Raw genomic sequence first — 57,671 nt, forward strand, 5'->3', positions numbered from 1 at the left:
TAAAACAAGGCCACTGTGTTGGCCTGCAAATCCAGCACATCCGCAGCCGAACGCGCGGTCACTTCCAGAACGAAAAATTCCAGAAGCCGCAACTGCACTTTTCGACTTAATTTACAGCGTTTTAAGCCCATATCGCCACCATAGATAAGTTGCCTTATCTACGACAGCCCCTACAATTTATGTAATAGTCTGACTATTCTCTTTCTCCCTACAAGTTTTCGTGGTAGCGCTATCATAACGGTGGAAAACGCCGATTAAATAACGGCTTTTTAATGCCGTGGACCAGGGAAGAGATTATGTCACCGATATATCACGGACTTCGCGTCCGTCTGTGAGCTGCGTTGCCCAAAGCTCAACCCATGTGTCCGGGCACGGTTGATCTATGGTTCGGCGGCATTTTACCTCTTTGGAAAAGTAAGCGTAAAAAACCGGCAGAGCGTAAAGCTGGATAATCAATAATCAGGAATCAGGAAGGAAAACAGATATGGCACATACCCTTAAGTACCACGTGGCCCGCTGGATCAGGAGCGGTTTGGCCGTTGGTGTAGCGGCTCTGGCCAGTTTAGCCGGGTCGTCTGCGATGGCGCAGGCGGATCACACCATGACGCCGATTGCGATCCCGGCGCAGCCAAAAGCGATTGAGTTGGGTACCGGCCCGCTGCCAGGGGCGACAGCACCGGAAGCCTGGCACAGCCAGTACGGCAGCGTCTTTGCGCGCAATGTCACCGTGGCCACCCTGACGCCCTTCTTACCCGATCCGTCAAAGGCGACGGGGGCGGCGGTGATTGTGGCGCCCGGCGGCGGGTTTCGGACTTTGTCGATGAACAACGAAGGCTGGGATGTGGCTCAGGCCCTGGCTGACCGTGGGGTGGCCGCATTTGTGCTGAAGTACCGCCTGAACCAGACGCCGCAGGATATGCCAGCCTTTGAACGCTCGATGGCCGAGATGTTCTCAGGTACCGCCCGCCGTCCGCCCGCGCCTGGGGATGCCTCGGTCACGCTGGCCCCTCAGATTGCTGATGCGCGCGCCGCCTTTGCGCTGGTGCGATCACGGGCCAAGGAATGGAAGGTTGACAGCGACCGTATCGGCATGGTCGGCTTTTCGGCGGGGGCCATGCTGACTATGGCGACGACCCTATATGGTCAGGACGCAAAACCGGCCCATATCGCCAATATCTACGGCCCTCTTGCTGCCGTTGAGGTTCCGGCGGGTGCGCCGCCTCTGTTTGTCGCTTTGGCGGCCGATGATCCGTTCTTTGCCAATGCGGGCTATGGCCTGATCGATAGCTGGCGCACGGCCAAGCGTCCGGTTGAGTTCCACCTCTATGAACAGGGCGGGCATGGCTTTGGCATGTACCCGAAGGAAACCACCAGCACCGGATGGTTTGAAGCCTATGTGCGTTGGCTGAGTATGCACGGCTACCTTAAGCCGAAAGCGTAAGGGGGGGGGAAGACGGGCGCGGCAAGCGAAATTATGTATCGTCACCGCGCCCGCACCGAAAAGGTGTTTTCAAACCGCGTTATGATCCTTATCGGCAGGGTCGCGTTTGCGGGCGGCCCACATTTCTATCTTTTCCTCAATCGGGTGAGCTACGATCAAAAGCAATAAAGCCAGCGCGCCCCCGATCAGGAACACCGGCCATGTGGCCAGTCCGGCGGCAATCCCTAAAGCCGCAGTTACCCAAACGGCGGCGGCGGTCGTCAGACCGTGCACTTTCATCTGATCCTGATCACGAATAACCACCCCGCCGCCGATAAAGCCGATACCGGCCATCACGCCCTGAATAACCCCTTGAATGGTGCGGCTGAGCGCATCGGGATGTCCCAAAAGCGCATCTATATGGGTGGAGGTGACCGCAACCATAGCTGCCCCCAAAGCCACCAGACCCAGGGTGCGCATACCCGCCGGACGACCGCGCACGTCACGATTGGTGCCTATAGCCATGCCAATGACAGTGGCGGCCAGAAGGCGCAGGCCAATATCCAGTGTTTCGGAATCCATGCTGCGCTCCCTGTATATTTATCTCTACACTGAGCATGATCCGGTTTGGCTAAAAAGACGATATCAAACCTTGATGATCCAGTTCTTACGGCGCAGATAATCCATGCACAGCCAGATGAAGGCGATGAACAGAATGACCGGGATCAGGGCGGCGGCGGCATCACCGACCACAGGTTTGGCCCAGTGGTACGGCAGAAGTGTCAGTTGCCAGCCGACCATGCCCGCAGCCAGATCATGCAGCACATAGGCGGCGATGGCATTGATGCCAAAAGCCAGCGGAATGTTGACAAGCGCGGTGCCTGCCGCATTGGGTTTGGCGTCCGTATCAAGTACGGCATGAAGCCCTGCCAGACAGATCGTGGTGATGCCGCAGGTCACCAGCACAAAGGTGCTGGACCAGATGTCTTTGATGACCGGAAACACGAACGCCCAGCCGATCCCGGCGACCAGCATGGCAACACCGGCACCGAGTACGGGCAGAGCTGAATTCTTGCCCTTACGGCCTAGAAGATACTCACCGATCGCCACGCCGATCAGGCCATGCGCCAAGGCGGGCAGGGTGCCCAGCAGCCCTTCGGGGTCGTAGCCTTCGGGGCCTTTGACATAGTTGTGGTTGCCTGCGCCGAACATGGCGCGATCTACCGAGGCCACGAAATTATGGCCGCGCTGCCAGATATCATTTGGTAATCCATCTAGGGCGGGGGCCAGACTGAGCGGCCAGTACAGGGCTAAGATGGCGATGATGATCCCAATGCGCACCTTTGGGCCACACAGGAAAAACAGCAGTGCGCATCCGCCGTAGACCAGACCGATGCGCTGAAGCACGCCCCAGAACCGCCATGTCGTTTCAGACAGAGCCGAAAACCACCACAGATTGGCCAGAATAAACCCGATCAGAAACAACCTGAATGTGCGCCAGAAAATCTTAAGCGCCTGATCTGCGTTCAGGCCGTTCAATTGGCGGGCGCGATCAAGCGCCATAGGGATGGATACCCCGACCATCATCAGAAAGGCCGGAAACACCACATCGGCGATCATCAGCCCATCCCAATGGGCATGAAGCAGCGGCGGATAAACCTCAGCGTTCTGGCCATATTTCATGCCCGCGGTGGCATTGACGAGGATCATACCCATGACCGTCAGTCCGCGCAGAACATCAAGCGAGATCAGTCGAGGTGGTTTGGTGGTATCGGTCATGGCTGGGTATCCGAAGCGGGTCTGAAGGTAATCTGATCGATCACAAAGACCGGATCAAGTGAGGGGCGGGTAAATCCGATGCACAGGTCGTGATGGCCGGTTTGAGCGGGCACTGCGCCGGTTACGGTTGTCAAACGCGGGTTGGTTTTGATCGTGTCTGGTAAGGCTAAGGTGGCAAGGGGTTCACCTTCGCAGGTTGGAGCATTGCCGATGCGCTTGCGGATAAACATTTCACCATAAGGTGTGGCGGGTGGCTCAAAGCTGACCTTACGGCGGCCATTGACGGTCAGGAAGTTGAAGGGCACCTGACCGACGACGGCACGGATATCAAGACCGTGGGACAGATCAGCCTGCGGCCACAGCCAGCACGACTGATATACATTGACGGCAAACACGGCCCGGTCTTCGCCGGGGGCGTCGTCCTCAAGATGGTGGGGGAAGGGCTCGCCGCAGGTTTGCAACTGATGGCTTTTGCGGGTGGCAACGGTATCAGGGTTTATAGCGTAGCTGCGCTCCCGCCCCAGAGGTGCGCCATTAATATAGGTTTGGGCCGTAATGTGGGCGGGCATGGCGACGTCAAGTGGGACGGTATAGGTTTCAGGCGCTGCGCTGTTCAGGCGATAACGTATCTCACCGAGGCTCAGGTGATTAATCAGGGTGAGCTTGGTGGTATCGCCTGCGCGTTCATAAGCTATATCCGGCTCGAACGGGATGGTGTTGTATGTTACTCCCAGCGCATCCAGTCGTTTGAGCGTCGCGGGCAGGTCCGCGCTGAACCGGCTCCAGTCGCGCTTACTTTGAGGTGACCAGCCGACTTCGGACAGGGCAATCAGGCGCGGAAACACCATCGTCTCAACGCGGCGGGCGTGGCGCATGTGCTCAGTCCAGACATTGGCCTGCACGCCGATGATGTGAGCTTCGCGCTCCGGCGTGATGCCTTCGGGTGTGGAGTCGAAGTCATAGACATCGCGCAGGCTGGCGATCCGTCCACGGCCTGGTGGCTCATCCGGTGAGGCACTTTGGGCGCTGTCGAGATACAAGACAGGCTCTGGCGACAAAACCGTGTCGTGGCCGAGGGCTGCGGCCGCAACAGCGCCATCCAAACCGCGCCAGCTCATGACTGTGGCGTCAGGCGCCAAGCCGCCTTCCAGAATTTCATCCCAGCCGATCATGCGCCGTCCGCGTTTGGCAATATGCTGGCCTATGCGCGTGATGAACCAGCTTTGCAGTTCATCCTCATCTTTCAGGCCAAGGTCTTTGATACGCTGCTGGATGTAGGGGCTGGCGCGCCACTGGTTCTTGATGGCCTCATCGCCGCCGATGTGGATGTAATCGGACGGGAACAGATCCATGACCTCATCCAGCACATCGGTCAGGAACCGGAACGTCGCATCGTCTATATTAAAGAGATAGGGGTAGACGCCCCATTTGTTCATGCTCTCATTGGGCGGTTGTCCGGTGACGCCAAATTCCGGGTAGGCATGGACGGCCGCCAAAGCATGGCCGGGCATTTCAATTTCGGGAACGATGGTAATATTGCGGGCGCGCGCATAGGCTATCAGTTCGCGCACGTCATCCTGTGTATAAAAGCCGCCATAGCGTAAGAGGGCACCTCTTGCGTCAAACCCTTGCGCCCCGGCCAGTTGGCGAAAGGCGGAAGCCTCCGTCAGCTTAGGATAGCGTTTGATCTCCAGCCGCCAAGCCTGATCGTCGGTCAGGTGCCAGTGCAGGACATTGAGCTTATGGACAGCCATGGCGTCAATCAGCAGGCGGATATCGGATGGGCTTTGATAATGACGCGCCGAGTCGAGCATCAATCCGCGCCAGCCATAGCGGGGTTGATCCTTTATAGTGAGCGCGGGCAGAGTCGAGTTCTGTTGGGCCAATTGCCAAAGGGTCATAGCCCCGTAAAACAGCCCTTCGCGATGGGGCGCCGTTATGGTGATGCCTTCAGGGATAATATCAAGCCTGTAGGCTTCGAGCGCAGAGCTTTCGATATCGCCGCGCCTGAAACGAATAGCGGCTGGGGTTTGAGGGGGATTCACGAGCTTAAGGCGAACCCCGGTGGTCTGGATGAGCAGGGATTGAAACTGCTTCGCGACCCCATAGGCTTCGATATCACCGGCTGGGGTCGCTATCGCAATGCCGGAAGTCAGCCGGAAGTGGCCGTTTGTGGTTACGAGATCAGCGGGGGCTGGCGTGAGGTGAACCGCTTGCGCGGCTTCAGCGCCGTGAGCCGAAGGCACATATAATCCGGCAAATATCCCGGCAAGCCAAAGCCCAAAGCCTAAGGGGTTGCGGTATTGGTTTCTCATCAGAGTGATAACTGCGTCTTCTTGCTTGCTTTTCATTGTTACCAATTAAATACCTATTGGCGGTTTTGTGTGATTTTTTACGTCTAAAATAGGGGGTTAAATATAACACACTGTCAATGGAATTTTGTAACTTTGCTATTATTGGAGGTATCATAAGGCCGCATTCTGTGTGTGTTTTATTGTGGTTTGTGTGGAAAGTAAATATAAAACAGCATGTTATGTTTTGATTTTGTGGCGGCCTGGCATTGTGTCGTTTTTGTGTAGACAGTCTTGGGGAACTGTGTTTTGTTGATAATGCCAATATTTAATTGGTAATGCCAATGTGATTTTTGAATGCCGCTTGTGCGGGTTGAAATGTCCGAGTGGTATGGGTGCGTCAGGTGGATGGTGATGCCGTTGGGGAACTATCCGGCAGCCGTCTTTATCGGCGTTATCGCGGACTTTATGGGCCAGAGCCACTTTCATTCAGGGGAAGGGCGGCCGGGGATTATTGGAGGGTTTCAGGGTATGAAGAGTTTACCTAAAATATCGCGCGCACGTAGTCGCCTTCTGGCGGGGTCGGTGCTGGCGAGTGCGGCCGTTTTGGCCTTTGCAGGGCCTGTGCTGGCTCAGGAGGCGGCCGATACGGATACGACCGAGGTTGTGGTGGTTGGCGCGCGTAAAAACCTGCAATCGGCGCAGCAGATCAAGCGCAACGCCGATACGGTCGTCGATTCGATCACGTCTGAGGATATTGGCTCTTTTCCCGATAAGTCGGTGGCCGAAGCCCTGCAACGGGTGGCCGGTATTACCGTAACGCGCTTTGCCGGTACGGACGATACCTCGCACTTTTCGGCCGAACCGTCGGGGGTGATCGTGCGCGGCCTGCCGCAGGTGCGCTCGGAATTTAACGGTCGCGATACCTTCTCGGCCAACTCGTCGCGGGGCCTGAGCTGGGGCGATATCTCGCCGGAACTGATGGGCCGGATCGATGTCTATAAGAACCAGACCGCAGAGCTGATCGAAGGCGGTATCGCCGGGTCTATTGATCTGCGCACGCGTCTGCCGTTTGACTCCAGAGGCCGGTCAATGGGTCTGACGGTTGACTTTTCTTATGGCGATCGCGCCGAAAAGTGGGCGCCGTCCGTATCAGGCATCTGGTCTGACCGCTGGGAAACGGAACTGGGTGAGTTTGGCCTGATGGGCAATCTGGCCTATTCCAAGGTCATCACGGCTTCCGAAGGTGTGCAATATGACCGTATGGCCATTTTCGATGTCGACGCGTTCGGGCCGGGCCTGAGCTATGTGCCATCTGGCGTCTATATGCGCGAAAATATCTATGACCGCCGCCGCAAAGGTATATCCCTGGCCGGGCAGTGGCGCTCCAACGACCGTACCATGATAGCCACCGCGCAGTTCAATCGCTCAAGCTACGATAACTCGTGGAAAGAGCGCTCGATCTATTCGTCAGCATTCTCGATCTATGGTTCGGCGACGGATTCGATTGTGACGGACGGAGCCTTGCTGGGGGCGCTGACCGGTACTGATCCGCTGGTATTCGACGATCAGGGCAATTTTGTCAGCGGGTCATGGTCGGGCCCGACGCTTTATCGCGGTGAGGGGCTTGCGGCAGGCTTGCTGCTGGCCGGCAATGAGTTGGGCCAGCCGTTCTTTAATCAATGCTATTCATGGGAAGGCTGCGTTGGGCGTCAGGCACCGCAACTGGATACAGCCTCAAACCGTTTGAAAAACAACCAGTTCACGCAGGATGCTTCACTTAATTTCAAGTGGAATCCGACCGAAAAGCTGCGCCTGAATTTCGATGCGCAGTATGTTGAATCCGAAGTGAAAAACTATAACGCTTCGGCGCTGGCGCGCACCTTTGTCAACACCTATGTCGATGCGTCGGGGAAGTATCCGACCCTGACGTTTGAGCCTGAAGCGGCGGAAAACATCAATCTGTCGCCAGGTGGGCTGAATAACGCCAACAACTATTCGTACTATGCGGTCACGGAACATACCGAAGACTCTGACGGCACCGAACTGGCGCTGCGGGCCGATGCTGAATACGATTTTGATGGCACATGGCTCGATTCGATCAAGGTTGGGGTGCGTTATGCGGACCGTGATCAAACAGTGCGCTGGGGGGCCTATAACTGGGCTAACATCGCTAACACCTGGGCCAGTTCCGGCCCGTACTATAATATCGACAAGCCGATCTACGGCGACGGCTCATTCGAATATTACACCTTTGATTCCGACTTCTTTGACGGCAATCAGATGAACCATCACACCTTTGCCTTCTTCAGCATGGATCGCCTGATGGATCGTGAAGGCTTTGGTGAGACCTTGCGGGCGGATCGTGTCAAAGGCCCCGGTTACACCTTGACAGGTGATGATTTCGCGCCGGTCTGTTCGGGTATTGGCTATCGTACCGGTGAAACCGTTATAAGCGATTACGGCTGTTACCTGCCGAACGAAATCCTGAAATTCAATGAAAAGACCAGTGCGGCCTATTTCATGCTGAAATTTGGCGGGCCGGACGCTACGATTGGCGGTATTGGCGTTTCGGGTAATATTGGTGCGCGTTATGTCGAAACGACCGATAAGACCGAAGGCTCGGTGACCTATCCGGTGGCTTTCTCAAGTGCAGCCTTGGTCTGTACGCGGCCGACGGCCCCGGCACCGGGGGCTCCTGTGCCGCCGCCAACCACCGGCTGTGTGGTCGGGCCTGAAGAAATCGCCTTCAACAATGGTGGTTTCGTCCTGTCGTCAGCCGAGGCCAAGCATGAGCACTGGCTGCCCAGCTTTAACCTGAAACTGGATGTGACGGATGAATGGGTGGTGCGTCTGGCGGCGTCTCGTGCGCTGTCGCGTCCGGATGTCGGCCTCCTGCGCAACTATGTAACGATTGGCCGGATCAGCCCGAACCTGTCGAACAGCAGTGATCCGAATATTATCCGTAACCCGGCCGGGGATATTGTTGGATATAACTGGCAGTATCAGGCCAATTCCGGCAACCCGTATCTGGAGCCGATCACGGCCGATCAGTTTGATATTACGGCTGAATATTACTTCGCGTCGGTAGGGTCGTTTACGGCCACGGCCTTCTATAAGAAGTTCAATAACTATATTCAGGCCGGCACCTATAATCTGGATGTGACCAATAACGGTGTAACCCGCACGGTTCTGGTCGAGGGCCCGATGAATGGTGATGGTGCCAAGATTTTCGGTCTCGAAGTGGCCTATCAGCGCTTCTTCGACTTCCTGCCCGCACCTTGGGACGGTCTGGGCGTTCAGGCCAACTATACCTACGTCAAGAATGACGGGATCGAGACCACCCACCTGACCAATGAAACCGGTCAGGGAACGGGCGGCGGCGGCGTGACTTACGACGCCACGGCGGTCAAGGCCGATGCTCTCGAAGGCGTGTCTGAAAACGCCTACAACCTCGTGATGATGTACGAAAAGGGTAAACTCTCCGCCCGTCTGGCCTATAACTGGCGCGATGAGTTCCTGGTGACGGCCATCGACTGCTGCGTCGGCTTGCCGGTCTGGCAGGAAGCGGCCGGGTATCTTGATGGCTCTGTTCGCTATCGGGTCAATGATACGCTGGAACTGTCGGTTCAGGGTTCTAACCTGCTGGGTGAAGACACCGTGCTACTGCAACAGGTCAACAATGACGGCCTGCTCAAGCCGAACGCCTGGTTCAAAAACGACCGTCGCGTTCAGGTGGGGCTGACGCTTAAATACTAAGCCGTCCTCAGCGGTTGGAATGTGGCGCATCACCGGATCGGTGGTGCGCCATTTTTGTATAATAAATTGATTTTCATGACTAAATTATTTTCCTGAACGCTTGTGGACTTATGATTTGTCTGTAATCATCCTCAGCATAAGGTGAGGGCGTAATGAACAAACTGAAAGTCGTCATTGTGGGGGGCGGAACGTCAGGCTGGATGACGGCGGCGGCCTTTGCCGGCGTCACAAAGCGTGAGCAGGTTGAGGTGCAACTGATCGAGTCCGATGAGATCGGCACCGTTGGCGTCGGTGAGGCGACCTTGCCGCACATCAAGGATTTCAACGACTATATCGGCATCAATGAGGCCGAATTCATGCGCAAAACCCAAGCCACGATCAAGCTGGGGATCGAGTTTGTCGACTGGGGTAAGATTGGGAATCGTTATTTCCATCCGTTCGGAAAGTTCGGGGCGCCGATGGGGGCAACTGACTTTTTCCAGATGTGGCTGCGGGCTCGCAAAGAGGGCCTTGAAGCGCCGCTTGAGGATTTTTGCTACGCCATAGTGGCCTCAAAACAAAACCGGTTTGAGTTTCCGTCACGGGACGGCAATTCGGTCAAGGCGTCTTACGCCTACGCCTATCATTTCGATGCGTTTTTATATGCGCGTTTTCTGCGGGAGTTTTCCGAAGCGCGCGGCATTATCCGCACCGAGGGCAAGATCACGGATGTAACGCTGGATCAGCATAGCGGTGATATCCGGTCGGTCACCCTGGCGTCGGGTGAGGTAGTTACCGGCGATCTGTTTATCGACTGTTCGGGGTTCAGAGGGCTGCTGATTTCGGGCGCGCTCAAGGTCGGTTATCAGGACTGGACGCCGTGGCTACCCTGCGATCGGGCAGTGGCGGTGCCGTGTGATCGAACCACAAACGAGATAACCCCTTACACCCGCTCGACCGCCCGCGCGGCGGGCTGGCAGTGGCATATCCCGCTTCAGCACCGCACGGGGAATGGCTATGTCTATTCCAGCCGGTTTATTTCGGATGATGAGGCGGCGGCGACACTTCTGGCCAATCTTGATGGTGCGGCTCAGGCCGATCCGCGCCCGTTACGCTTTACGGCCGGGCGGCGGGAAAAGTGCTGGCATAAGAACTGTGTGACGATCGGGTTGGCCAGTGGATTCCTGGAGCCGCTGGAATCGACCAGTATCTATCTGGTGCAGATGGCGATTACATTCCTGCTGAGATTGCTGCCGCGCGAGCATGTAATGGATCAGACGCTTGAGGACGAATTTAACCGCCTGATCGATGTCGAATATGAGCGGGTGCGCGATTTCCTGATCCTGCATTACCACGCCAATACGCGCACCGACGCGCCGATGTGGCAATACTGCCGTGACATGGATATTCCAGACAGCCTGCGCGACAAAATCGCCCGCTTTAAGCATCGCGGCTATATCCACGCCTATGCCGATGGCCTGTTCGCGCCGCCAAGCTGGCAGGCGGTGTTCTTCGGGCAGGACATAGTGCCGGAGCGCTATGATGCGCTGGCCGAAGTCATGGATCGGGACGTGCTGCTGACGCGCATGACGGATTTGCGCACGCTGATTGCGGACGGTGTGTCGACCATGCCGGGCCATGATGACTTTATTCGCGGCTATTGCGATGCCGGTAAGGCAATAGAGGCTGTGCGATGATTGCGTCGCCTGCGCCGCCTAAGCGGGTCGTCATCGTCGGCAGTGATATCGACGCCTGGCTGAGCGCCAATACCGTGCTGCGGGCCTTGGCGACCCACGGCGTTGAGGTCAGTGTGGTCGAGACCCGCGCTCACCTGACGCCTTCGGATGTGACTGAGGCCCTGCCGGAGTTTCGTAAATTCATGCGGCTGCTCAACCTGCCCGAAGCGGCGGTGCTGCAATCAGGCGCCGGGGCACTTAGTCTTGGGCAGCGCTTTGCCAATTTTTCGGGCAAGGGCGCGTTTATGAATGCTTATGGCCCAACGGGGCCGGCGTCTTTGAGCACCAATTTCGTCCAGCACTGGGTGCGGGCGCGCCAGATGGGGCTACCGGCGGAGTATGAAACCTTCAACCTGACCGCTATGGCGGCCCAGACCGGACATTTGCTTATGCCTGCGCAGGCGGTGGCAGGGACAATGCCTAGCGAATATGGCTATCATCTGATGGCGGCCGGATTGGCTTCGTTTCTGAAAGCCGTTGCGGTGCGCCGTGGGGCCAAGGTTTATGCCGGTGAGCATTTTGGTCTGAAACGGGCGCAAGACGGGGCCATCTCAGCGGTTTTGGCCAGCGACGGTGCGGTCATCGAAGGCGATCTGTTTATTGATGCGACGGGCGCACAAGGCCGGTTAATCGGTGCGCTTGAGGCGACGAATTCAGAAAGCTGGCGCGATCTCTATCCGTGCAACCGGTTGCTGACGGCGGCCACAGGTGTGTTCCGACCGCTGCCGCTCTATGCTCAAATATCGGCCAGCCGTCATGGCTGGTGGGGGTTATATCCGCAGCGAAGTCAGACCACGCTTCAGATGGCCTTTGATGGCGAACGGCTGAGTGACGATGAAGCGCTTGAGGCCGCCCATAGCCTGTCGGGGCAGGCCCTGTCGGGTATTTCAGTGCAGGAGATGACGCAGGGTATGCGCTCGCAGCCGTGGGTGCAAAACTGTCTGGCGGTAGGGGCTGCGGCGGCACGGTTCGATCCGCTGGACGCAGCGCCCCTACAATCCCTTCAGATTGCCCTAAGCCATCTGGTGGCGCTCTATCCGGTGACGGCTGATATGGCGATTGAGCGCGATATCTATAATCAAACGGTGTCCGATCATTACCGCCGCCTGCGTGATTATCAGTTGGTGCGCTACAGACTTAACCGGCGTTTTGATGATCCGCTGTGGGATAGAGCGCGCGATATGGCGACGCCCGACGCTCTGGCCTATAAGCTTAAAGTGTTTGAGGCCCGCGGTCTGATGGTGCGCTATGACCATGAAAGCTTTAATGAGGATAGCTGGCAGATGCTGGCTATTGGTCATGGCCTGATCCCAAAGTCCTATGATCCGCAGATCGACCATGCCGATGAGGCTGCCACAATGCGTACCTTCCAGAGCCATCTGGCCGTCATCAGGCAGCAGGTCGGGATTATGACACTACACGAAGAGGCGCTGATGGCGGTGGTGCAGGCGACACCGGCATGACGGCCGTGGGTAAAACCGTCATTGTCGGCGGCGGCACCGCGGGCTGGATGGCCGCAGCCGCGATTGCCCGAGCCATTGGCACTGATCATCACGAGATCTGCCTGATCGAGTCCGATGCCATTGGCACGGTTGGGGTGGGCGAAGCCACTATCCCGCCCATACAGGATTTTAATGCCTTTCTGGGCATCGACGAAGACGACTTTATCCGTGAGACGAAGGCGACGTTCAAACTGGGGATCGAGTTTATAAACTGGCGCAAGCCGGGGCATACATATTTCCACCCCTTTGGCGTCTATGGCCGGGATTTTGACGGCATACCCTTTCAGCACTTTATGCTCAGGGGATTGAAGGACGGTGTGGCCGCGGACTATGGCCTCTACAATCTGGAGACTATGGCGGCGCGGGTGGGAGCCTTTGCACGGACATCAAAAGGCGCACCGGTCGGCTATGCCTATCATTTTGACGCGGGGCTTTATGCCCATTACCTGCGCCGCTATGCCGAACGGCGCGGGGTTAAGCGGATAGAAGGTGAAATTACCGATGTCACCTTAAACCCCGATGATGGGTTTATCCGGTCGGTGACGCTGAAAACCGGCGCGGTCGTGGCGGGTGATTTCTTTATCGATTGCTCTGGTTTCAGGGGGCTGCTGATCGAGCAGGCGCTGAAATCCGGCTATGAAGACTGGTCGAAATGGCTGCCCGCCGATCGGGCGGTGGCGGTGCCGTGTGCCACCCCTGCCGGTGATATCCTGCCCTATACCCGATCAACGGCGCGTGAAGCGGGATGGCAATGGCGCATCCCGCTTCAACACCGGATCGGCAATGGCTATGTCTTTTCAAGCGCGTTTATCTCGGAATCTGAGGCGACCGACACCCTGATGGCCAACCTGGATGGTGAGGCGCTGGCTGAGCCGCGCGTGCTGAAGTTTGTCACCGGCCGCAGGCGTCAAAGCTGGGTCAAAAACTGCGTGGCGCTGGGGTTATCGAGCGGGTTTCTGGAGCCGCTGGAATCGACCAGCATCCACCTGATCCATGCCGGTGTGATCCGGTTGCTGGGGCTATACCCTAAATCCGGTTTTGTGCCCGCGGTCATTGATCGGTTCAACCAAGAAATGGAATCCGACTATACCACCGTCAAGGATTTCCTGATCGCCCACTATCATGTGACCGAGCGCGACGACACACCGTTCTGGGCCTATTGCCGTAACTATGACCCGCCCGATAGTTTAAAGGCGCGGCTGGAACTTTACCGGTCGTGCGGGCAGGTCATGCCGACGGTGCTTGAGCTATTCAAAGATACCAACTGGTTTGCGATCCTGATGGGGCAGGGCCTGGTGCCCGATGATTATCACACCATTGCCGACCGTCTACCGGACGATGAACTGCGTCTGCGGCTGGATGAGGTGCGAAGGCAGGTGGCCGCGAGATTGGCGGATTTGCCGCGCCACGGCGATTATATCGCTAAAATCATCAATCCTTAAGGGCGGCCTTAGCGGTTGTGATCAGGCGATGATCGTCGGTGTCCTGGGAGATTTCCCACACCATAATCCCGGCACCTTTGTCTGCGGCCAGTTTGGTCTTTTTCTGTAAGGTTTCCAGACCGTTGTAGGTGACATATGAACACCCGCCGCAGCGTTTGCCGATTACATCCGTTTTGAGAATGTCCTCACCATAACGGGCAATCAGATCGCGCATCCCACCGTAACCGTCCTTATAGTCGCCAAAGCCGTAGCCATAAAATGGCACGCCCAGCACCAGCTTATCTTTGGGGACACCACGCGCGCGCCACAGATCCATATCGCGCTTTGCCTGTGACAGCGGGGAGTGCTCATCGCCCGGTGTGCCCCAGCTTGGGCCGATAGCGTCATAGGCCATGACATTGACCAGATCGAAATAGGGGATGGACGATATCGGTATCATGCCGCCTTCATAGGAGGCCGTGGCGCAGGTCAAAAGCTTGCCCCGCGCTTTCAGGGCTGCGCTCAAGGCCGCAATAAACGGCGTGTAATTTCCGGCCTTATCGATCTCGGTCAAAAGGGCACCTTCGATATCGACATCAAGGCCATCAAGGCCATAATCATCGACCAGCTTGATCAGATCGGCCACCACAATATCGCGGTTATGCGGTTCCAGCATGATACGCCAGTCCCCAGAGCATTGCGGAATAGTCCCGCCGCCGAGTGACACCAGAACCTTGACGCTCTTGGCATGGGCCAGATCCACCGCGGTGCGTAAGGATTCGCTCGTGACCTGAACTCCGCCCGCGTCAGGCATGCAGGTCATCTTGCCATCTGATACGACGGCTCCGGTCGGGTCAGGATTGATGAACGACAGATTGAGGTGGGTGTATTGACCAATATCAGCCTTGGCCATGATCGGCCCCATGCCCTTGAAGGCCGGAACATAACCAATAACGACCGGAGCTTTGGGTTCTGCGAGCGCGGGCTGAGTGGCCAGAAGAGCCGTGATCACTGCGGCAATTTTGGTATTCATTGGTATTGTTTTTCCCCGATGCTCACATTTCTGTTTATTGAATTATGGTGTTAAAATTTACGGATTTGCAATGTTCATTTTCTGGAAGTTTGCCAAATTTTCCATAATATATTGAAATTAATATGTAAAAATATGGACGAGATGTGCGGGGTCATAATGTGTAAAAAGAATATATCAAAATAAATACCAATATAGACCAAAAAGTCATTTTTAGCTTGAAATCAGCGTAAAAACGCGAAAGACTTCACGTCGGGCCCCGCGGCAGGACATGTCGGTGGTGTCTGACCTTAAAGGGCTTTCCTTCCCTCGGTAAGCCGACTTCCGGAGCGCGCCGACTGTGGTATGGTCGCGGCGCGCTCCGTTTTTTACAGATTTGGGGCGACGGGAGCAGATCATGAAAACATGGCTATTGGCAGGGGTTGCGGTGGCGTTGATGAGCGGCGCTATGGGGGCGCAGGCCGCGCCGGCTACGCTTTTGCAAAGCGAACTGGATCGCTTTGCATCGGATCTTGGCTACCGCTATACGATCGAGGACAATAAACCGGCCTGTCCGCAAGGGGGAAATGGCTGTTTTTTATCTGAAATTGAGGTGCGTTTGCCGCAAACCCTGCCGGACGATCTGGCGGCGGGGAAATTCACGCTTTATGTAAGCTTTGTGACGCGCCTGCTCGGTATCGACAGCGGACTGTTTGATCTCAAATTCATCAATGGTGATCTCTATACCCTGACACCTAAGGCCGGTGTAAAGCTGAAGGCCGGGCAGACGATTAAGATCAAGGTCTGGGGTGAGGGGCAATTCTATTCCGCCTATTACCCCATGCCGAATGTCTATGCCGTGTCCGGTGATCTGAAAGCGGTGACCATCGCGGCCACAAAGCCCTATATCGATCCGGAAACCGGCCTTGAGAGTCTGCCGTTTGTGACGCCGATGACCGATGAGGCGAAACTGGCTACCAAACATGCCGATGATCAGACGCAGTGGCTGACGCCGGAGCGGGCCTTTACGCAGAACGCGGCACGCACGGTGGCGCAGGCAAAACCCGAAATCGTTATCCTGCCAACGCCGGCCAAGGTGACATGGCTAGAAGGCCCTGTGGTGGATATGACGGGTGGTGTCGACCTTAGCCTAAAAGGTGTGACGGCTGAGCAGATCGGGAATGCCTTAAATGACTTCAGGGGCGTTTCAGATGTCGATGCAAAGCCAGCCAGGCTTAAGGTGACCGTGGATGCCAAATCGGGCATAGCGGCCGAAGGCTACAGGCTCAAAATCGAAAAGGGTATGATTAGCCTTACGTCTGCTGATGCTGCGGGGGCCGCCTATGGCCTGACGTCACTGGCGCAGCAGGCGGCCCATGATAAGGGCAAGCTGAAACCGATGCTGATCGAAGACGCGCCGCGTCTTCCGTTCCGCGGGCTCCATGTCGATGTGGCGCGTAATTTCCATTCCAAAGCCGAAATGCTGAAAATCATCGATCAGATGGCGGAATTTAAGCTCAACAAGCTGCATTTCCACCTGGGCGAGGACGAAGGCTGGCGGGTTGAGATCAAGGCTTTGCCGGAGCTGGCGACCGTTGGCAGTACGCGCTGCCATGACCCGAAGGAAGACATCTGCCTGCTGCCGCAACTGGGGGCGGGGCCAGATGCGGATACACCGGTAAATGGCTATTACAGTCAGGCCGATTACATCGACATTCTAAATTATGCCAAGGCGCGCCATATCGAGGTCATTCCGTCCTTTGATATGCCCGGCCATTCGCGCGCCGCTGTCCGGTCGATGGAAGCACGCTATCGCCGTCTGATGGCTGAAGGCAAGCCCGATGAGGCCAATCTGTACCGGCTGGTCGAACCCGAAGACACCACGGTTTACGATAGCATCCAGCATTATAATGACAACACGCTCAATGTCTGTATTCCGGCCACCTACCGTTTTCTGGATACGGTGATTGATGAGGTCGCGGCCATGCACCAAGCGGCGGGGGTGCCGCTCAAAAAATACCATATCGGGGCCGATGAAACGGCCGGCGCATGGTCTAAGTCTCCGGCCTGCCAGAAACTGATGGCGGCGGAAAAGCTGGAGCCTAAACAACTGTCGGCCTATTTCATCGAAAAGGTTTCCAACCGTCTGGCTGAACGTAACATTGAGGCGGCGGGCTGGAGCGACGGCATGGGGCATACCGATGCAGCGAAAATGCCGAAAGCCGTACAAAGTAATATCTGGAGCGGCCTGTTCACGGGTGCCGCGGCTGAAGCCCACAATCACGCCAATCGTGGCTGGGATGTGGTGATTTCGATCCCTGACACCTTCTATTTCGACATTCCGCAAAGCGTTGATCCGATGGAGCGCGGTTATGACTGGCCGTCACGGGTGACCGATACCTATGAGGTGTTTGGCTTTATTCCTGAAAACATTCCGGCCAATGCCTCGTGGCTGAAAGATATTCGGCACAAACCCGGCACGATCGAGGACAAAACGCCGCTAAATGCCGGATTGAAATTCAAAGGCCTGCAAGGGCAACTCTGGTCGGAAACCGTGCGCAGTGATGCTCAGGTCGATTACATGCTGTTCCCGCGTGTGCTGGGGCTGGCCGAGCGGGCCTGGCATAAGGCGGCGTGGGAGCCGCAATATAGGGCGGGTGAATCTTACACTTATCATGACGGCAAGGTCGATCGCGTGGCGCAAGCTAAAGACTGGCAGACCTTCCGCGATAAGATGCCGGTGCATCTGCAAAGGCTTGAGGCCGCCGGTGTCGAGTACCGTATCGCGCCACCGGGGGCGCGGGTTGTAGGCGGCAAACTGGAAGTCAACACCGAGTTCGCGCATCCGGTCGAATACCGTTTGGCGGGCGGGCAATGGCAGGTCTACACCGGGCCGGTCGCGGTGACGGGGGCGGTTGAAGTCCGTGCCCGTAGCTATGATGGCAAACGGGCTGGGCGCTCATCAAAGGTGGGGGGATAGTATGCGGATAGTGATTGCCATTGCCGCGCTAATGGCTGGCGCCGCTCAGGCGGAAGCGCCGGCGGGTTATAAACTGGTCTGGGCCGATGAATTTACCACCGATGGTCAGCCCGATCCGGTCAACTGGAGCTTTGATACCCATGCCAATAAAATAGGCTGGTACAATAATGAGCTTCAGTACTATTCCGCCGGTCGCCCCGAAAATGCCCGTCAGGAAGAGGGCAAGCTGATTATAACGGGCCGTAAAGAGCGGCTGGAGAGCATGGCCGATTATGGTGGTCAAAACTATACATCGGCGCGCCTGATCAGTAAGGGCAAGCAAACCTTCACTTACGGCTTTTTTGAAATCCGCGCCAAAATGCCGTGCGGAAAGGGCACATGGCCCGCGATCTGGATGCTGGGGGAGACGGCCGGCTGGCCCGATGGCGGGGAAATCGACATTATGGAACATGTGGGGAAGGATCCTGAGACCATCCACGGCACTATCCACAACCGCTCGACCGCCGGTACATCCGGTAAGGGCAACAGCATCCACATGCCGGATGCCTGCTCGGCCTTTCACAACTACCAGATCGAATGGACAGCCGATAAGATCGACTTCTTTGTCGATGGCCGCAAATACCATACATACGTCAACGAAGGCAGCGGCGTGTCTCAGTGGCCGTTCAATAAGGCGCAGTATGTGTTGCTCAACCTGGCCATCGGTGGGGCTATGGCTGGTGAGGTCGATGACGCGGTTTTGCCGGCTGAATTTCAGATCGACTATGTGCGGGTGTATCAGAAAGACTAAGCACGTGTGACGAACATATTGGCGGTCAGGCGGCCCTTGCCAGGATCGGTGGATAGCTTTGCCGGGGCGACAATGGCTGAATGCAGCAGGTTGGAATTATAGATTACCAGCCGGTTATACTGCGCCTCGACCTTTCCAATCAGGGTGAAATCATCATCTGAGCCGTCAAAATAAGCGCGAGGGCGGGCCTCAAGGCGGGGCAGGGCGGTGCTGATGTGGCGGTTATAGCCATCGGCATAGGCAGGCGTCAGGGTTTCAAGCCCGCTCAGATTATGGCGATAAAAGCCGGTCGCCCCATGCTCCGGCCCACACAGATAGACCAACACCGCCAGAGTGTCGCCGTCGGTCACATCATAGTGCGGAATGGTCTGCATCGGGTGCAGATCGGCAGCCGCATCGGTGACCAGCCCGAAATAGCCACTGCCACCGATAGGCGCACTGACGGGCAGACCGTAGGCTTTGTCGAGCAGGGGGCGCACACCCGCGACAATGACATTAGCCAGTTCCGGCGGCAGGTAGGCGTTCAGACCGGGATAGAGCGTCGCCGGGCGTTGAAACTCAGCCACACGGGCGGCGTCCGTAAGCATTTCAGGATTAAGCAGGGCGTCATCAATCACCACGATCCGTGAGCGGCTACGCCCGACCTCCAGCTTTTGCGGGCGGGCATTTCGGTTGAGGCGCAGGGTCACGCGGCGGGCTCCGCGATGGGGAATACAGCCTCGCCAATGGCGACCGTACCCGCAGCGATCACCCGTGCGGTAATGCCACCGTGACCGCGCACGGCATTATAGCCACCTTCCCCAAAGGTCTCTTCCATGCGTGAACAGGGATGGCAGTCGCCGGTCATTTTGAGCACCGCGCTGCCCAGTCGGAACTCACGATCCTTAAGCGCCAGCAGGTTAAGGCCCGACACGACGATATTGCGGCGCAGGCCTTCGGGTGCGATTTGATCACGGCCCAGAAAACTGGCGATGGCCATCAGATGCTCGCTCTGGATCAGGGTGACATGGCGGTTGCCGGTGGTTTTGCTGTGATAGCGGTCACCGACAATGCCGTCCTCTGGCGTCAGTTCGATCCGCTCCGGCGTCAGCATGGCCACGCGTCGGGCGGGGCGTATGCCGATCCATTCCACCCGACCCGAGCGCACGGGGGAGAGCATCAGTTGCGCCAGAGGTGAGGCCGGATTGAGCCCCATCTAGGCTGCCAATTCCGCATTGATGGTTTTTTGCAAGCGTTCATCATCGGCGGTGACGTCGGGCGAAAAACGGCCTTTAACCTGACCATCACGACCAATCAGGAACTTCTCGAAATTCCACAGCACTTCACCCGGTGCGGGCGAGGCCAGACCATAGGATTGCAGCTTGGCCTTCATGATTTCATCGCCGGTGGTGACGGGTCGGGCTTGGGTCAGGGCGGCATAAAGCGGATGCTGGTCGGCCCCCTTAACGCTTAATTTTGCGAACATCGGAAAGGTCACGTCATAGGTCAGGGAGCAAAAGCTGGCGATCTCATCTTCGCTGCCCGGTTCCTGGCCCATGAAGTTGTTGGCCGGAAAGCCCAGCACGACCAGCCCGTCATCTTTACGGTCGCGGTACAGCGCCTCCAGTCCCTCATATTGCGGGGTCAGGCCGCATTTAGACGCGACATTGACCAGCAATAACACCTTACCCGCATAGTCGTTAAGCGTGGCGGGCGCGCCATCGATGGTTTTCAGCGGAATAGTGGCAATTTCGGTCATACTCATCCTTATAACTTGTCAAATACCGACCCCATGCGCGGGCTGAACAGGCGCTCGTAGGTTTTCATGAGGTGGCCATCGGTCATGCCTGAAATGTGGTCGCATATGATGCGTTTGTCACCCCCTGAAGCCGCAAATTTCTCATAGGCATCAGTGGGTAAAAAGGCTTTCGGGTCGCTCTCGAAAGTTTCAAATACGGCCACGACCATGTTCTGGCCCTTGAATTCCAGATGCTGAACCTGCGGGCTTTTGATGACCTTATCGAACACGATGTCTTTGAGGGCTTTCAGAAAGCGGTGGTGGTCGCCGGCCATGCCCGCGCGGTATCGTAGCAGCGGTTCATCAAACAAACCATTATCCTCCAGGCGGACATTGGCCATCAGGAACCGCACCAGAATATTGATGAACATCTTGCGGGTATTGGAGTCGGAAAACAGGCTGCGGACAAAGTGCTCATAGACATCATTGCCGCACTTATCGGGATACTTTTCATTGAGGTAATTCAGGAACACCGCGCAGTCGGGCTCTGTCACCGCACGCCGGAAATCGCCCTCACGGATCAGGCCAAGCGCGATGGCATCCTCGAAATCATGAACGCCGTAAGCGATGTCGTCGGCAATATCCATGATCGAGCAATCGAGCGACTTATGACGGGTTTTGGCGTGTTTTCCGTCTTTGATATCAATGGCTTGAAATTGATTGCGATTGGCAATTGACAGTGGTGATAGCGTCCAATCAACAACTTGCGTTTCGCAATCTAAATGAGATTTGGGCGGCTCGGACGCGTGGCGGTCGATGATGCGGATCGCGGATGGGCCATCCTGAATGACGGGCACAATCGCCGGATTGCGGGCGACACTATAGGCCACCGGATATTTAAGCACACCCAGCAGGGTGCGCCGCGTCAGGTTGGCGCCATTTTCTTTCGAGAAATTCTCAAGCTTGGTGAGTATGCGCAGGGTCTGGCCATTGCCTTCAAAGCCGCCATCGTTGCGCATACAGTAATTCAGCGCCGTCTCCCCGCCATGCCCGAATGGCGGGTGGCCGAGGTCGTGGGCAAAACCGAGTGTCTGCACCAGACTGATCGGTGGCAGGTGCGGGCAGGCGGGGTGGTCTTTGAAAAAGGTCAGAAACTGCCGCACCAGTCCGCCGGCGATTTGGGCGACCTCCAGCGAATGGGTCAGGCGGGTGCGGTAAAAATCACTGTCGCCGAGATTGAGGATCTGGGTCTTGCCCTGCAACCGGCGGAACGAGGCCGAATGGATGATGCGGGCGTAATCGACATCAAAGGGCGAGCGGGCGTCATCGTCGGCTTTACGTTCCGGTTTCTGGCGCTCTTCCCATACATCGGTCATGTCGATCTCCGCGTTGCCCAAGCTTAAGTCAGCCAGATTTAAACGATTCCCAGCTTGAACGGAAATGGCGATGGGTTATGACGGGCACATGACGCACGCGCCTCTGCCCCCGATTATATATAGCGACGATTATCTGGTTGCCGTCGATAAACCCACAGGCCTGCTCAGTGTGCCGGGGCGCGGGGAAGCTAATCAGGATTGTGTCGCCACGCGCGTGCAGGTCGCATTTCCCGACGCTTTGATTGTGCACCGGCTGGATATGGCGACCTCTGGTCTTATGGTTATGGCCCGCGGTAAAGCCGTCCACCGCACCCTGTCGATGGCCTTTGAGGCGCGCCAGGTTGAGAAACGCTATGTGGCAGTGGTGACAGGGCAGGTGGCTGCCGATGAAGGCGCGGTTGATCTGCCGCTGATCACTGACTGGCCCAACCGGCCGCGGCAGATGATTGACCACGATATTGGTAAGCCCAGCCTGACCCGCTACCGCGTTCTTGAACGTCTGTATGACCGGACGCGGGTGGAGTTAGAGCCTGTAACCGGCCGGTCGCATCAATTGCGCGTCCACATGATGGCGATTGGTCATTCGATATTGGGCGATGAGTTTTATGCTTCCGAGGACGTGCGGGCTTTAAGTCCCCGTCTGCTGCTCCATGCGCAGTTTCTTCGCCTGCCACACCCCAAGACGCAACAGCCTGTGGATTATTTCTCTGAGGTCAAGTTTTAGGGCGCGGGTGCCCTTAAACCCCGCTCCGGTCGTGCCTATATGGCGTCTGTAACCCGAACAATAAGGACATGACCCATGAGCACCGCCAAAGGCTATGCCGCCCTTGCGCCTAAAGAGGCTTTGCAAGCATTTTCGTTCGAGCGCCGCGAACCTAATGATGACGATGTGGTCATCGATATTCAGTTCTGCGGCGTTTGCCATTCCGATATCCACCAGGTTCGCGACGAATGGTTCCCCGGCATCTATCCGCAGGTTCCTGGCCACGAAGTCGTCGGTATTGTGACCAAGGTTGGCGCCAAGGTCAGTAAATTCAAAGAGGGCGATCGCGTCGGTGTCGGCTGTTTCGTTGATTCCTGCCGCCACTGCCAGACGCGTGATGAGGATGCCGAGCAGTACCTGCCGGGTCTGACCCAGACCTATAACGACCGTGACGCCAACGGTCAGCCGACCTACGGCGGCTATTCCGACCATATCGTGGTCAAGGAAGGCTACGTCCTGTCGGTGCCGGATAATCTGCCGCTCGATGGCGCAGCCCCTCTGTTGTGCGCCGGGATTACGCTGTGGTCGCCGCTCAAGCACTGGAACGCCGGACCGGGCAAGAAGGTCGCCATTATCGGTCTGGGCGGTCTTGGCCATATGGGCGTGAAGCTGGCTCATGCGCTGGGCGCCGAAGTTACCGTGCTCAGCCAGTCTATGGCCAAGAAGGACGATGCCCTGCGTCTGGGGGCCGATCACTACTACCCGACCAATGACCCGAAAACTTTTGAGGCCTTGGCCGGTACGTTTGACCTGATCATTAACACTGTCTCGGCGCCGATCGACTGGAACGCTTACCTGAGCCTCGTCAAGGTTGATGGCACGATGGTGCTGGTCGGTGTGCCGGACAACCCCGTACCGGTCAGCGCCTTTGCCCTGATCGCCGGCCGTAAGTCACTGGCCGGTTCCATGATCGGCTCGATCAAGGAAACGCAGGAAATGCTCGATTTCTGCGGTGAGCACAACATTGTCTCGGATATCGAAGTGATTGATATCAAAGACATCAATGCCGCCTATGAGCGGGTGATCAAATCCGATGTCCGTTATCGATTTGTCATCGATATGGCGACGTTGAAGGATTAAGGCTTTAGCCTTGACCTTATGATGAGAGTCACGGCTTGCTGACGCTATATTTGCGGAGGTGGCCGTGGCTGATATCGCCCTTGATGCGCAATGGAAATCTGCCCTAGAAGGAGAGTTTTCAGCGCCCTATATGCAGGTGCTGAAAAGCTTTCTGACCGAACAGAAGGCGGCCGGAAAGCGTATATTCCCCAAAGGTTCGGAATATTTCGCCGCGCTTAACCTGACCCCGCTGGATGAGGTGCGGGTCGTGATATTGGGGCAGGACCCCTATCACGGCGAGGGGCAGGCGCATGGCCTGTCGTTTTCAGTGCGTCCGGGCGTGAAAACGCCGCCGTCACTCGTCAATATCTATAAGGAATTACAGGCCGATCTCGCAATCCCGCCCGCCCGTCATGGCTTTCTGGAGCACTGGGCTAAACAGGGTGTGTTACTGCTCAATGCCGTGCTGACGGTTGAAATGGCGCAGGCGGCCTCCCATCAGGGCAAGGGCTGGGAGAAATTTACCGACGCGGTTATTCGCGCCGTTAATGACCTGCCGCATCCGGTGGTATTCATTCTGTGGGGGGCTTATGCGCAGAAAAAAGCTGCCTTCGTGAACGACGAAAAGCATCTGGTTATCAAATCAGCCCACCCGTCGCCGCTGTCAGCCCACAACGGTTTTCTCGGCTCTAAGCCGTTTTCAAAGACGAACGATTTTCTTAAGTCAAAAGGCCAAAAACCCATCGACTGGCAGTTGCCGCCAGTAATTTAAGAACTCCCCTCTTAGTGGGGGAGTTCTAAGGTTTACAAGGCGTTCGCGGCCGACAATATCGCTTTGACCGAAGCCGTGGCCGTATCAGAATCAATGCCAACCCCAAATACCTTGCGGTCGTCGGGCGTTTTACATTCGACATAGGCGACCGCCATGGCGTCCGTGCCTTTGTAGAGCGCGTGCTCATGGAAATCGACGACTTCCAACCCTAAGCCATAGCTGTCGTTGAGCGCGTTGACCGCTGACGAAATCAGGCCATTGCCGCGACCATTAACCGGGACTTCGACTCCGTCATGGCGGATGCGGCCAGCAAACAGGCGCTCTCCGCCGGTGCGCAAAATGCCGGAATCGGCATATTCGAGTAGTTCGTATTTTTGCTCACCGTTCAGGTGATAGGCGCCTTCAAACGCATGCCAGATGTCTTCGGCGTGCATTTCCTTACCCGTTGCGTCGGCGATTTCCTGCACCTTTCGGGAGAAATCAACCTGAAAACGGCGCGGCAGCTTCAGGCCCTTATCGTGCTCAAGTATCCAGGCGATGCCGCCCTTGCCCGACTGGGAGTTGACGCGAATAACCGCTTCGTAGCTTTCGCCCAGATCGGCCGGATCGATCGGCAGATAGGGCATTTCCCACAGGCCGTCATTGCGCTGTTCATGGGCGGCAAAGCCTTTGCGGATCGCGTCCTGGTGCGATCCCGAAAAGGCGGTGAACACCAGTTCACCGGCATAGGGGTGGCGCGGATGCACCGGAATGGCATTGCAATATTCGACCGTGCGCACGACCGAGCGGATATCGGAAAAATCAAGGTTTGGCGTGATGCCTTGGGTATACAGGTTCAGCGCCAGCGTCACCAGATCGACATTGCCGGTACGCTCGCCATTGCCGAACAGGCAGCCTTCGATCCGGTCAGCCCCGGCCAGCAAAGACATCTCCGCCGCCGCAATCCCTGTGCCGCGGTCATTGTGCGGGTGGATCGAGATGATAGCCGAATCCCGGCGCGACAGCTTACGGCAGAAATATTCAATCTGGTCCGCATAGAGGTTGGGCATGGAGACCTCAACCGTGGCCGGCAGGTTTAATATAACCGGATTTTCCGGTGTAGCCTGAAACACATCCATGACGCGCTCACAGACCTCAACCGCAAAATCAAGCTCGGTCGCCGAAAACGTCTCCGGCGAATATTCAAACATCCACTTGGTCTCAGGCTGCTTGGCGGCCTCCGCCATGATAGCGGTGGCCCCCTTGACGGCCAGAGCAATCACATCGGCTTTTTCCAGACCGAATACAACGCGGCGAAACAGGGGGGAGGTGGCGTTATAAAGATGCACGATCGCCTGTTTGGCGCCTTTCAGCGACTCAAAGGTGCGCGCGATCAGGTCTTCGCGCGATTGCACCAGTACCTGAACGGCGACATCATCGGGGATGTGCCCGCCTTCGATCAGCTTGCGCACAAAGTCGAATTCGATCTGAGACGCTGACGGAAAACCGACCTCGACTTCTTTGAGGCCGACCTCCATCAGCTTGTTCCAGAAGCGCATCTTCTTTTCGACATCCATCGGATCGGCCAACGCCTGATTGCCGTCGCGCAGATCGGTCGACAGCCAGCGCGGGGCGACAGTGATGGATTTCGACGGCCATGTCCGATCGGACATATCGACGCCCAGGTCAAACGGGCGGTATTTTTCGGCAGGATTTTTTAACATCATAGGGGTGGTACACCACAAAATTCAGACAGATCAAAGCGTAAGACTACGGCGATATGCTCAAGCCGTCGGGTCGCCGTCAGTCCCGACAGCGGCCCATAAGTCGCTTAATGAGCGCCGTCTGTGCGCAGGCACCGGCAATATTCTCACATGTCTTAGACGTTTGATCCGTCGCCATAAATTACACCCGTAACGACCTCAGCACCAGTCAATTCCAAAGCCGGAACTGTGCTGAATCTTTGGGCGCACCCTATCTCACACCCATCCCGCAAGGTCAATGAAGAACGGGGCGAAGGATTTAGAGATAGGGGGAAAGGGCGGTCGCCAGCACCGGGATGTTTTCGACCGTCAGGCCCGCAATATTGATACGGCCGGAGCCGGCCATATAGATGCCGTGGTGTTCGCGCAAAGAGGTGACCTGATCCGGCGTCAGCGGCAGCAGCGAGAACATGCCAGTCTGTGCCGCCATCGGTGCCAGCCGTGGGTGGGACGCGGCCAGAAGGGTACGCAGTTCCACAAGGCGGCTTTGGGTTTCAGCCAGTTCATCTTTCCACACCTGGGTCAGGTCAGCATCCTGAAGGATGACGCGCACAATCGCCCCGCCATGATCAGGCGGCATAGACCAGTGGGTGCGCGCAATCACCAGAATATTGCCGAGTATGCGTTGCGCCATAGCCTCGGTCGCTGCCAGCGCATAGATGGCGCCGACCCGTTCGCGGTAGAGGCCAAAATTCTTATCGCAGGAATAGGCGATCAGGGCGTTTGGCACAGTGGCCAGCAGAGCCCTTGTGGCGCGGGCATCGTCTTCAAGACCATTGCCCAGCCCCTGATAGGCCAGATCAATGACCGGTAGCAGGCCGCGCTCAAGGATGAAAGCGTTAAGGGCCTGCCACTGGGGTGCGGTAAATTCCGCACCCGCCGGATTGTGACAGCAACCATGCAGCAAAACTGCATCACCGGCTCGGGCGGCTTTCAGGGCCGCCATCATCTCATCGAACAGGACAGTCTGGGTGGCCTTGTCAAAAAACGGATGCTCAATAACTTCAACGCCCGCAGACTTAAAAATCGGGCCGTGGTTAGGCCAGGTCGGCGTGCCGACAAAGACGCGCGAACCGGTTAGTTTCAACAGTTCAGCAATCAGTTTCAGTGCGCCGGTGCCGCCGGGCGTCTGTACCCCGATCAGGCGTTTTGACGCCGCCAAAGTCTCACCAAAGGCCAAAGGTTTCAGCAACTCAACATAAACCGGGTCGCCCTCCGGCCCCAGATAGGATTTAGAGGTTTGTTCGGTCAGCAGGCGTTGTTCTGCGGCCTTAACGGCGGCCATGACCGGCGTTTGCCCATCAGCATTGCGATAGACGCCGACGCCCAGATCGATTTTTTCGGGGCGCGGGTCGTTACGGTACAGGCCAATCAGGGCCAGCAGTCCGTCGGCGGGCTGGTCTTTTAAGGCGGCAAACGGGTCGCGCTGGGCGGTAGCTGAATCGGTCATAGAAAGTATCCATTGAAACTTTGTGCTTGTTGTCTAGCATATGGTGTCAATGGAAACTATTCAAAAAGCTGCACATTGCGGAATAGAATTGCCTTTCGTCTTTGGTGCGCGGCCTGATGATAAATTTACTGTCATGCGGGCGGACTATGGTTTAGCGTTTCAATCTCATATCGGTTAAACAGGAAAGGTCATTACATGTTACGCACGGCTACGGCAAAATGGAGCGGCGACGGTGCCACGGGGCAGGGCGGTCTGACGACCCAGAGCGGGGTGTTCACCGATCAGCCCTATTCGTTCAAACTTCGTTTTGAAAATGCCGATGGCAAGGCGGGCACTAACCCTGAAGAACTGATCGCCGCGGCCCATTCAGGCTGTTTTACAATGGCTTTGGCGTTTGCTTTGGGTAAGGCCGGCTTTACAGCCGACCACATGTCAACCGATGCCGAAGTCGATCTTCAGCAGGTCGAAGGCGGCTTTGCCATTGCCGGCATCAAACTGAAACTGAAAGCCACTATCCCCGGCATTTCGGATGAGCAGTTTCAGGAAGTCGCCGCCGGTGCCAAGGCCAATTGCCCGATCTCAAAGGCCCTGTCGGCGGTGCCGATTACTTTAGAGGCCGTTTTGGCTTAAGTCGCGTATCAGGCGATAGATTTGTCGCCTTTTTACCAGCACGAGCGTAATTTACGGTCATTTACCTATGCACCGCAAAAAAGCGCTTGCCTTGGTTTCACATGTTATCGGATAGAGGCCTTTGAGCATTTTTTCAAAGGCCTTTTCCGTTCATGACCTACGGTTTTCACAATATCCAGAGCCTGATCGGCATTGCCGTCATGTTATTTGCCTGCTGGGTATTGTCGGAGAACAAACGAAAGTTTCCGTTTGTCCTGACCATTGGGGCGATCGGCGTGCAGGTCGGGCTGATCCTGCTGTTTTTTGGGGTGCCGCAGGCGCAGGTGGTGCTCGATGCCGTCAATTCGGCGGTCGACGGTCTGGCGCTCGCCACCCGTCAGGGCACCCAGTTTGTGTTTGGCTACCTGGGGGGCGGTAACCAGCCCTATCAGGTCATCAATCAGGGCGGATTGTTCGTCTTCGCTTTTGAGGTTTTACCGCTCATTCTGGTGATTTCGGCCCTGTCGGCTCTGTTGTGGCACTGGCATATCCTGAAATGGATCACGCAAGCGTTCGGTTTTCTGTTTCAAAAGACAATGGGCTTAGGCGGGGCGTCGGCGCTGGCGGTGGCTACCAACATATTCTTAGGCATGATCGAAAGTCCGATCGTCATCAAGGCGTATCTGTCGAAGTTATCACGCTCGGAAGTGTTCATGATGATGGTGGTGGGCTTAGCGACGGTCGCAGGCTCGACCATGGTGGCCTATGCCCTGATCCTAAAAGATGTCCTTCCCAATGCGGCGGGCCATGTGCTGGTGGCCTCAATCCTGTCGGCGCCCGCCGGTGTTCTGTTGTCGCGGGTGATCGTACCGGAAAAAGACGGCGAGGGCGGTTATTATGCCGAGTATGACAGTGCGCTGAAATACGATTCCGCCATCGATGCCATCGTTAAGGGCACCAGTGACGGGTTGATGGTGGTGATGAATATTTCGGCCATTCTGATCGTGTTTGTGGCGCTTGTGTCTCTGGTCAATGTCATGTTGTCGGGCCTGCCGCCGATTGGCGGGGAAGCGGTATCGCTGGAGCGCATCTTAGGGATAGCCTTTTCACCGCTGGCGTGGCTGATGGGCGTGCCGTGGGAGGAGGCACAAAAGGCGGGCTGGATATTGGGTGTGAAGCTGACCCTGACCGAATTCGTGGCCTTCCTGAAGCTGGGGGCTATTCCGGCGACTGAGATGAGCGAGCGCACGCGGATGTTGCTGACCTATGGGATTTGCGGCTTTGCCAATATCGGCTCGGTCGGGATCACGGTCACGGGCTTAAGCGTGCTGATGCCCGAACGTCGTGAAGAGGTGCTTGGCCTGGTGTGGAAAGCGCTGTTTGCCGGGTTTATTGCCACCTGCCTGACCGCCGCTGTGGTCGGTGCCCTGCCGTCGAGCTTATTTTAAAACTTCCGGATCACACCCGAAAAGGCCATGATCGGTTTATCGCCGACATGCAGCATCCCGCGCGCGAATATCGTGGTGCGGCCTGAGCGTACGACCTCGCCGGTGGCAATGACAATATCACCGACATTGCCGGGGTTTAGAAATTGCGAATCCAGTTGCATGGTCACCCCACGCGAGCCTTCCAGGTCGCCGACCGCGAAGGCAAACAGCGCCGTGTCAGCCAGCGACAGCATGGAGCCGCCGTGCATAATGCCGCCGCCGTTCATATGCCGCTCATCGACCTTCATAGCCACTTTCATGTGGCCTGCCTCATCGAACTGGTAATAAAACGGCCCGATCAGCTTGACATAGGGGTCTTGTCTGGGCGACAGGAACCAGCCCTTGAATTCGCCGTCTTCGATCAGGACGGGTTCATGACTTAGATTGTCGGCCACGGGCTTACTCCTGTACTTTGGAACTCATGATATGTCGCTATCCATAGACAACGCCATTTTCGACCTGCTGGCTCAGGTGGGGCCGGGGGAAAGTATCAATCCCAACCAGGTGGCTCAGGCTGTAGACCCGGAGACGTGGCGCCGTCAACTCCCCAAAGTGCGCACGACCGCGGTGGGGCTGGCGCGGCAGGGCAAGATCGAGGTCCTGCGTAAGGGCAAGCCTGCTGATCCGAATACGTTTAAGGGCATTTACCGGCTAAGATTGCCGGTTGAGGGCGAGTAGAACCTCCCCTCAAGGAGGGGAGGAGGGAGGCCACAGCTCTCAAGCAGCGAAGCGATAGAGCGCCGTGAATGTGGCCGGGAGGTGGGGGCATTTACCCCCTCTGATCTAAACGCAAGCGTTTACATCAACTCCCCCTGCAACAGGGGGAGTTCTAAGCAAACACCGCGACCAGTTTCGGCTCCAGCCGGACATGGACGGTTTGCCCGACCGTATAGGGGCGCAAGGATGAGACATGGGCGTGGGCTTCATCGCCGTTCGGCGCTTTGAGCACCAGATCGCAATAGGCGCCGTGATAGCGATAGGCGGTAACCTCAACCTCTGACGTCAGATCGGATGGGTTATCCTCGACCACAAAGGCTTCGGGCCGGATGCACAGGGTCAGCTTAATCGCCGCCGGGCCCTTGGCCGGAATGCTGCCGAACCCGGACGTGATGTGATCGCCCATATGCTTAGCGGGCACCAGATTGGTTTCACCCAGCAACCGCGCCGCCACCAGTGACGCCGGATTGAAATAGCACTCTTCGGGCGTGCCGGTCTGGATGATTTTGCCTTCGTTCATCAGGGCGAGCGAATGGCCCATGCTTAGGGCCTCCTCAGCATCGTGGGTCACCATGATGGCGGTGGTGCCGGTGGTTTCCAGAATATTCAGAGTGGCTTCGCGGACCTCTGATTTCAGGTGCGCGTCAAGGCCTGAAAACGGCTCATCCAGCAGAATCAATCGCGGATGACGGGCCAGCGCCCGCGCCAGAGCAATGCGTTGCTGCTCACCGCCGGAGAGGGATGAGGGATAAAGCTTGGCCTTATCACTCAGGCGGACGGTGGCCAATAGACTTGCAATCCGTTCGTCGCGCTCAAGGGCGCTTAAGTGCTTGAGGCCAAAGCCGATATTGTCGCGCACGCTCAGGTGGGGGAACAGGGCGTAGTCCTGAAACACAAACCCCATGTCGCGCTTTTCCGGCGGCACATGGGTGCCCTTGCCTGACAGGACGACACCGTTTGCTGCAATCGTGCCGCCGTCTATGGTCTCAAGCCCCGAAATCAACCGCAACAGGGTCGATTTCCCGCAGCCCGATGGCCCCAAAAGGCAGGTGATTTCGCCTTCATTGAGCGACAGGGACACGCCATCGACGGCCTTATGGCCGCCAAAGGCACGTTTGACATCGGTAATTTCCAGCAGGGCAGCCATGAGTTATTCTTTTCCGGTACGCGATGCGTCGATGCGTAAAGACAGGTATAGGGATGGAATGAGCGATACCGCAAGGATCAGCAGGCTGGGCCAGGCGGCCTGTGACAATCTTTCATCACTGGCATAGCGGTCGGCCAGCACGGCAAGGCTCTCCAACTGGAACGGCCGCAGGATTAGGGTGGCGGGCAGTTCCTTGGCGATATCGACAAATACCAACAGGGCCGCGGCCATAAAGGTGCCACGCACCAGCGGCAGTTCCACGCGCCGGATGGCTTCGGTCTTGGTCGCGCCAAGGGTGCGGCTGGCCAGCGCCAGATTGGGCTGGATGCGGGTAAGCCCAGCCTTTATCGGCTCAAACGCCGACGCCATCAGGCGGGCGGCATAGGCGATCAGTAAAAGGGCGATGCCAATCCAGAAACTGTTCTGAATGGCAAAGCCTTGCCACAGAATGGCGGCGGGCACCAGAAGGCCAATAGCCATGACCGCGCCAGGGGTGGCGTAGCCGATGCTCATCAGGTTGGAAATAGCGCGGTTTTTGCGAAACCCAAAGGCGACAAGGGCCGCAAGGATCAGGGTAATGGCCGCGCCCGCAACGCTCAGGCCCAGTGTGCTGACGGCGGCATCCAGCAGACGCTGAACATCAGGAGACGTGCGAATGGCGCGGTAGATCAGCCAAGAGACCGGAATGATCACACCAAAGGCCAGCAGCAGCACGCAGTAAACCGTTGCCAGCCATTGTTTGGGGCGGCTGAGGGGCAGGGCGTTCAATTCACGCCAGCGGGCGGAGGCGGCGGAGTAGCTACGGTTATGGCGCTGGGTGCGCTCAATCAGCAGCAAAAATGCGGTCGCCCCGATCAGGCATAGGGCCAGACGCGCCGCCAGTTCGGTTGAACCAAACACCGACCACGCCCGCACGACACCGGTGGTCAGGGTTTGCACCCCTAAAAAATTGACCGCGCCATAGTCGGCCAGACATTCCATGATCACCAGCGCCATACCGGCGATCAGGGCCGGCCGGCATATGGGTAGTGACAGGCGCAGGAATATATCGTTGGACCTGACGCCTAACATTCGTGCCGTTTCAATCGCGCAGACAGACTGGTTTAGGAATGCCGTCTTAAGCGTCAGATAAATATAGGGGAAGTAGGCAAAGCTTAAGACGAAAACGGCGCCGGTAAAATTACGCATATTGAGCGGCACATCATAGCCCAGGACGCCATAAAGCCAGGCCCTGAATGGTGAAGCGACATCCAAAAAGTCGCTCCAACCATAGGCCAGCACAAAGGCCGGACAGGCCAGAGGCAGCACCAGTGCCCACGAAAAGAACCGCCTGCCCGGAAATTCGTGCATGGCCACCAGCCAAGCCGCCACCGTACCTAATGCCACCGTAATCACAGCTACCCATGTCACTAGAGCGGCACTCGTCATGGCATAGCGCGCGACGGGAAAGTCCGGCAAATCCAGCGACTGCCCCGATTCAAACGCCTTATAGACCACGGCCAGAATGGGCAGAAGGGTCACGCAGACCGCAAGCATGGCCCCCGCCTTAAAGGCCGTACCGCTCCAGTCGGTGCGCTCAGGGCGCCCGGATGTAGAAACCGGAGAGGATGCTGCGGTGTCAGGCATAGAGTGGATTATTTCCACCCCGCTTTATCGTAGATTTTCTGAGCCTCGACCTGATTGGCACCGTAGGTTGTCACCGACAGCGGATCCGCCTTGAAGTTAGAAATGGCCTGAATATAGGCCGGGGTTTCATCGGACGGAATGACCGGATATTCGCCATTGGCCTGAGCAAAAATGGTCTGGGCTTTCTTGGTCGTCATATACTCAAGGAAGGCCTGAGCTTCCTTTTTGTTGGCGGCATATTTGGCCATGCCGCCGCCGGAAATGTTGACGTGGGTGCCTTGGCCCGCAACGTCAGGGAAGCTTAAGGCGGTGGTTTGTGCAACCTTCGGATCGATTTCACCTTCGTGGTGCAACAGGCGCATATAGTAATAGGAATTCGACAGGGCGACTTCGCAGGCCCCGACGCTGACGGCCTTGATCTGGTCAATATCTCCGCCCTGAGGATCGCGCGCCATGTTGGCGACGACGCCCTTGGCCCAGTCGAGCGACTTTTTCGCCCCCCAGTGCTGAACGAAGGCCGCCATCAGCGACAGGTTGTAGACGTTATCGGAGGAGCGCACGCAGACCTTACCCTTGAAGCGCGGGGTGGCCAGGGCTTCGTAGGTGGCGACTTCTTCGGGTTTGACCTTGGCCTTGTCGTAGACAATGACACGGGCACGCTTGGAGAAGCCAAACCACAGATGGTTGGGTTCACGCAGGTTTTCCGGCACGGCCTTATTGATCACGTCCGATTGCAGAGGCTGGAACAGGCCGGCCTCTGAGGCTTTCCATAAGGCACCGGCATCGGCCATCAAAATGACGTCGGCGGGTGAGCCTTCGCCTTCGGCCTTCATGCGCTCAACCAGTTGATCCGGCTTGATCTCCAGCCGGTTGACCTTAATGCCGGTGTCCTTGGTGAAGGCATCGTAGATCAGGGTGTCAGCGTCGTAATGGCGGGCGGTATAGACATTGACTTGGCCCTTGTTTTCAACAGGTGCTGCCGGTGTGGCCTGGTCGGCGGGTTTACCGCACGCCGACAGTCCGACGACGGCGGTGAGGGCCATCAGGGACGGCTTCAGAGGCAGGGATGATAACAAACGGGCGGATATCAAAGTCATGATCAAAAAAACCTTTCACGCTTACCATTTAACGGGGTCTGTTTGGCATGTATGAGAATTATTCGCAAGCGCGGTGGCGGCGTTTGTGGGTTTTTTATGGATTGATATTCAAAAGGTGAGGGCTTCGCATTCCATTTTTACAAATTTTAGCGTGGTATAAACGCCGCGTCAGAAAATAAATGTAACCCTTATTTTGTCATCCCTTCATTTTCAAGGTAAGCATATCCACTTGACCCGTAACGGGTTGAGCGTTAGGTAATATGTCTATGAGAATGATCGTTCATTCTCATATTTTGCCCTCTTACGTGGTCGCACAAACCCAGAATGTACTAAAGTGTGTGTCAGCCTTTCGGCGGTCGTATTCATAATTTTTAAATTACTTAGGTATTTCAACAGTCTTTATGGCCAAAACGCGCACTGACAAAGCACAATACCGCATCGAACCTGTGGGGGAGCCAGAGGGTTCAGGCCGGCTTACGCTTAGCGGTGATTGGCGCATCGGTACGATTGGCGGTTTGGCGCCGCGGCTTAAAAGCGACCTGAAGCCTTTTGATGCTATCGAGATCGATTCCAGCGGCCTGGAGCAGCTTGATACGGCCGGAGCTTATCTTTTAAGCGCTGTCATTGGCAGCCGGCTAAGCGGAGATGTGTTCGCCGGGCAGGACAATTTCCGCGGGCTTTATGATCTGGTCAGCGGGCGCGACCTGACGGTCGATGAATTCCACGAAGACCATGTCCGCCGCGAAGACAGCCAAAATCCGATTGTCCGCGGCATGGCCAAGCTGGGTGTAGGCGTGGTCGCCAATCTGACTATATTTAGCGCCCTGCTGGCCTTTATCGGGCATACGGTTGTCACCTTGATCGCGACAATCTTTAACCCGTGGCGGCTGAGGCTGACCCCGCTGGTCAGCCTTATGCAGCGGGCCGGGATCGAAGCCTTGCCCATCGTTATCGCCAGTAACCTGTTTATCGGCGCGGTTATTGCCTTCCTGGGGGCGATGCAGTTGCGCCAGTTCGGGGCGCAGGTGTTTAGTATTGAGTTGGTCGGCATTGCCGAACTGCGTGAGTTAGGCCCGCTGATCACGGCGGTGCTGCTGGCCGGGCGCAGCGCCTCCAGCTTTGCCGCTGAAATAGGCGCCATGAAGATGAATCAGGAAATCGACGCCATGCGGGTCATGGGTATTGATCCCTATGAGGCGCTGGTGCTGCCGCGTCTTATCGGCCTTGTCCTGATGATCCCGCTGATCACCTTTGTGGGATCGATGGCCGGGATGATTGGTGGCTTTAGTATCATCTGGACGACGCTGGATTACGGCCCGCCGATGATCATACAACGCACGCTCGACTATGTTGATATCAGCCATTTCTTTGTCGGCATGGTCAAAACACCGTTCTATGCGGCCGCCATCGCGATCATCGGCTGCCATATGGGTATGACGGTGACGGAAGATGTTATCTCGCTGGGCCGTCAGGTGACGCGCGCGGTGGTGCAGGCGATTTTTGCGATCTTTGTCATTGATGCCGTCTTTGCCCTCCTGTTTCAGGGAGTGCCCGCCGTATGAGTGCTTATGAACCCAATATGCGCGACACATCGCCGCCGATCGAAATCCGCGGGCTGGTCAACCAGTTTGGCGACCGCGTTATCCATCAGGATCTCGACCTGACGGTCGAGCGCGGCAAAATTCTGGGCGTGGTCGGTGGGTCAGGCTCAGGCAAGACGGTGTTGCTGAAATCCATTCTGGGGCTTTTGCGGTTCAAATCCGGTCAGATCAATATCTTCGGTCAGGATATTGCGACCGCATCCAAAAAACAGAAACTCGATGTCCAGTCACGCAGTGGAGTGCTTTTCCAATCAGGTGCGCTGTTTTCCTCACTGACGGTACTGGAAAACATCATGGTGCCGATGGCTGAGTTCACAAAGCTGAACCGGCATGAAGCCAAGCGTATTGGTCTGTTGAAAATGTCGCTGGCCGGCCTGCCGCTTAATGCGGCTGACCTGATGCCTTCGGAACTGTCTGGCGGTATGATCAAACGGGCGGCTTTGGCGCGGTCACTGGCGCTTGATCCGGAATTATTGTTTCTGGATGAACCGACGGCGGGGCTTGACCCGATTTCGGCGGCCGCGTTCGATGCGCTAATTAAGGAACTGGCGTCCAGTCTGGGGCTTACGGTCTTTATGATCACCCACGACCTCGACAGTCTTTATACCATTACGGATGAGGTGGCGGTTCTGGCCGACAAGCATGTGGTGGCCAAGGCGCCGCCGCTGGAACTGGAAAAATCAGACCATCCGTGGATTCACGAATATTTTCATGGCCCGCGCGGCCGCTTAGGCGGCAAGATGCGCGATCATACACCTTCTGGCGATCAGGAAAGCTGAGACGATGGAAAGACAAGCCCATTATGCCTTCGTAGGCTTTGTGACCCTGCTGCTTCTGGTCGCGGGGCTGGCCTTTACGTTCTGGCTGGTTCGCTTTGACTTTAACCAGAGCTATGACACCTATGATGTGGTCTTTACCTCTTCGGTCAGCGGCTTGGTCGAAGGCGGGGAGGTGCATTTCAACGGCATCAAGGTCGGAGAAGTCACGGACCTGCGGCTGGGCAAGGTTGACAATAAGCAGGTGATCGCCACCGTCCGTCTTGACGGAGAAACGCCGGTGCGTGTGGATTCAACCGCGACCCTGGAGCCGATGGGGGTGACCGGTCTCAACTATATTCAGATTACGCCCGGCGGCAATAAATCGCCCTATCTGGTTCGCACCAGCATGAGCGGCCCTAATCCGGTGATTAAGGGTAAGCCCGGCGCGCTTGATTTGCTGCTACAAGGTGGGGGCTCGGTGATTCAGAACGCCTATACGACCCTTGATCGTGTCAATCGGCTTTTGTCGGATAAGAATTTGATGACATTAACCAAAAGCCTTGAGAATATTGAAAATTTCACCGCTGATCTCAAGGATCGTGAGCAGATGCTCAACGATACCCATGAGGCTATCGTCAGTGCGGGGCTGGCTGCCGATGAGGTGGCGCGTCTGGCCAAGTCCACCGATGCTCTGGTCGGCGAACGGGCACCGCAAACCTTGGCCAAGATGGAGGATGCCGCCGAACGGTTTGGCAAGGCATCTGACGAACTGGCAAAACTGGCGGTCGCGTTAGAGGCTCCCGCGACCGAAGTGTCAGAGACCACCTTGCCGGATATTCAGGAAACTTTGCAAAACCTCAACGAAGCGACCCGGTCGCTGGAACAACTGGTCGAAGAGGCCCGCTCAAGCCCGCAGGGCCTGATCAGCAAACCCGTCGCCAAGGACAGAAAGGTCAAAGAATGAGCCGTCATATGGTTTCCCGCCGTCAGTTACTGACTCTTGGGGCGGCCCTGACCGCTTCAACGGCTCTGGGGGGGTGTATTACCCTATTGCCCAACGTCGATCCGGTTCAGCTTTATCGCTTTGGCTTCAATGCCGATTTACTCAAAAATAGCAAGGATATAGCCGCGGAACCTGTCACGGGTGATGAACTGGCCGAGGTTTACATCTCCGGTATCAGTTTGCCCAAGGCGGCGGCGGGGGACGGTATCCTTACGACTGAAAATTCACTGGTTTCATACATCGAAGGGGCGCGCTGGGCATCACCGGCGGATACCCTGTTCGAAAGTGCGGTCTCCGAAGGCTTTGACCGTGTGGCGACAACGGTTAGATTGTCCGACCGTGGACGCGGGGCGGCTAAATATCGCCTAGACATTCAGGTGCGCCGCTTTGAGACTGCCTATGCCAAGCGTCAGCCTACGGTCGTGATCGCGCTGGATGTGGCGATGGTGCGTTTATCGAATCGCACGGCGGTAGCGCACAAATACCTGTTGCGGGAGATCAAGGCAGGCAGCAACCGGGTCGGTGAGATTGTCCCGGCCTACGAAGAGGCCACGACCCTGATGATTGCCGATATTGTGGCCTTCGCCGAGGAGACGGCTAAGGCGCAGATGCTGGTGGTTCAGAGCCCGACCTCGTAATCGGCATCGGTCAGACGGGCTACGTCGTCGAGCGTCACATCGGGCGCTAACTCCTTTAGGATCAGGCCGGAGCCATCCGGTTTGACCTCAAATACGCCCAGCGTCGAGATAATCAGATTGACCACCTGAGTGCCGGTCAGTGGCAGGGTACAGGCTTTGAGCACCTTGGATTCGCCGTGCTTATTGGCATGTTCCATGACGACAACCACGCGCTTAACGCCGGCCACCAGATCCATCGCCCCGCCCATGCCCTTAACCAGCTTGCCCGGTATCATCCAGTTGGCGATATCACCGTTTTGAGCGACTTCCATAGCCCCCAAAATGGTCAGGTCGATATGGCCGCCGCGGATCATGGCAAACGAATCTGACGACGAAAAATAAGCGGTTTCATCCAGTTCGGTAATCGTCTGCTTACCCGCATTGATCAGGTCCGCGTCGATCTCGGCCTCGGCCGGGAAGGGGCCCATGCCCAGCATTCCGTTTTCCGATTGCAGGGTGACCGTCATACCCGCCGGAATATGATTGGCGACAAGCGTCGGGATGCCAATGCCCAAATTGACGTAATAGCCGTCTTTCAGTTCTTTTGCGGCGCGCTCGGCTAACTGATCTCGTGTCCATGCCATGAGTTAAACTCCCTCAGCTTGGCGGATAGTCCGCTGTTCGATGCGCTTTTCAAACGTGCCCTGCACAATGCGGTCAACATAGATGCCGGGGGTGTGAATATGGTCGGGATCGAGCGCGCCAACGGGGACTATTTCCTCAACCTCGGCCACGCAGACCTTACCGGCGGTTGCCATCATCGGGTTAAAGTTGCGGGCGGTTTTTCTGAAAATCAGGTTGCCGCGCGCATCACCCTTCCAGGCCTTAATTATCGATAGATCAGCAACAAGACCCGTTTCCAGCACATAGTTTTTGCCGTTAAAGTCCTTGGTTTCCTTGCCCTCAGCCACAAGCGTACCGTAACCGGTGGCAGTGTAGAAGCCCGGAATACCCGCGCCGCCCGCGCGGATTCGCTCAGCTAATGTGCCTTGCGGGTTAAATTCCAACTCAAGCTCACCGGCCAGATATTGCCGCTCAAATTCCTTGTTTTCCCCGACATAGGACGAAATCATCTTTTTGATCTGGCGGGTATTGAGCAGCATCCCTAAGCCAAATCCATCGACCCCGGCATTATTGGAAATGACGGTCAGGCCCTTGGTGCCGGAATCGCGCAGGGCGGCGATAAGGTTTTCAGGAATTCCGCACAGACCAAATCCGCCCGACATGACGGTCATACCGTCGAACAACAGCCCGTCGAGCGCGCTTTTGGCGTCGGTGTAGATCTTGCTGGCCGATGTCATGTGAGTGCCTCGCCCTGATGCGTTTCTGTTGGGGCGAGGCTATGCCATATCGGCTTGATTTGTCACGCGCAAATACGCTGCGCTGCGGCAAAATTTATGTGATTATCCCGCCGTCAAAAACGGTTTCAGTGACGCGTCAGCATCGGCCACGACCGCCGGATCAAGCGGCACGCCTTTGGCGATCAGTTGTTTGGCGGCCATGAAATCGGCGGGGCGATTGACGCACTCGGCGGCCCTTAAGCGATGGTCGTCATCAAGGTGAAATACGCTAAAGGCGCCGTCATCCGGATTACCACGGATAACTGTGTTGGACACCGGCGGGATCAGGCCCGCGATCTGGAGCTTATAGTCATATTGATCCGACCAGAACCACGGCACTTCTGGTGCGGGCGGTTTGTAACCGGCAATGGCTGCGGCGGCTTGCTTGGCCTGTTCCAGAGCATTGGGCACGCTCTCAAGGCGATAACGGCCTTCATAGTAGGGTTGCACCAGGCGCGATGTCACATCACCAATGGCAAAGATATTGGGATCAGATGTGCGGGCCTCATGATCAACTTGAATACCGTTGTCACACAGAAGGCCGCAGGCGCGTGCCAGATCATCGCACGGCAGGGCGCCTATGCCGACCAGCAGCACGTCAAATTCAGTTTGTGTGCCGTCGGCCTGATGGACGATAGCTCCGTGGTCAGAAGGGCTGAGTTTCGAAATATTAGCACTCAGGCAAAAGGTTATGCCATTTTCCTCGTGTGTTTTCTCAAAAAAAGCCGACAGGGCTTTGGAGGCGACACGCGCAAGAACGCGGGCTTCACGCTCAAAGACCGTAACCTGACACCCCAGCTTGCGCGCCGAGGCCGCGACCTCAAGGCCGACATAGCCCGCACCGATTAATCCAACCCGTAACCCATCGCAAAAGGCAGATTTCAGCGCCTCAGCATGGGGCAGCGTATGCAGCCGGTGGTAGGGCGTCACATCCGCACCTTCCACATTGAATGGCCGTGCGGTCGATCCGGTGGCGAAGATCAGATGATCATAGCTGATGCGCTCGCCATCGCTCAGTTCGGCCTGTTGCGCCTCTCGATCAACCGTTGATACACGGGTGCTAAGGCGCACCGTAATGTTTTTTTCAGCGTAAAAACTGGCCGGACGCAGATAGAGATCTTCTTCCTCAGCTTCACCTTTAAGCCAGGCCTTGGACAGGGGGGGGCGCTGATAGGGCAGGTACGCTTCGGCCCCGATCAGGGTGATGTCATCCTCATAGCCATATTGCCGCAGAAAGGCCGCAGCACTGCCCCCGGCATGACCTGCGCCGATGATCACCACGCCCATATCTTACAGACCTTCCGGTGCGGGCAAACCGTGTTGCAGGCAGGCGGCATGGAGGGTGTTGTTCAGCAGGCAGGCAATGGTCATCGGCCCGACCCCGCGCGGTACCGGCGTAATCGCCTTGGCATGTGGTTTGGCGGCGTCGAAATCGACATCACCGACGACCTTCGACTTTTTACCGTCCGGGCCGTCGACCTCGATGCGGTTGATGCCGACGTCAATGACATAGGCGCCGTCCTTGACCCAATCGCCCGCGATAAATTTGGGACGACCAACGGCTGCGACCAGAATATCAGCCGTCAGGCATAGCTCTTTGAGATTTTTAGTTTTTGAGTGAGCGATGGTAACCGTACAATCTTGATTGAGTAGCAGTTGCGCCATCGGTTTACCGACAATGTTAGACCGCCCGACAATCACGGCATTCATACCGGCAAGCGATCCGCCGCCGTAGGTTTTTACGGCATCTTTCAGCAGCATCAGGCTGCCTAATGGAGTGCAGGGAACAATGCCATCCAACCCGACCGCAAGCTTACCGGCATTTTCGACATGAAAACCATCGACATCTTTAAGTGGATCGATGGCATCGATCACTTTGAGCGAGGACATGTGTTTCGGCAGAGGCAGTTGCACCAGTATGCCATTAACCGCGGCATCGGCATTCAGCTCAGCGATCAGTTTCAGCAGATCGGCTTCGGTCGTGGTGTCAGGCAGGGTGATGGTGCGCGAATCCATCCCGACTGCAATCGTACTCTCGCCTTTGTTTTTGACATAGATCTGGCTGGCGGGGTCCTCCCCGACAATAACGACGACCAGACAGGGCGTTATACCCTGAGTGGCCTTCAATTCTGCCACTTTGACCGCCAGACGTTCACGCAGGCCTTTGGCATAACCAAATCCGTCGATGATGTGGCCCATACTAGTGTCGGTCATAATATGCTCATACAATGTTTGAAATCAGTGCGGTCTATAGGACTGCTCAAGGGCAGAAAGCAAGGCCTCGGCCAGAGATTTCAGGCGCATGGACATGGCTTCGGCCCGCCCGGTATGGAATGTGCGCGGGTCGGCTGTATCGAGATACCGATCCTGCACAATCTCTGTCTGGAGGCTGAACTGGTTGATCTCAGGCCGGCCATAATGGCGGGTGGTGTAGCCGCCTTTAAAACGGCCATCGAGTACGCTGGAAAAATCCGATGGTGTGGCTTGCCATTTTCGCACAACCTCCAAAATCTGTGGCGACAGGGTTCGGCCATCATTGCTACCCAGATTGACATCCGGCAAGGGCCCGTTGAACAGGCTGGGGATCGCGCTGCGGATCGAATGGGCATCTATCAGCAGGGCATAGCCATGCCGCGCGCGGGCAGTGTCCAGTAGTTTGGTCAATTGTTGATGATAGGGGGCGTGATACTGCCTCCGTCGGTGTTCAATCTCAGTGGCATCAGGTTCCAACCCTGCACGATAGAGCGGGTTGAGATCAAAATCCGTCAGGGGGCACAGGCCGGTTTCAAACTGACCGGGATAGAGCAACTGCCCGTCCGGGGGGCGGTTGAGATCGATGACATAGCGGCTGTGGGTCGCCCACAGTGTACTGGCACCCAGACTACGGGCAAAGTCATAAAGCCGGTGAACATGAAAATCGGTTTCGCCCACACTTTGCCCCGTCGGTGTCATACGGGCTGCAATATCAGCGGGCAGGTGGGTGCCGACATGCGGGGCGGCGATCACCAAAGGGCTGTCGCCTTCGTGAACCTCAAACAGCGGCAGGGCAGGGATTATATCCATGATTTATGTGAGCCGTGTTCGTTGATATCTGTCAAGCATGTCGGACTCGGAGTATCAGTTAAGCCATCATGGAATCGAAACTGCTGATCAACATTTTCATCTTTCTGGCGGCGGCCTGTGTGGTGGTGCCGCTGGCATCGCGTTTTAAGCTGGGATCGGTACTCGGTTATCTGATTGTGGGTGTTCTGATCGGGCCGTTTGGTCTGGGGCTGATTGATCAGCCAGAGCGGATCATGGGCTTTGCCGAATTTGGCGTGATCATGATGCTGTTTCTGATCGGGCTTGAGCTTGAGCCGGAGATTCTGTGGCGTCTGCGCCGGTCCATCATCGGTCTGGGCGGATTGCAGGTGGTGGTGACCAGCGTGGCGATTATGCTGGTCGGGATGGCGATGGGGCATGACTGGCAAACGACTTTGGCGGTCGGTATGGCGCTGTCACTGTCATCGACCGCGCTGGTAATGCAAATGCTTCAGGAGAAAAAGCTGCTGCACACCAATGTCGGGCAGTCGTCATTTTCAGTGCTGCTGTTTCAGGACATCGCCGTCATTTTCATCCTGCTGATCCTGCCGTTTCTGGCGGCGTCTCTGGGGGTGCCCGAAAGCCGCATTGCGCGCGAATCCGGCCATGCCGAGGGGCTGTTGGCCGAGGCGCCGGCATGGATGCAGGCGGGCGCGGTGGCCTTGGTGCTGGTTACCATGATTGCGGCGGCGCGCTTTGTGCTGCCCCGCCTGTTCCATGCGGTGGCCAAGACCAACCTGCGTGAATTGTTCACTGCCACGTCTCTGGCGCTGGTGGTGGGGACAACCGTGCTGATGGAAATGGTGGGCGTGTCGCCGGCGCTGGGGGCCTTTATCGGCGGGGTGATCCTGGCCAACTCAGAATATAAGCGCACCATTGAGACCGACATCGAGCCGTTCAAAGGCCTGCTGCTGGGGTTATTTTTCATCACGGTCGGCATGGGCATGAATTTCGAGGTCCTGCTGGAAAATCCGCTGGGTCTGATGGGGGCGGTGCTGGGATTGATGGCGCTTAAGGCGTTGATTCTGATTGTACTGGCCAAGATTTTTGGCTTTAGCGGCGAAGAAAATCTGGGGCTGGCGCTGGGGTTGGCGCAGGGCGGCGAATTTGCCTTTGTGTTGTTTCAGATGATCTATGGATTGCGGGTAATTGATGGTGAGATGTACCGGTCACTCATGCTGATCGTGACCATATCGATTGCGCTGACGCCTCTGATCATGGAGCTATATGCCCGCTATGCTGTGCCCCGGTTTGTGACCATGCTGCCGGAGCGGCAATTTGATGCGATCAATGAACGCAACCGCGTTATCATTGCCGGTTTTGGTCGCTATGGACAGGTCATTGGCCGATTCTTACGCCATCAGGGGGTGGGGATCACGGTTCTGGAGAACAACCCCGATCAGATCGAACTGGTGCGTAAATTTGGCAACAGTGCCTATTTCGGAGATGCAACCCGGCTTGATCTGTTACGCAGCGCCGGGGCCGCAGAGGCTGATATTCTGGTGGTGGCGGTCGATGGGCCGGATGATGCCCTGACGATTGTGCGGATGGCCAGAGCCTATTTTCCAAATCTGAAAATCTATGCCCGCGCCCGTAACCGACGCCATGCCTATGAACTGGATAAGGCCGGTGCTGATCATTTCAGGCGGGAGACTTTTGAATCGTCGCTTAACATGGCCCGCGAAGTGATGATCGCTTTGGGCTTCAAACCCGTAGATATGGAGCGCAAGGCCAAGAAGTTTATGGCGCATGATGTGATGACGCTCAAAAAGTCGTTTGAGTTCTTCGACAATGAGCCTGAACTGGTAAACCTGTCTAAGCTGAGTGCCGAAGAACTGGAACGCATCCTACGTGAGGATGTCGCCGACCCGGATAAGATAAAACCCTAAGCTGCGCGGTCTGAGGCGAAGGTTTCGACGGCGCTGGACAGGTGCGACAGGGCATCCGTGACCCGGTCGGCCGCGGTCGCCAGATCCTGCGCGGTCTGGCGGGAGGCGGCTACCCGCTCGGACGCATTGACCACCGCCTGACGGGTATCGTCGGCGCTGCGGGCCGCCGATGATGCCCCTTCGGAGATGGCCGAGGATGACTGGCTCTGGTCGGCAACCGCACCCGACATGGCCGAAGCCAGGTTTTGCACTTCGCCCAGAACCGCCGTGATGTTGGTGATGGCATCAACCGTGTCGCGCGTGGCGGTCTGGATTTCGCTGATCTGGGCCACGATGTCTTCGGTCGCCTTGGCGGTCTGGTTAGCTAGCGATTTGACTTCGGTGGCGACGACGGCAAACCCTTTACCGGCTTCACCGGCGCGGGCGGCCTCGATTGTGGCGTTCAGTGCCAAAAGGTTGGTCTGGGCCGCAATCTGACGGATCAGGCGCACAACATCATCGATTTTTTCAGCCGCATTGGCCAGTTGCGCAACCTTGACCGTGGCGGCATCGCCTTCGACGGTGGCCTTATGCAGGGCTTGCGACGTGCTCTGAACCGAGGCTGAGACTTCATCGACCGCGCGCGCCAGAGTCTGTGAGGCTTCGGCGACATTCGCCACGGTGCGTGAGGCTTCGTCACTGGTTTGGGCCGCCGTATCGGTCGACTGAGCGGTTGCCACGGCGCTGGATTGCATGTCGCCGGACAGGCGGCTCAGGGCATGAACGTCCTGACTCAAGGCGTCAAACAGGCTGCGCGTCGTTTGCAGGAAGGTCGCTACACCCGTCTGGGTGCTGTCACGACGGGCCAGAGCCTGAGCGGCCTCAATGGCCTGTTGCTCGCGCAGGGCCTCGCGCTCACGGGCGGCATCGCGCAGATTGCCGATGGCGCGCCCGATCAGGCCGATTTCGTCGCTATCATTCTGATGCGGAATGTCGCGATCCAGTTGCCCCTGGGCGATATCGCGGGCGGCGTTGGATATTTTCTCAATCTTTTTGAACTCTTTTGACAACAGGCCATAGACGACGGCTGAGGTCAAAAGCAGCATGACAATGGCCATGCCACCTAGCTTCAGGGCTTGCCCGATCAGGGCCGCATTCAGGTCAGAGACCTTGGCCGTGCCGACAAAAATAATCCCGATGACCTTGCCGTCAGCGTTTATTACCGGCGTATAAGCGGTCTGGTATTTTTCACCGACGATGGCGGCCACGCCAAAAAATGGCTTGCCCGCGGATATGGCCGGGAAGGCGGCGCTGTCTTTACCCAAGGGCGTGCCGACCGCGCGGTTGCCGTCGGCCTTGATGACGTTGGTAGATAAGCGCACAAAGTCCTGAGCGGCTTCATCAGCGGCAAATATAGTGACGTAGCCACTGTTGATCTGGCCGATCGCATCGACCAGGCCATTATCGGCAATATCCGCAATCGTTTCAGCACGCACGGCCTGCACGATACCGGCCTCATCCGTTTCAACCTCAGTGCCTGTGGCAATGGTTGCGTATTTATCGGCGGCCACCCGCAATGACCATTCCAGTTGCTGGCGCACCTGAGCGTCCTGTTCGGCCTTCATCGACAGAAAATCAAACCCGGCGCTCATCAGAACGGCGGTGGCAATACAGGCGAACACGGCGCCAAGGATGCGGCCTTTGAGGGAGGACAAAACAGTGCGCACGCGGATAACCCTTATATTTAAACGATTCACTTAGTCTGCGACTATCGGTCGCAGTGGTAACTATAGGGTTAACCAAAAAAACTTAAGGATGCTTCAAAGCCTTGAATGGTAAGGATTTGCCGCAAAGGTGATGTGCGAAAGGTGTTGGGTTATCGCAGCCATATTATGCCAAAAATCAAAGCCGGTGGCGCTTGAGCCAGGCGGCGGCATAACCACAGATCGGTACGATTTTTTGCGGGCGGTTGCTGATGATGTCCACCAGCCCCTGCATCAGTTTTCCGGCCGTGCCTGTGCCGCGCAGGGCCTCAGGGGCGAACACATAATCGATATAGAGCGTGTCGCCGGTAACGTGATAGTCGGCATAGGCGGTTTCGCCATCGACGACGAGCTCAAAACGGCTTTTATCGGTATTGTCGATCACTAGGGGGCTGGTCATATATTGTCTCCATCTTCTGTGCCCACACAGATGCGCTTGCCGCTATCGGGTTTCAATAGGTTTGTGATAAGGTTTAAGGCCGTTAAATTCCGGAGGGCTGATATGAAAGCAGGTATCATCATTGCCGTCTTATGCGGGCTGGCTGGCGCGGCTGAGGCTGAAGTGGTTGAAGCCTTAACGGGCGGGTTTGAGGTCAGGCATGTCATAGAGATCAACGCGCCGGCAGAGGCGGTTTATGCGGCCCTGCTTCAGCCGTCAAAGTGGTGGAATCCTGAGCATAGCTGGTCAGGTGATGCGGCCAATCTGACGCTGGAGCCGCGCGCAGGCGGCTGTTACTGCGAAGCCTTGCCCAAAGGCGGGATGATCGAACATATGCGGGTTGTTGCCCTGCAGCCGAATGAAGGGCTCAGGCTGTTCGGCGGGCTTGGGCCGTTGCAGTTCACGGGGGCGTCAGGTTTTTGGAATCTTACGCTAAAAGCGACAGATAGCGGCACAACCCTAACAGCGACCTATGACGTCGGGGGCTATGCCAAGGGCGGACTCGATAAATGGGCGGCACCTGTTGATGGGGTGCTGGCCGAACAATATGGACGGCTTAAAGCCCATGTTGAGGCTGGTAAATAGACGTTCTAAGCGAGGAAAAATGTGAAAATTAGCGAAGAACCGCTTCGAGCTAATTTTTTCCATATCGACACACGACAAAGTACACTGAGCGCAGCGAAGGACTTTGGAGTGATGGCCGGAGCGTAGCGACTAGTGACCAAGTGGGAGCGCAGGCTGCGCGCCGCCAAGGGCCCTTGGCCCTGAGCGCCAAAACATAAAACCATTTTCGGATTTTCGAAGAAAATGCGGAGATGGTGGACCCGACAGGGATTGAACCTGTGACCCTTCGCGTGTGAAGCGAATGCTCTCCCGCTGAGCTACGAGTCCGAACCAATTGCGAGGAGCGGTGCTTTAACCGCTCAAAACGCTGGTGACAAGTCCTTTATTTGAGGCAGGCGGCGACGGCGTCAGGCAGTTCGCGGAAATGGTGGATAAGCCGGTCAGGCTTAAGATCAGCGACCGGCGTATCGTTGTAGCCAAAGCTGACCAGTATCGACGGCACCCCGGCATTGCGGGCGGTTAGAAAATCGGTCTCGGAATCGCCGATCAGCATGGATTGGCTGAGGTCAAGGCCCATAAAATCGGTGCAGGCTTTTAGGTGTTCAGGGGCGGGCTTTTTATTAGTTACACTGTCAGCACCGACCACGGTCTTGAAATGTTCAATCATGCCCATACGGGTCAGCAGCAGCACTGACAAATCATAGGGTTTATTGGTGCAGACGGCCAGATGCGCGCCGGCCGTGCGAAGGACGTCCAGTGCTTCGAATACACCTTCAAACGGCTGGCTTTCATGGTCGATGCGTTCCCGGTATAGCGCCAGAAAATGCGGTACCATCGCGTCTTCCTGTTCCGGCGTCAGTGATAATCCCGCCGCGGCAAAACCGCGCTGGATCAATGAGCGCGCGCCTTTGCCAACCAGAGCGCGGGCCGCAGTTGTAGGGAAGGGTTCAGCCCCATGTTCTTTCAGGATGTCGTTCAAGGTGCCTATGATATCCGGGGCGGTATCGACCAGAGTTCCGTCCAGATCGAAGGCCAGACAATAATCGCGCAAATCGGGCAGGAGGGGCATATAATAACTCGTGCTAGAGCGATATGCCGAAAAGTGTGAGCGGTTTTCGGCTATAATATCGCGACCAAATTAAAAGTTAGAGCGGATGATGATTTGATTAAAAATCATCCGCTCTAATGGCGTTTAACCCTGCTTTGGGCTAAATCCGGTAAGGCTGCAACAGATGAGTCGCGATATGAGCTTAGATTCCACTATCAAACGGGCTGCAGTAATTTTGGCGGCAGGTCAGGGGACGCGCATGAAATCGCCTCTGCCCAAGGTTTTGCATAAGGTTGGTGGGCGCACTATGCTCGACCGCGCCATAGATGCGGCCTTCGATCTGGGCTGCGATCGTGTGGTCGTAGTGGTCGGTAACCACAGCCCGTCAGTAGGTATTGCCGCCCGTGCGCGGGTCGGCGATCAGAATGTGGTCGTGCAAGACCCGCCGCTGGGGACTGGTCATGCGGTGCTGGCAGCGCGTGGGGCTTTGAGTGATTTTGACGGGCAGGTCATTGTCACCTATGCCGACTGTCCGCTGATGTCGGCCGATGTGCTGTCGCCGGTGTTTGAAGTGGCCGAAAAATCCGACATGGTTGTGCTGGGGTTTGAGGCGGCCGATCCCGGCGCTTATGGGCGGTTGGTGATCTCTCAGAACCATAATCTATACGCCATCGTCGAAGCCAAGGAGGCCAATAAGGAGCAGTTGGCCATTACCGCCTGTAATTCGGGTGTGCTGGCCTGTGACCGCGCGCTGCTGTTTTCATTGTTGGCTGAGGTCACCAACGAAAACGCCAAGGGCGAATATTACCTGACCGATGTGGTGGCTCTGGCGCGTAAACGCGATCTGATGCCGCAGGTGACGTTTGCGTCCGAACAGGATGTGGGCGGCGTCAATGCTCAGGGCGAACTGGCGATGATGGAGCAGGTCTGGCAAACCCGCACGCGGCAGAAATTTTTACGCGATGGTGTGACCATGATCGCACCCGATACGGTCTGGTTCTCGTGGGATACAAAAATCGCGTCCGGTGTGACCATTGAACCCAATGTTGTCTTTGGTGACGGGGTGACGGTAGAAACCGGTGCGGTGATCCGCGCCTTTAGCCACCTTGAAGGCGCGGTTGTTGGTGAGGGCGCGCTGATTGGGCCCTACGCCCGCCTGCGTCCAGGGGCCGTGCTGGGCAAGGATGTGCATATCGGTAATTTCGTCGAGGTCAAAAACGTCACCGTCGGTGAGGGTGCCAAGGCCAATCATCTGGCCTATCTGGGCGACGGTGCGGTGGGGGCTAAGGTCAATATCGGGGCGGGCACGATTTTCTGTAACTATGATGGGTTCTTCAAGCATAAGACCATCATCGGCGACGGCGCGTTTATCGGCTCCAATTCGTCGCTGGTGGCACCCGTGACCATCGGAGCCGGAGCTTTGATCGGGTCAGGATCGGTGATCACCGAGGACGTATCCGCTGATGCTCTGGCCTTCGCCCGTTCACGCCAAAGCGAAAAGCCGGGTTGGGCCGCTAATTTCCGGAGCCTCAAATCCGCTGAAAAAGCCAGCAAAAAGTAGGAACTTTATGTCAGCCGAAACTCAAAAAGAACAGTCTGGTCTTGCCGCCATCGCCTATGTCAAGGACGGCATGAAGGTGGGCTTGGGCACCGGGTCTACCGCCGCCCATTTCGTCAAGGCCATTGCCGATACGGTCAAGGCGGGCATGAAGCTGACACTGGTCTCGACCTCAGTGCAGACGACAACTTTGGCGCAGTCCCTGGGGTTGACGATCCTTGATATTAATGATGTCGGGTCGCTGGATCTGTGTGTCGACGGGGCTGACGAAATCGGGCCGGGACTGGCGCTGATCAAGGGCGGCGGCGGAGCACTGCTGCGTGAAAAGCTGATCTGGGAACAGGCCAAAACCTGCATCGTCATTGCTGATGCGGCTAAGCACGTCAAAACTCTGGGCGCCTTTGCCCTGCCGATTGAAGTCGAGCCCTTTGCCTATAAGGGCACGGTCAACCGGATTTGCGACGTTCTGGCGGAATTTGAGATCCAGAAAGTGCCGACATTACGTAAAAAAGACGGCCAGCCCTTTATAACTGACGGCTCGAACCTTATTTTTGACGTATCGTGCGGACAAATCTCTGACCCTGCCGGACTGGCCGCGGCGTTGAAAGCCACGACCGGCGTAGTCGATCACGGCCTGTTCCTTGATCTGGCCGAATTTGCGTTACTGGGAACCGATGACGGTGTGAAGGTTCTGGAACCCTGATTTGTTGCGCATTTTTTGTCCAAAAAACCGCATACACTTTTTGGAATGCGCATTTTAGGAGTTAAGTGATTGGCCTTGTTCTCGAAATATAAAATCGTCTGTGACGCTGACCTGACGGTGTTTGAGGGCAAACAGGCGCGCTTTCATGTGGCCAAAGGCGCTCTGGAGAAATGCGTGCTGATGCACGATAGTGCTAAAGCCCCTAAATTCATTGAAAACACTTTCCTGAAGAAGATTTTTACCGCCAAAGATGTCGTGCATTTACGCAGCATCATGCTGTTTTCGGGTGAGGGGGAAATCGCCCTGACACCGTCTGAACGCGGTTTTGATCATGTGCTGGAATGGTTGCGGCAAAATGGCTGGCATATTGATGACGCCATTGCCGAATCTCAGGCCTCGCCGAGCGTGCGCACTTTTGTGAGAAAAAAATGACTTACGACTATGATTTGTTTGTGATCGGCGCAGGCTCCGGTGGTGTGCGCGCGGCGCGTTTGTCGGCCAATCTGGGCCTTAAGGTGGCGATTGCCGAAGAAGACCGACCCGGCGGGACCTGTGTTCTGCGCGGCTGCGTGCCCAAAAAATTCATGGTCTACGCCTCCGAAGTGCCGGAGCAGCTTAAATATGCGCGCGGGTTTGGCTGGGACACCGGTGAGGCGACCTTTGACTGGAATGCGTTTAAGGCATCCAATGAAAAAGAACTGACGCGGCTGTCGCAAGCCTATGCCGGCAACCTGACCCGCAATGGCGTCGAAATCATTAGTGCCCATGCCGCGTTCAAAGACCCGCATACGCTGACCTTGACGCCCAGTGACGGCTCGGAGCCCTATGAAGTCACGGCGAAAACCATCCTGATCGCCGTCGGGGGCTGGCCGTTCCTGCCCCGTCACATCGAAGGCGTGCAGGAATGTGCGATTTCCTCGAACGAGGTGTTCAATCTGCCGGAATTGCCTAAATCGGTCGTCATCGTCGGCGGTGGTTATATTTCGGTCGAGTTTGCCGGTGTGCTGAACGGTCTTGGGGTTGACGTGACGCTGGTTTACCGCGGCGAGCAAATCTTACGCGGTTTCGACGATGAGGTGCGTGACCATCTGGCCAGGGAAATGCAGGCACGCGGTATCAAAATCCTGACCCGTGCCGATCCGGTAAAGCTTGAGAAAACACCGGATGGCATCCGTGTGCATCTCAATACGGACATAGATTTGATGGCTGATCAGGTGCTCTATGCTTCTGGTCGCAAGCCAAAGACCGAAGGGCTTAATCTGGAGGCCGCGGGCTGTGACATCGAACTGCACGGGGCGATTAAGGTCGATGACTATTCGCGCACCTGCGTGGATCACATCTGGGCGGTGGGGGATGTCACCAACCGCATGAACCTGACGCCGGTGGCGATCCGCGAAGCTGTGGCCTTTGTCGAGACCGCGTTTAAGAACAACCCCACGACCTATGACTATGAGAATATCCCGACCGCAGTATTTTCCCAGCCGCAGATCGGCACTGTCGGCCTGACCGAGCAGCAAGCCATAGACGCCGGGCTCAAATTCGATGTTTACACCACCCGTTTCAGGGCGATGAAAACGACCTTCATCGGTGGCGAAACCCGTGTCTTGATGAAACTGATCGTTGAGCAGGGCTCCGATGTGGTGTTAGGATGCCACATGGTCGGTTCCGATTCTGCCGAAATCATTCAGATGGCGGGTATCGCTGTCAAGGCGCGCCTGACCAAGGCGCAGTGGGATGCGACCTGTGCGGTCCATCCAACGGCTGCGGAGGAATTTGTGACCTTAAAGGACAAACGGGCCTGACCGCATGAAGCTACAGGCGCTTACCCCCATTGATATGGATATACGCGGTATGGCTCCGGCCGATTCCGCATCAGTTCACGTCGAGAGCCTGAAATCCAGCCTCTATATGCGTCTGGTGTTTGGCGGGATGCTGGTGTTATTTTTGTTATGCACCTTTGCGTCGCCTTTGGGATACATCCTGCCTGCGACCTTCGCGGGATTGCTGTGTATCGGCATGTGGCGGCATGCGCAGGTCATTACCGGGCCTGTGATCGCGCTGGGGCTGGCTCTGATATGGATCTTATACCGTGCATCCGTGCCCGAAGGGGCGGATTTTTCGAATTATGAGACCTACGAAAAGCTGGTCTGGCTTAAGGCCGTACTTCAGGCGATCTGTTATGTCCCGTTGGTCATTGCCGGATTTCGCCTGTCGATGACCGATGCCGGGGCCTTGATGGCAGGCTTTAAATGGGGTGTGCTGGCCCTTGCGGCATTGGCGTTGTTTGAAGCCCTGACACAGGCGCGGATTTATATGGCCCTGGCCGACGCCTTGGGTATGCCCATCCGTCCTGATCTGGCGGTCGTCAAGATATCGCTGATGAGCTATGGCCTGATGATGATTTACTGGCCGATGATGCTCTACTTCAACCAGACCGGTGCCAATCTGCCGCGCGTTTTACTGACGGCCTCGGTGGCCATCGCCCCGTTTTTTACCGGAGCCAATGCGCCGACCCTGGCGCTGGTGGCGTCTGTTATTATCTTTTTTGTCGCCCGCCGCTGGTCGACCCTGCGCGGTGTCGGCATCGAAAAGTACATCGCCATTATGGTCTATGGTGTGATCCTCGGATTTCCGCTGCTGATCAAGTTTGCCCATGAGCAGGGCTGGCTCGTCGCATTGAAAAGTAACCTCCCGCCGTCGTGGCTGGCGCGGGTTGAAATTTGGGAATATGCCGCCAATCGCCTGTTTGAAAAGCCGCTGATGGGCTGGGGCTTTGACACCAGCCGCATGTTCAGCCCGCACATTCCGCTGCATCCCCACAACATGCCGGTTCAGGCCGCACTGGAACTGGGCTATGTCGGGCTGGTACTGGTCGCGGTTCTGTGGCTGGTCAGCATTCGCCGTGTCGGTAAAACGCCTGATGCGCAAATAATCAGCCCGGACCACCTGTTATGGACCGACCCTAAGCCCTATATGCTGGCCACGATGACGGCGTTTTTTGTCTTTGCCTTTTTGAGTTTTGGTATGTGGCAGGAATGGTTTCTGGCACTGGCGGCTATGTCGATATTTATTGCCCTGATGACGCAAAAGGCGTCGTTACAGGTGATAATGTATCAAAATAAACTATAAGCATCTGACTTTACTGAACATTTGCTTCGCTAAAGCTTGGGTGTTATATGTGAGTTTAAGTTGTCGCCGTAATTTAGATGGGCCGGTCTTAAACTGGGCCCATTTTTAAGTTTTATGAGCATGGAAAAGCCCGCACAGCCGGTTTTTTTATGAAAGTGTTGGATATGGTAAAGAACTGGTCTCCCCAAAGCTGGCGGTCGCATCCCGCCCTTCACATTCCGGACGATTACCCGGATCAGGCCGCCCTGTCGGCCGTTGAAACTGAGCTTAGCACGTTGCCGCCGCTGGTGTTTGCCGGTGAGGCACGTCGTTTGACGTCGCATCTGGGTAAGGTCGCCGCCGGCGAAGCCTTTCTGCTGCAAGGGGGGGACTGCGCCGAAAGCTTTAAGGAGTTTTCCGCCGATAATATCCGCGATACCTTCCGCCTGATCCTGCAAATGGCGGTCGTGCTGACCTTTGCCGGTGGCAAGCCGGTGGTTAAGCTGGGGCGTATCGCCGGTCAGTTTGGTAAGCCGCGCTCATCATCGGTGGAAACCATCGGAGATGTTACCTTGCCGTCTTACCGCGGCGACAACATCAACGGCATGGAATTCACCCCCGAAGCGCGCCTGCCGGATCCGCAAAGATTGTTAAAGGCGTACCATCAGTCGTCGGCAACGCTCAATCTGCTGCGGGCCTTTGCGACGGGCGGATATGCGGATTTGTACAACATCCATAAGTGGACGCTGGGCTTTGTGTCAGGCTCTCCGCAGGGCGAGCGTTATCGCGAGCTGGCCGACAAGATTTCCGAGACCCTGTCGTTCATGTCGGCGATCGGCATCACGTCCGAAAAGGCGCAGGAAATCCGTCAGGTCGATTTCTTCACCTCGCACGAAGCGCTGTTGCTCAACTATGAGCAGGCCATGACGCGGGTGGATTCGACCTCCGGCGACTGGTACGACACCTCGGCCCACATGCTGTGGATCGGTGAGCGCACCCGCCAACTGGACGGCGCTCATGTCCACTATATGAAGGGCATCAAAAATCCGATCGGTGTCAAATGCGGCCCGACGATGGAGCCTGATGACCTTAAGCGTCTGATCGATACGCTCAACCCGGAAGCCATTCCGGGCCGTTTGACCCTGATTGGCCGGTTTGGTTCGGATAAGGTCGGTGATCGTCTGCCGCGCCTGATGGCGGCCACCAAGGCCCACGGCGTGCCGGTCGTTTGGTCGATTGACCCGATGCACGGCAATGTCGTGAAGGCCAATAATGGCTATAAGACTCGTCCGTTCGATCGCATTCTGTCGGAAGTCCGCTCCTTCATCGATGTGGCGGCGGCTGAGGGCGTTCATCCCGGCGGTCTGCATCTGGAAATGACGGGGCAGAACGTTACCGAATGTACCGGCGGTGCCTTTGCCCTGTCGGAAGAGGATCTGGGCGATCGTTACCACACGCACTGCGATCCGCGTCTTAATGCCGATCAGGCGCTGGAACTGTCGTTCCTGGTGGCCGAGCGGATGCACAGCCTTAAGCAAAAGGCTTCCAAAGCGGCCTAAAGGCTTTAGTGACCGACAAAAAGGACGGCTCGTGCCGTCCTTTTTTCATGTCCGCTGTCAGTTCCTGGCAGCAACCGTATCCCTGTCAATTGATGCGGGTAGAAAACTCGGCTAAGAGCGCGGCATGAAACCATTTCTGCCGACACCAAGCTTCCAGTCCTATAAAGCAGCCTTCACGGAACTTTACACACTGGCGTGGCCGGTGGTGATTTCGCGCCTGTCGATCATGTTGATGGGTTTGGCCGATACGGTGATTGTCGGCCATTATTCCTCAAAGGAACTGGGCTATCACTCGATGGCCTGGGCACCGACCAGTATTTTTCTGGTCACCTCAATCGGGCTGCTGGTGGGCTTGCAGGTCAAGACCTCGCACTATCTGGGGGCGGGGGAAACGGGCAGGATCGGGGCGGTCTTTCAGCGCGGGATGAGCTATGCGCTGGCGCTGGGGTTGGGGTCGATGATCCTGCTGCTGTTGGCGGGGCCCTATCTGCTTGATCATACGGTGACGCAATCCCTGGCCGAAGGGGCGCGTAATCCGCTGATCTTGTTTGCGATTTCCATGCCGTTTTATATGGTTTCCATCGGCTGTTCGGAGTTCTTAGAGGCTTTGGGCAAGACGCGTCAGACCATGTACATGAACATGGCGGGCAATGTGCTCAATGTGGCGCTTCTGATCTTGCTGGTGCCGGGGCAGGTTGCCGGACTTGAGGCTTTTGACGGCGCGATGGGGGCGGCGGTCTCAACCTTTATCGCGCGCATATTCATCATGGTTTTGATGCTGATCTATGTCTTTCGTCTGCCGCAGGCCCGCGAATATGGCATTCTGCGCAAACATGCCCCCGATCCTGCCGCGGCCAAAGAACAACGCCATGTCGGCTATGCGGCCGGCGCGTCATATTTTATCGAGGTCACGGCCTTTGCCGGCATGACCTTTTTTGCGGGACGGATATCCGAAGTGGCGGTAGCCCAATGGGCCATAGTGCTCAATTTCGCCTCACTGGTGTTCATGGTGCCTATGGGACTGGCGGTCGGTTGTTCGGTTCTGGTGGGGCGGGCGTTCGGCGCACGTGATCGTGACGCGATCCGCCGCATGGGCCGCGTTAGCTTTACTGCGGCGGGCGCATTCATGGTGCTGGTCGTCGTCGGCGTTTTACTGTTCTCAGGGGCTATGGCGCGGGGATATACGTCTGATCCGGCCCTGATTGCGGGCGTTCAGGCGTGTCTGCTGCTGGCGTGCGGGTTCTTTATCCCCGATGGGGTTCAGGTCGTGGCGGCTCAGGCCCTGCGCGCACGCCGTGATGTGGTTACGCCAACCGTGCTCCACTACATATCCTACGGCGCGGTCATGCTGCCGTTGGGTTATCTGTTTTCGCAAGCTATGGGCTTAGGCGTGCCGGGGCTGATCTATGCCGTTATTATCGCCAGCCTGCTGTCGGGCAGCTTTCTGGTCGGGCGGTTTATGTGGCTGGATCACCGGCAGGTTGCCCTGCCAAAAATATAGAGCTTAAGCCTTGGTCAGCCCGAACATCCAGCCTTCTTCGGTGATGGCAATAGCCTGATCGTCTTCGCTTAGACCAGTGGGGGCGGCAAACCATGCGCCGAGTTCACCCTTATCATCGACCTCAGCTATGGCTTGAGCCGTCAGGCGCGTAGTGGTGGCGTCCTTAACCTCAGCCGGTTCAGCTTCACCCTTGAACAGCGGCGGATAGACCTCGGCAATGACGGTCGATACGCCGTCAAGATCGCTTTCACTCAATTTACCAAAGCCGGTCTCCAGCGGCCACAGTTTTGTGCCGTCACCCAAGGACTCAACCAGCGCTTTAAGCGCCGGGACGCCTAAGAAGGTCTGACCGCCACCGGTGCCGGCGCCGTGCATCTGCCATTGGCTTTTGGCATGCAGGGTTTTGGGTTTCAGCGCGTGGGTCGCTGTCTCGGTCAGGCGGTATTCCGGAAAATCGCCAAACGAGTCGGGTTTAAGCGTCGACAGCCACCGTTGTGCGGCTGATTTCGGCGCGCCCCAGAACGGATAGGCCTCATCAGTCGTTAGCCGGTTTATCTTGGCGGCCACCGCAAAACGGTTATTGGTGTTGTCGGCCTTATCGACAATATTGTGCGTCAGAAATTTCCAGATGGCTTGCCAGGGCGTCCCTTCCAATTTAAGGCGCTCGGCGGTGCCCCGCGGTAGGCCAAGGCCGAAATCAACCCCTAAGAAAATGCGGTCGCCGCGCTTATGCAGGTCGGCTAGAATAGTCTTGAGCAGTTCCATAGCGGCCTGACGCGTGGCCGGATTGTGCGCCTCATAGGACAGCCGAAAGCGCACGTCGCGTTTCATGACGCCGATCCATACCGAGGAATCGCCGGTCTTTTTACCTT

General features: G+C 56.7%; 49 protein-coding genes, 1 tRNA gene and 1 pseudogene (1 of these 51 running past the window's edge). 26 read left to right on the top strand and 25 right to left on the bottom strand.

The window, feature by feature from the left end; translation table 11 throughout:
* Positions 1-131: pseudogene (locus PQU98_RS00005) on the bottom strand (IS1595 family transposase); the annotation flags it as partial.
* Positions 132-484: 353 nt separating this feature from the next.
* Here PQU98_RS00005 and PQU98_RS00010 point away from each other — a divergent pair.
* Positions 485-1,441: an alpha/beta hydrolase gene (locus PQU98_RS00010; protein WP_272742833.1), complete on the top strand. Its 957-nt coding sequence runs from the start codon at positions 485-487 to the stop codon at positions 1,439-1,441.
* 69 nt (positions 1,442-1,510) lie between these two features.
* On the opposite strand, the gene PQU98_RS00015 is transcribed toward PQU98_RS00010, so the two are convergent.
* The 3 genes from PQU98_RS00015 to PQU98_RS00025 form a co-directional block, all read right to left on the bottom strand.
* Positions 1,511-2,002 (bottom strand): MgtC/SapB family protein, encoded by a 492-nt coding sequence (locus PQU98_RS00015; protein WP_272742834.1) that lies wholly within the window; start codon positions 2,000-2,002, stop codon positions 1,511-1,513.
* Between the two features lie 63 nt (positions 2,003-2,065).
* Positions 2,066-3,199, bottom strand: coding sequence for an acyltransferase family protein (locus tag PQU98_RS00020; RefSeq protein ID WP_272742835.1), 1,134 nt, complete (start codon positions 3,197-3,199; stop codon positions 2,066-2,068).
* Positions 3,196-5,445, bottom strand: a complete 2,250-nt coding sequence (locus PQU98_RS00025; RefSeq protein ID WP_272742836.1) for a beta-N-acetylhexosaminidase — start codon at positions 5,443-5,445, stop codon at positions 3,196-3,198. Before PQU98_RS00025 ends, PQU98_RS00020 begins: the two co-directional genes overlap by 4 nt.
* Before the next feature lie 576 nt (positions 5,446-6,021).
* Between PQU98_RS00025 and PQU98_RS00030 the strand changes: the two genes are divergently transcribed.
* The 4 genes from PQU98_RS00030 (at position 6,022) to PQU98_RS00045 (ending at position 13,908) form a co-directional block, all read left to right on the top strand.
* A complete protein-coding gene (locus tag PQU98_RS00030) occupies positions 6,022-9,249 on the top strand; it encodes a TonB-dependent receptor (RefSeq protein ID WP_272742837.1) in 3,228 nt (1,075 codons plus the stop codon).
* Positions 9,250-9,401: 152 nt separating this feature from the next.
* Positions 9,402-10,925, top strand: a complete 1,524-nt coding sequence (locus PQU98_RS00035; RefSeq protein ID WP_272742838.1) for a tryptophan halogenase family protein — start codon at positions 9,402-9,404, stop codon at positions 10,923-10,925.
* On the top strand, positions 10,922-12,427 hold the full coding sequence (locus tag PQU98_RS00040; protein ID WP_272742839.1) for a tryptophan 7-halogenase: 1,506 nt from the start codon (positions 10,922-10,924) through the stop codon (positions 12,425-12,427). Before PQU98_RS00035 ends, PQU98_RS00040 begins: the two co-directional genes overlap by 4 nt.
* Positions 12,424-13,908 carry a tryptophan halogenase family protein gene (locus PQU98_RS00045; protein WP_272742840.1) on the top strand — a complete coding sequence of 495 codons (1,485 nt, stop codon included), beginning with the start codon at positions 12,424-12,426 and terminating at the stop codon, positions 13,906-13,908. Before PQU98_RS00040 ends, PQU98_RS00045 begins: the two co-directional genes overlap by 4 nt.
* Here the strand turns inward: PQU98_RS00045 and PQU98_RS00050 are convergent.
* Complete coding sequence (locus PQU98_RS00050; RefSeq protein ID WP_272742841.1) at positions 13,898-14,920, bottom strand: glycosyl hydrolase family 18 protein; 1,023 nt, start codon at positions 14,918-14,920, stop codon at positions 13,898-13,900. The two genes, PQU98_RS00045 and PQU98_RS00050, sit on opposite strands and share 11 nt — an antisense overlap.
* 394 nt (positions 14,921-15,314) lie before the next feature.
* Here PQU98_RS00050 and PQU98_RS00055 point away from each other — a divergent pair, with 394 nt between their 5' ends.
* The gene (locus PQU98_RS00055) at positions 15,315-17,876 is read left to right on the top strand and encodes a beta-N-acetylhexosaminidase (protein WP_272742842.1); all 2,562 of its coding nucleotides are present in this window, start codon (positions 15,315-15,317) and stop codon (positions 17,874-17,876) included.
* 1 nt (position 17,877) lies between these two features.
* Positions 17,878-18,666: a glycoside hydrolase family 16 protein gene (locus tag PQU98_RS00060; protein WP_272742843.1), complete on the top strand. Its 789-nt coding sequence runs from the start codon at positions 17,878-17,880 to the stop codon at positions 18,664-18,666.
* Here PQU98_RS00060 and PQU98_RS00065 read toward each other — a convergent pair.
* Genes PQU98_RS00065 through PQU98_RS00080 form a run of 4 tightly spaced genes read right to left on the bottom strand, consistent with a single transcriptional unit; the run spans position 18,663 to position 21,759 of the window.
* Positions 18,663-19,355: a DUF6445 family protein gene (locus tag PQU98_RS00065; RefSeq protein WP_272742844.1), complete on the bottom strand. Its 693-nt coding sequence runs from the start codon at positions 19,353-19,355 to the stop codon at positions 18,663-18,665. The two genes, PQU98_RS00060 and PQU98_RS00065, sit on opposite strands and share 4 nt — an antisense overlap.
* Complete coding sequence (locus PQU98_RS00070) at positions 19,352-19,861, bottom strand: MOSC domain-containing protein (RefSeq protein WP_272742845.1); 510 nt, start codon at positions 19,859-19,861, stop codon at positions 19,352-19,354. Before PQU98_RS00070 ends, PQU98_RS00065 begins: the two co-directional genes overlap by 4 nt.
* Positions 19,862-20,404 carry a glutathione peroxidase gene (locus PQU98_RS00075; protein ID WP_438263840.1) on the bottom strand — a complete coding sequence of 181 codons (543 nt, stop codon included), beginning with the start codon at positions 20,402-20,404 and terminating at the stop codon, positions 19,862-19,864.
* A gap of 8 nt (positions 20,405-20,412) precedes the next feature.
* Positions 20,413-21,759 (bottom strand): anti-phage deoxyguanosine triphosphatase, encoded by a 1,347-nt coding sequence (locus PQU98_RS00080; protein ID WP_272742847.1) that lies wholly within the window; start codon positions 21,757-21,759, stop codon positions 20,413-20,415.
* 88 nt (positions 21,760-21,847) lie between these two features.
* Here PQU98_RS00080 and PQU98_RS00085 point away from each other — a divergent pair, with 88 nt between their 5' ends.
* From PQU98_RS00085 to ung, 3 genes are all read left to right on the top strand, one after another.
* On the top strand, positions 21,848-22,483 hold the full coding sequence (locus tag PQU98_RS00085) for a pseudouridine synthase (RefSeq protein ID WP_272742848.1): 636 nt from the start codon (positions 21,848-21,850) through the stop codon (positions 22,481-22,483).
* A gap of 75 nt (positions 22,484-22,558) precedes the next feature.
* Positions 22,559-23,602, top strand: coding sequence for an NAD(P)-dependent alcohol dehydrogenase (locus tag PQU98_RS00090; RefSeq protein WP_272742849.1), 1,044 nt, complete (start codon positions 22,559-22,561; stop codon positions 23,600-23,602).
* A gap of 64 nt (positions 23,603-23,666) precedes the next feature.
* Complete coding sequence (gene ung, locus PQU98_RS00095; protein WP_272742850.1) at positions 23,667-24,353, top strand: uracil-DNA glycosylase; 687 nt, start codon at positions 23,667-23,669, stop codon at positions 24,351-24,353.
* Between the two features lie 32 nt (positions 24,354-24,385).
* On the opposite strand, the gene leuA is transcribed toward ung, so the two are convergent.
* Both leuA and PQU98_RS00105 read right to left on the bottom strand, forming a co-directional pair.
* Positions 24,386-26,059, bottom strand: a complete 1,674-nt coding sequence (gene leuA / locus PQU98_RS00100; protein ID WP_272742851.1) for a 2-isopropylmalate synthase — start codon at positions 26,057-26,059, stop codon at positions 24,386-24,388.
* Between the two features lie 295 nt (positions 26,060-26,354).
* Complete coding sequence (locus tag PQU98_RS00105; protein ID WP_272742852.1) at positions 26,355-27,545, bottom strand: amino acid aminotransferase; 1,191 nt, start codon at positions 27,543-27,545, stop codon at positions 26,355-26,357.
* A 195-nt stretch (positions 27,546-27,740) separates the two neighbouring features.
* On the opposite strand from PQU98_RS00105, the gene PQU98_RS00110 reads away from it, so the two are divergent.
* Positions 27,741-28,175: an OsmC family protein gene (locus PQU98_RS00110; RefSeq protein WP_272742853.1), complete on the top strand. Its 435-nt coding sequence runs from the start codon at positions 27,741-27,743 to the stop codon at positions 28,173-28,175.
* 152 nt (positions 28,176-28,327) lie between these two features.
* Positions 28,328-29,602, top strand: a complete 1,275-nt coding sequence (locus PQU98_RS00115) for a NupC/NupG family nucleoside CNT transporter (RefSeq protein WP_272742854.1) — start codon at positions 28,328-28,330, stop codon at positions 29,600-29,602.
* Here the strand turns inward: PQU98_RS00115 and PQU98_RS00120 are convergent.
* Positions 29,599-30,036, bottom strand: coding sequence for a PaaI family thioesterase (locus PQU98_RS00120; RefSeq protein WP_272742855.1), 438 nt, complete (start codon positions 30,034-30,036; stop codon positions 29,599-29,601). The genes PQU98_RS00115 and PQU98_RS00120 overlap by 4 nt on opposite strands.
* A gap of 31 nt (positions 30,037-30,067) precedes the next feature.
* On the opposite strand from PQU98_RS00120, the gene PQU98_RS00125 reads away from it, so the two are divergent.
* A complete protein-coding gene (locus PQU98_RS00125; RefSeq protein WP_272742856.1) occupies positions 30,068-30,319 on the top strand; it encodes a DUF3253 domain-containing protein in 252 nt (83 codons plus the stop codon).
* 151 nt (positions 30,320-30,470) lie between these two features.
* On the opposite strand, the gene PQU98_RS00130 is transcribed toward PQU98_RS00125, so the two are convergent.
* The 3 genes from PQU98_RS00130 to PQU98_RS00140 are packed head-to-tail and all read right to left on the bottom strand — an operon-like array spanning position 30,471 to position 34,228.
* On the bottom strand, positions 30,471-31,505 hold the full coding sequence (locus PQU98_RS00130; protein ID WP_272742857.1) for an ABC transporter ATP-binding protein: 1,035 nt from the start codon (positions 31,503-31,505) through the stop codon (positions 30,471-30,473).
* 3 nt (positions 31,506-31,508) lie between these two features.
* The gene (locus PQU98_RS00135; protein WP_272742858.1) at positions 31,509-33,131 is read right to left on the bottom strand and encodes an ABC transporter permease; all 1,623 of its coding nucleotides are present in this window, start codon (positions 33,129-33,131) and stop codon (positions 31,509-31,511) included.
* 8 nt (positions 33,132-33,139) lie between these two features.
* Positions 33,140-34,228: an extracellular solute-binding protein gene (locus PQU98_RS00140; RefSeq protein WP_272742859.1), complete on the bottom strand. Its 1,089-nt coding sequence runs from the start codon at positions 34,226-34,228 to the stop codon at positions 33,140-33,142.
* A gap of 401 nt (positions 34,229-34,629) precedes the next feature.
* Here PQU98_RS00140 and PQU98_RS00145 point away from each other — a divergent pair, with 401 nt between their 5' ends.
* From PQU98_RS00145 to PQU98_RS00160, 4 genes are read left to right on the top strand one after another with little or no spacing between them, the layout of a single operon-like run.
* Entirely contained in the window at positions 34,630-35,790 is a 1,161-nt protein-coding gene (locus PQU98_RS00145) for an ABC transporter permease (protein WP_272742860.1), read from the top strand.
* Complete coding sequence (locus tag PQU98_RS00150) at positions 35,787-36,608, top strand: ABC transporter ATP-binding protein (protein WP_272742861.1); 822 nt, start codon at positions 35,787-35,789, stop codon at positions 36,606-36,608. Before PQU98_RS00145 ends, PQU98_RS00150 begins: the two co-directional genes overlap by 4 nt.
* Before the next feature lie 4 nt (positions 36,609-36,612).
* Complete coding sequence (locus PQU98_RS00155; protein ID WP_272742862.1) at positions 36,613-37,551, top strand: MlaD family protein; 939 nt, start codon at positions 36,613-36,615, stop codon at positions 37,549-37,551.
* Positions 37,548-38,228, top strand: a complete 681-nt coding sequence (locus PQU98_RS00160; RefSeq protein ID WP_272742863.1) for an ABC-type transport auxiliary lipoprotein family protein — start codon at positions 37,548-37,550, stop codon at positions 38,226-38,228. The genes PQU98_RS00155 and PQU98_RS00160 overlap by 4 nt, the downstream gene beginning before the upstream one ends.
* Here PQU98_RS00160 and PQU98_RS00165 read toward each other — a convergent pair.
* The 5 genes from PQU98_RS00165 to hutG all read right to left on the bottom strand — a co-directional run bounded on the left by PQU98_RS00165 (position 38,210) and on the right by hutG (position 42,670).
* Positions 38,210-38,851, bottom strand: coding sequence for a 3-oxoacid CoA-transferase subunit B (locus tag PQU98_RS00165; protein WP_272742864.1), 642 nt, complete (start codon positions 38,849-38,851; stop codon positions 38,210-38,212). The genes PQU98_RS00160 and PQU98_RS00165 overlap by 19 nt on opposite strands.
* A gap of 3 nt (positions 38,852-38,854) precedes the next feature.
* A complete protein-coding gene (locus tag PQU98_RS00170; protein WP_272742865.1) occupies positions 38,855-39,568 on the bottom strand; it encodes a CoA transferase subunit A in 714 nt (237 codons plus the stop codon).
* 102 nt (positions 39,569-39,670) lie between these two features.
* Positions 39,671-40,894 carry an NAD(P)/FAD-dependent oxidoreductase gene (locus PQU98_RS00175; RefSeq protein ID WP_272742866.1) on the bottom strand — a complete coding sequence of 408 codons (1,224 nt, stop codon included), beginning with the start codon at positions 40,892-40,894 and terminating at the stop codon, positions 39,671-39,673.
* Positions 40,895-40,897: 3 nt separating this feature from the next.
* On the bottom strand, positions 40,898-41,821 hold the full coding sequence (locus tag PQU98_RS00180) for a bifunctional 5,10-methylenetetrahydrofolate dehydrogenase/5,10-methenyltetrahydrofolate cyclohydrolase (protein ID WP_272742867.1): 924 nt from the start codon (positions 41,819-41,821) through the stop codon (positions 40,898-40,900).
* Positions 41,822-41,845: 24 nt separating this feature from the next.
* Entirely contained in the window at positions 41,846-42,670 is an 825-nt protein-coding gene (gene hutG, locus PQU98_RS00185; RefSeq protein WP_272742868.1) for an N-formylglutamate deformylase, read from the bottom strand.
* A 68-nt stretch (positions 42,671-42,738) separates the two neighbouring features.
* Here hutG and PQU98_RS00190 point away from each other — a divergent pair, with 68 nt between their 5' ends.
* A complete protein-coding gene (locus tag PQU98_RS00190) occupies positions 42,739-44,577 on the top strand; it encodes a monovalent cation:proton antiporter-2 (CPA2) family protein (RefSeq protein WP_272742869.1) in 1,839 nt (612 codons plus the stop codon).
* Here the strand turns inward: PQU98_RS00190 and PQU98_RS00195 are convergent.
* Positions 44,574-46,283 (bottom strand): methyl-accepting chemotaxis protein, encoded by a 1,710-nt coding sequence (locus PQU98_RS00195; protein WP_272742870.1) that lies wholly within the window; start codon positions 46,281-46,283, stop codon positions 44,574-44,576. The genes PQU98_RS00190 and PQU98_RS00195 overlap by 4 nt on opposite strands.
* Positions 46,284-46,458: 175 nt before the next feature.
* The gene (locus PQU98_RS00200) at positions 46,459-46,719 is read right to left on the bottom strand and encodes a GNAT family N-acetyltransferase (protein WP_272742871.1); all 261 of its coding nucleotides are present in this window, start codon (positions 46,717-46,719) and stop codon (positions 46,459-46,461) included.
* Between the two features lie 102 nt (positions 46,720-46,821).
* Here PQU98_RS00200 and PQU98_RS00205 point away from each other — a divergent pair, with 102 nt between their 5' ends.
* Positions 46,822-47,343, top strand: coding sequence for an SRPBCC family protein (locus PQU98_RS00205; protein WP_272742872.1), 522 nt, complete (start codon positions 46,822-46,824; stop codon positions 47,341-47,343).
* A gap of 231 nt (positions 47,344-47,574) precedes the next feature.
* Here PQU98_RS00205 and PQU98_RS00210 read toward each other — a convergent pair.
* A tRNA-Val gene (locus PQU98_RS00210) sits at positions 47,575-47,649 on the bottom strand.
* A gap of 55 nt (positions 47,650-47,704) precedes the next feature.
* Positions 47,705-48,391, bottom strand: coding sequence for a phosphoglycolate phosphatase (gph, locus tag PQU98_RS00215; protein WP_272742873.1), 687 nt, complete (start codon positions 48,389-48,391; stop codon positions 47,705-47,707).
* 175 nt (positions 48,392-48,566) lie between these two features.
* On the opposite strand from gph, the gene glmU reads away from it, so the two are divergent.
* The 7 genes from glmU (at position 48,567) to PQU98_RS00250 (ending at position 56,799) form a co-directional block, all read left to right on the top strand.
* Positions 48,567-49,931 carry a bifunctional UDP-N-acetylglucosamine diphosphorylase/glucosamine-1-phosphate N-acetyltransferase GlmU gene (glmU, locus tag PQU98_RS00220; protein WP_272742874.1) on the top strand — a complete coding sequence of 455 codons (1,365 nt, stop codon included), beginning with the start codon at positions 48,567-48,569 and terminating at the stop codon, positions 49,929-49,931.
* A gap of 7 nt (positions 49,932-49,938) precedes the next feature.
* Positions 49,939-50,631 (top strand): ribose-5-phosphate isomerase RpiA, encoded by a 693-nt coding sequence (gene rpiA, locus PQU98_RS00225; protein WP_272742875.1) that lies wholly within the window; start codon positions 49,939-49,941, stop codon positions 50,629-50,631.
* 69 nt (positions 50,632-50,700) lie between these two features.
* Entirely contained in the window at positions 50,701-51,063 is a 363-nt protein-coding gene (locus PQU98_RS00230; RefSeq protein WP_272742876.1) for a hypothetical protein, read from the top strand.
* Positions 51,060-52,433 carry a glutathione-disulfide reductase gene (gene gor, locus PQU98_RS00235; RefSeq protein ID WP_272742877.1) on the top strand — a complete coding sequence of 458 codons (1,374 nt, stop codon included), beginning with the start codon at positions 51,060-51,062 and terminating at the stop codon, positions 52,431-52,433. The genes PQU98_RS00230 and gor overlap by 4 nt, the downstream gene beginning before the upstream one ends.
* Positions 52,434-52,437: 4 nt before the next feature.
* Entirely contained in the window at positions 52,438-53,760 is a 1,323-nt protein-coding gene (locus tag PQU98_RS00240; RefSeq protein WP_272742878.1) for an O-antigen ligase family protein, read from the top strand.
* Positions 53,761-53,924: 164 nt separating this feature from the next.
* A complete protein-coding gene (locus PQU98_RS00245; protein WP_272742879.1) occupies positions 53,925-55,298 on the top strand; it encodes a class II 3-deoxy-7-phosphoheptulonate synthase in 1,374 nt (457 codons plus the stop codon).
* A 124-nt stretch (positions 55,299-55,422) separates the two neighbouring features.
* On the top strand, positions 55,423-56,799 hold the full coding sequence (locus tag PQU98_RS00250) for an MATE family efflux transporter (RefSeq protein WP_272742880.1): 1,377 nt from the start codon (positions 55,423-55,425) through the stop codon (positions 56,797-56,799).
* A gap of 3 nt (positions 56,800-56,802) precedes the next feature.
* Here the strand turns inward: PQU98_RS00250 and PQU98_RS00255 are convergent, their stop codons facing one another.
* Positions 56,803-57,671: the 3' portion of a cobalamin biosynthesis protein CbiG gene (locus PQU98_RS00255; RefSeq protein ID WP_272742881.1), read on the bottom strand. It continues 49 nt past the right edge of the window; the window shows 869 of its 918 coding nt (coding positions 50-918); the start codon falls outside the window, past its right edge; the stop codon is at positions 56,803-56,805.

Origin of the sequence: Asticcacaulis machinosus, assembly GCF_028550435.1 — a bacterium.
In the GTDB taxonomy this organism is placed as follows: Bacteria; Pseudomonadota; Alphaproteobacteria; order Caulobacterales; family Caulobacteraceae; genus Asticcacaulis; species Asticcacaulis machinosus.

Coding starts and splice junctions, on each gene's coding strand:
- PQU98_RS00010 (WP_272742833.1), top strand. CDS start 485: ATGGCACATACCCTTAAGTACCACGTGGCCCGCTGGATCAGGAGCGGT.
- PQU98_RS00015 (WP_272742834.1), bottom strand. CDS start 2,002: ATGGATTCCGAAACACTGGATATTGGCCTGCGCCTTCTGGCCGCCACT.
- PQU98_RS00020 (WP_272742835.1), bottom strand. CDS start 3,199: ATGACCGATACCACCAAACCACCTCGACTGATCTCGCTTGATGTTCTG.
- PQU98_RS00030 (WP_272742837.1), top strand. CDS start 6,022: ATGAAGAGTTTACCTAAAATATCGCGCGCACGTAGTCGCCTTCTGGCG.
- PQU98_RS00035 (WP_272742838.1), top strand. CDS start 9,402: ATGAACAAACTGAAAGTCGTCATTGTGGGGGGCGGAACGTCAGGCTGG.
- PQU98_RS00040 (WP_272742839.1), top strand. CDS start 10,922: ATGATTGCGTCGCCTGCGCCGCCTAAGCGGGTCGTCATCGTCGGCAGT.
- PQU98_RS00045 (WP_272742840.1), top strand. CDS start 12,424: ATGACGGCCGTGGGTAAAACCGTCATTGTCGGCGGCGGCACCGCGGGC.
- PQU98_RS00050 (WP_272742841.1), bottom strand. CDS start 14,920: ATGAATACCAAAATTGCCGCAGTGATCACGGCTCTTCTGGCCACTCAG.
- PQU98_RS00055 (WP_272742842.1), top strand. CDS start 15,315: ATGAAAACATGGCTATTGGCAGGGGTTGCGGTGGCGTTGATGAGCGGC.
- PQU98_RS00060 (WP_272742843.1), top strand. CDS start 17,878: ATGCGGATAGTGATTGCCATTGCCGCGCTAATGGCTGGCGCCGCTCAG.
- PQU98_RS00070 (WP_272742845.1), bottom strand. CDS start 19,861: ATGGGGCTCAATCCGGCCTCACCTCTGGCGCAACTGATGCTCTCCCCC.
- PQU98_RS00075 (WP_438263840.1), bottom strand. CDS start 20,404: ATGACCGAAATTGCCACTATTCCGCTGAAAACCATCGATGGCGCGCCC.
- PQU98_RS00080 (WP_272742847.1), bottom strand. CDS start 21,759: ATGACCGATGTATGGGAAGAGCGCCAGAAACCGGAACGTAAAGCCGAC.
- PQU98_RS00085 (WP_272742848.1), top strand. CDS start 21,848: ATGACGCACGCGCCTCTGCCCCCGATTATATATAGCGACGATTATCTG.
- PQU98_RS00090 (WP_272742849.1), top strand. CDS start 22,559: ATGAGCACCGCCAAAGGCTATGCCGCCCTTGCGCCTAAAGAGGCTTTG.
- leuA (WP_272742851.1), bottom strand. CDS start 26,059: ATGATGTTAAAAAATCCTGCCGAAAAATACCGCCCGTTTGACCTGGGC.
- PQU98_RS00105 (WP_272742852.1), bottom strand. CDS start 27,545: ATGACCGATTCAGCTACCGCCCAGCGCGACCCGTTTGCCGCCTTAAAA.
- PQU98_RS00110 (WP_272742853.1), top strand. CDS start 27,741: ATGTTACGCACGGCTACGGCAAAATGGAGCGGCGACGGTGCCACGGGG.
- PQU98_RS00115 (WP_272742854.1), top strand. CDS start 28,328: ATGACCTACGGTTTTCACAATATCCAGAGCCTGATCGGCATTGCCGTC.
- PQU98_RS00125 (WP_272742856.1), top strand. CDS start 30,068: ATGTCGCTATCCATAGACAACGCCATTTTCGACCTGCTGGCTCAGGTG.
- PQU98_RS00130 (WP_272742857.1), bottom strand. CDS start 31,505: ATGGCTGCCCTGCTGGAAATTACCGATGTCAAACGTGCCTTTGGCGGC.
- PQU98_RS00135 (WP_272742858.1), bottom strand. CDS start 33,131: ATGCCTGACACCGCAGCATCCTCTCCGGTTTCTACATCCGGGCGCCCT.
- PQU98_RS00140 (WP_272742859.1), bottom strand. CDS start 34,228: ATGACTTTGATATCCGCCCGTTTGTTATCATCCCTGCCTCTGAAGCCG.
- PQU98_RS00145 (WP_272742860.1), top strand. CDS start 34,630: ATGGCCAAAACGCGCACTGACAAAGCACAATACCGCATCGAACCTGTG.
- PQU98_RS00150 (WP_272742861.1), top strand. CDS start 35,787: ATGAGTGCTTATGAACCCAATATGCGCGACACATCGCCGCCGATCGAA.
- PQU98_RS00155 (WP_272742862.1), top strand. CDS start 36,613: ATGGAAAGACAAGCCCATTATGCCTTCGTAGGCTTTGTGACCCTGCTG.
- PQU98_RS00160 (WP_272742863.1), top strand. CDS start 37,548: ATGAGCCGTCATATGGTTTCCCGCCGTCAGTTACTGACTCTTGGGGCG.
- PQU98_RS00165 (WP_272742864.1), bottom strand. CDS start 38,851: ATGGCATGGACACGAGATCAGTTAGCCGAGCGCGCCGCAAAAGAACTG.
- PQU98_RS00170 (WP_272742865.1), bottom strand. CDS start 39,568: ATGACATCGGCCAGCAAGATCTACACCGACGCCAAAAGCGCGCTCGAC.
- PQU98_RS00175 (WP_272742866.1), bottom strand. CDS start 40,894: ATGGGCGTGGTGATCATCGGCGCAGGTCATGCCGGGGGCAGTGCTGCG.
- PQU98_RS00180 (WP_272742867.1), bottom strand. CDS start 41,821: ATGACCGACACTAGTATGGGCCACATCATCGACGGATTTGGTTATGCC.
- hutG (WP_272742868.1), bottom strand. CDS start 42,670: ATGGATATAATCCCTGCCCTGCCGCTGTTTGAGGTTCACGAAGGCGAC.
- PQU98_RS00190 (WP_272742869.1), top strand. CDS start 42,739: ATGGAATCGAAACTGCTGATCAACATTTTCATCTTTCTGGCGGCGGCC.
- PQU98_RS00200 (WP_272742871.1), bottom strand. CDS start 46,719: ATGACCAGCCCCCTAGTGATCGACAATACCGATAAAAGCCGTTTTGAG.
- PQU98_RS00205 (WP_272742872.1), top strand. CDS start 46,822: ATGAAAGCAGGTATCATCATTGCCGTCTTATGCGGGCTGGCTGGCGCG.
- gph (WP_272742873.1), bottom strand. CDS start 48,391: ATGCCCCTCCTGCCCGATTTGCGCGATTATTGTCTGGCCTTCGATCTG.
- glmU (WP_272742874.1), top strand. CDS start 48,567: ATGAGCTTAGATTCCACTATCAAACGGGCTGCAGTAATTTTGGCGGCA.
- rpiA (WP_272742875.1), top strand. CDS start 49,939: ATGTCAGCCGAAACTCAAAAAGAACAGTCTGGTCTTGCCGCCATCGCC.
- gor (WP_272742877.1), top strand. CDS start 51,060: ATGACTTACGACTATGATTTGTTTGTGATCGGCGCAGGCTCCGGTGGT.
- PQU98_RS00240 (WP_272742878.1), top strand. CDS start 52,438: ATGAAGCTACAGGCGCTTACCCCCATTGATATGGATATACGCGGTATG.
- PQU98_RS00245 (WP_272742879.1), top strand. CDS start 53,925: ATGGTAAAGAACTGGTCTCCCCAAAGCTGGCGGTCGCATCCCGCCCTT.
- PQU98_RS00250 (WP_272742880.1), top strand. CDS start 55,423: ATGAAACCATTTCTGCCGACACCAAGCTTCCAGTCCTATAAAGCAGCC.